Source organism: Agarivorans sp. QJM3NY_33, assembly GCF_050870865.2.
In the GTDB taxonomy this organism is placed as follows: Bacteria; Pseudomonadota; Gammaproteobacteria; order Enterobacterales; family Celerinatantimonadaceae; genus Agarivorans.
Map to the genome: position 1 here is coordinate 2,566,956 of NZ_CP194039.2, position 57,671 is coordinate 2,624,626.

The window sequence follows — 57,671 nt, forward strand, 5'->3', positions numbered from 1 at the left end:
AGTATGTATTTAAAGCGGTATTGGACGAGCGCATGGATGATATGAATTTCTTTGCCCAGCGGGTCAACAAACAAGCCGTGAGTCGCCTACAAAATTTTGTTGAAGCAGATTTCGCGCAGGTCGATTACAGCGACGCAATTCAAATTCTAATCGATTCCGGTCGCAAGTTTGAATTCGACGTAGAATGGGGCATCGATATGTCTTCAGAACACGAACGCTACTTAGCCGAAGAACACTTCAAAGCTCCGGTGGTCGTCAAAAACTATCCCAAAGACATTAAGGCCTTCTACATGCGCCAAAATGACGATGGCAAAACTGTTGCGGCGATGGATGTATTAGCACCAGGCATTGGTGAGATAATTGGTGGTAGTCAGCGCGAAGAGCGTTTAGACGTGCTCGATAAACGCCTCGCTGAGCTGGGCTTAGATAAAGATGACTACTCTTGGTATCGCGATCTACGTCGTTACGGTACTGTGCCGCACTCAGGCTTTGGTTTAGGTTTTGAACGTTTAGTCTCTTATGTTACCGGTATGACCAATATTCGCGATGTAATTCCTTTTCCACGCGCACCTAAAAACGCAGAGTACTAAACTCTCAGGTATGATTGGTTATTTGAAAAGCCCCAAAGACTGGGGCTTTTTTGTACCTACTTTGTTAAGCATGAGCTTGATTGAGTCCTCATAGAGGATAAACAAAACTATACAGCACCCGACTCATCATCCATACTTAGGCGCATTAATAATGTAAAAGTCATTGCGATTTTAAGAAGGATCTACATGAAAAGATTGAAAGTTGTCACCACTGAAGATGTATTATTAACCCTCTGTAATTCCGTCACCAATGTCTTAAGTAAGGCGACCGCCAGTGACATTAGATTCTCAGCGATGGTGCAAAAAATTAACAAAACCTGTTTAAAACCCGACATTGGTTGTTTTGTGTTATTCGATGGTGGATTCTCTGGTTTAGTGGTAATTAATTTTACCGCTCCTGCTGCCATGGAGATTTATAGAAATTACATGTTGCATATGGGGATCCCTGAGTCAGAACTAGCACAACAACATACAGCCGACGAAGTGGGAAATGTTATGGGTGAGTTGATGAATCAGATGGTTGGCTACTTTACCGGAGTGATCGGCAAAGAATTGCAAACTTCGCTCACCCAGAATCAACCCAAAATGTTAGCGTTAAACAAACAGGTATTAATTTCTATCGATACCAACTTGGATCGCCCACAAGCTCGCCGAGTAACCTTTACCACCGCAAAAAATAACATCTTTTACTTGGAGTTGGCGATGGACAAAACTGAGTTCATTAAGTTGCATGAATTTGAAACAGAAGATGATGTTGATCCTGATGCACTAATTGAGCAAGCTGCTCTCGATAAAAAATCAGAACAAGCCAGTATAGCCACTGCGACCGCAACCATTGATCAAGATTTACTCGATGAGCTCGGTATTTAAGCCTGTCGACTGAACCTATTGATTAAGTGATACCGCTATTTTTTCAGTCTAAACCGAAGTAACTGTAACTTAGGTTTAGACTGAAAGTAACCCGTCATGCGATAAAAAAACGTAATAACCCGCGACTTCAAATAGCCATCAATGTCTCTGTATCAAGCAACCCTGCAAGTCTTGAAATCGATAAACAAGCCACATGACATTCCCCGGGAAAACTAAAGCCAGCTAACATAATCTTTAAAGGCTAACTGTTTATGTTTATTCGGTTTTACTTGGGGACTGCCTAAATACAAAAATCCAACAATAGACTCTTGTTCAGCGAGTCCCAATTCGTCGTTAACAATTGAGCTATAAGCCATCGCTCCTGTGCGCCATATTCCGTTATAACCTTGAGCAAGCGCTGCCATTTGCATTGCTTGTACAGCACAACCGGCAGAGAGCACCTGTTCTATCTCAGGAACTTTGGTATGCGATTTAGGTGATGCGATCACAATCGTAATCAGCGGCGCTCGAAAAGGCATCGCTCTCGCTTTTTCTTCATCGGCTTGCTCGGCAAACGCCGCTTTTTCAAAAATGGAGGAGAGTCTAGTGAGCCCTTCACCACTCACATGGATGAAACGCCAAGGTGTTAATCCACCGTGGTCAGGCGCTCGTAAACCTGCATTCCAAATTACTTCTAGTTCAGCCCCCTCTGGAGCTGGTGCGGCCAAACGCGCACAAGACTGACGCTCTAATAATAAGTCTAAGGCGTTCATTGTGATCCTTAAGAGTTAAAATGTAACACCATTGTGATTGAAATATCATAAAAGTAAAGCGCTGCTTGCCCCTTGTTAGCTAAAGGATTAACAAGCCCACATTAATCAAAAATGTAGCTATAACGATAGCTTGCGGGGTACAAACTGCTTGCTCTTCAGCGATGTGTAAGCCTAGATAACCAGCATGACTGCTTATATCATCGCGGCCAATTCAGCGCCTTGACGAATAGCCGCTTTTGCATCAAGTTCTGATGCCAAAAATGCCCCACCAATCAGATGCGAATGACGACCTAAAACGCTTAGTTCTTCATGCAACGAACGTAAACTTTCTTGGCCTGCACATACCACAACATGATCAACTTCCAATACCGATTGCACGCCATCGATTTTGATGTGTAAACCCTGATCGTCAATTTTGAGATATTCTACCCCAGCAAGCATTGTGACCCCATTTTGCTTTAAACTTTCACGATGGATCCATCCAGTGGTCTTACCAAGCCCTTTACCGACCCTGCTCGCCTTACGCTGACACAGAAAAACTTGTCGTAAAGGATGATGCTTTAAGACCTCCTTTTTCAAGCCACCAGCATTGGACATAGTAGAGTCAATGCCCCAATTGTCTAACCAACGATCAAGATTGGTGGCTAAGGACGGCTGTTGTTCCACCAAATACTCAGCCACGTCAAAACCAATACCACCTGCCCCAATAATTGCAACCCGCTCCCCTACTGTTTTATGATCCTTTAGTACATCTAAATAGTTATAGACCTTAGGATGCGCGATGCCTTCGATGGGCGGCGTTCTCGGCACAATCCCAGTAGCGATCACCACTTCATCGACCGACAACTGGGCCAGCATCGCCGAATCTAGCTTAGTATTTAGCTTTAAAATTATTCCTAAATGTTTAATCTGATTTGAAAAATACCGCAAAGTTTCATAGAACTCTTCTTTACCAGGGATCTGCTTTGCGTAATTGAATTGCCCGCCAATCTGATCTGCCGCATCATAAATAGTCACTCGATGCCCGCGTTGTGCTGCATAACAAGCAAAAGCTAATCCTGCCGGACCCGCGCCCACCACCGCAATGTTTTTAGCTTCCATCACCGGGGAGAATGTTAACTCGGTTTCGTAACATGCCTGCGGGTTCACCAAGCAACTGGCGCGCCGTTGTTTAAACACATGATCTAAACATGCTTGATTACACGCAATACAAGTATTAATCAGCTCAGACTGATCCGCTTTAGCCTTTTGTACAAACAACGGATCGGCAAGTAAAGGTCTCGCCATCGATACCATATCCGCTTGGCCAGAACTTAAGATGTTCTCAGCAATCTCGGGTGTATTAATTCGGTTCACCGCGACCAAAGGAATACTAAGGTGTTGTTTTATTTTTTCCGTCACCCAAGAAAACGCACCACGCGGCACACTCGTCGCGATGGTAGGCACTCTGGCTTCGTGCCACCCAATACCAGTGTTCAGTAGTGTCACCCCCGCCAGCTCCAAAGCTTTTGCTAAGTGAATAACTTCTTCTAACGTACTGCCTTTTTCAACCAGGTCTAACATCGATAAACGAAAAATGATGATGAAATTTTGCCCCACAAGATCCCGAGTTTGTTTCACTACCGCCAACGCGAATTTGATACGATTACAATAGCTGCCACCCCAGCTATCATTGCGTTGGTTGGTTCGCGCGCAAATAAACTGGTTAATTAAATAACCTTCCGAGCCCATAATTTCCACACCATCATAGCCAGCACGTTGAGCAAGTTTCGCGCTAGTTGCAAAATCTTTAATGGTGCTCAATATTTGCCGCTCGCTCATTGCCTTGGGTTTAAACGGGTTAATTGGCGCTTTAATCTTACTGGCACTGACCGAAAATGGATGATAAGCATAGCGGCCTGCATGCAAAATTTGCAGTGCTATCTTTCCCCCCTGTTGATGAACTGCCTCGGTGATGAGGCGATGTTTTTTGATTTGCCATGGAAAACTGAGCTGGCAACCATTAGGCGTTAATCGGCCGCGAAAGTTTGGCGCAATCCCACCAGTGACGATCAAACCAACACCTCCCTTTGCTCTCTGCGCATAAAAGGCTGCAAGTTTGGCAAAACCGCCTTTCTCTTCCTCTAAGCCTGTATGCATAGAGCCCATCAATACACGGCTAGACAACTGGGTGAAACCTAAATCCAGAGGCGCTAATAAGTGCGGGTATTTGGTCATCTCTGGCACCTCAACTTGATGATTAATGTTATTAAACTGTTAATAGATTATCGGAAGTAAACTCACGTTTCAAACATTTGTTTAAATAATTCAAGATGCCTGTTTATCGGGTCTATGTTAACGTTTATCCATCGTTGACTTTAATAAGTGGGTCCCAGTGTTTAAATTTATAAAAAACCTCTTCAGTCTATTCTGGAAAAGCTTAAATTTTATTCGTTCACTGATCGTTAATTTGTTACTTATCGGCATGATAATTATCGTTGTCGTAGCGATAAATCAAGTGAGCGAGCCGCCAAGCACTGAGCCTGAAGCTTCGGCGCTACGCATCAATTTAGATGGTCAAATTGTAGAACAACGGCAACGACTTAACCCAATGACGGAACTAAGTAATGAGTTAGTGGGTAATCCTCAGGAAAAAGAAATCGATCTACAACGCTTGGTTGACACCATCGATGCCGCCGCAACAGATAACAATATTACCGGTATTATTCTATCACTGGACCAACTTCCACCGACCAGTCAAACCAAACTCGCTATCATTGGCCAAGCTCTGGAACGATTTAAAAGCAGCAACAAACCAATCCTGAGTTACGCTGACTATTATGATCAACACCAGTATTACTTAGCCAGCTTTGCCGACGAATTGCTACTCAACCCTAAAGGCGCAGTATTGATGCGCGGTATTAACTCTCGTCGTTTATTTTATAAAGATGTTATCGACAAGCTTGATGTGAGTACTCATGTATTTCGGGTTGGCACTCACAAATCATTTGTTGAACCCTACATACGCAACGATATGTCACCAGAAGCGAAACAAGATTTAGCCCATTGGATGGATCAGCTGTGGCAAGGCTATTTAATTACCGTTGCTCAAAATCGTAAACTTGATGCCCAGCAGCTAGTCCCTGAACCAAAGCGACTGATACAGCGTTTAACCACGGTTGAAGGCGATTCAGCCCTCTATGCAGAACGCTTTGGTTTAGTTGATCAACTGGTTACACGAGATCAAGCAAAACAATATTTTGTTGAACAATTTGGTGAAGCCGATAACAAGCTAGGTTATCACTACCTCAGCTACCAAGATTACGCCCAATCAAGAACTTTAAGTCATAGCGAGGCAAACGATAACAAAATCGCCCTGTTAGTCGCCCAAGGGCCGATCGTTTCGGGCGAAGGTGAAGAGAAGGTAATTGCCGCTGATACAGTGTTAAGACAACTCGACCAAGCCCTGCAAGATGACCAAGTCAAAGCGCTGGTGATGCGGGTTGACAGCCCTGGAGGAAGTGCCTTTGCCTCTGAGCTGATCCGCAATAAACTCCAGCAATTCCAAACCAAAGGGATCCCTGTCGTGGTTTCTATGGGCAGTGTTGCTGCTAGCGGCGGATATTGGATTTCTGCCAGTGCCGACCAAATTTTTGCCAGCCCAACCACCATTACGGGCTCGATTGGTATCTTCGGGATGTTTGCCACAATCGAAAACGCGCTAGCAAAACTTGGGGTCCATAGTGATGGCTACGCCACCACCACGCTTGCAGAACTAAGTCCTTTTCAAGCCCTTCCGGAGGAGTTAAAACAGCTTATTCAATTAAATATTGAACATGGATATCATGACTTCTTAAACTTAGTTTCAGAGGGACGCGGCATCGAAATAGCAAAATTAGATAAACTGGCTCAAGGACGGATCTGGACTGGCAAAGACGCTTTGGCAAATGGTTTAATCGACCAACTTGGTGATCTGAATGATGCTATCGCTTATGCGGCAAATATGAGTGAACTACAAGACTATCAAATCGACCGCTTAACCGTTCCGCTAAATCCGAGAGAGCAATTCATTGCCCAATTGTTTGACTCCCAAATTAGTCGCTCACTAGAAGCTTTGATTCCCCATTGGCGCTTATTAAAGGCTCTCTCTGAACAAGCACCCGCCCTCGAAATGTTTAACGATCCACTCGGACAATACAGTTACTGCGCTATTTGTGAACAGCTATAAACTACAGCATTAACGCTACGCAGTGATTGCTTTAACAAAGCATCAGACTATAATTTCAAAAATTTTTTGAATTATAGTCTGATGAACCGAAAATCTATTTATATCGCCTATACAGGCGGTACCATTGGTATGCAACGCAGCGAACAAGGCTACATTCCTCAAGCGGGTTTTATGAGCGATTGCTTAGAAGCCATGCCTGAATTTAAGCGTGAAGAAATGCCCCTGTTTACCGTACATGAATTCTCACCCTTAATCGATTCTGCGGACATGGATCCTCACCACTGGCAATTCATCGCCGATGACATCCAAGCCAATTATGAAAAATACGACGGATTTGTAGTACTACATGGCACCGACACCATGGCATATACTGCATCAGCGCTGTCTTTTATGTTAGAAAACCTTAGCAAACCAGTGATAGTCACCGGCTCTCAAATCCCTTTAAGTGAACTGCGTTCTGACGGGCAAACAAACTTATTAAATGCCTTGTATTTAGCCGCGTACTATCCGGTTCATGAAGTATGTCTATTTTTTAACAACAAACTATTAAGGGGTAACCGCAGTACTAAAGCTCATGCAGACGGCTTCGATGCGTTTATGTCACCAAACTTCCCCCCGCTACTGAAAGCCGGTATAGATATTGAAATTATTGCCGGAGAAATAAAGCCCACTGGCATTAGTGCACTACAGGTTAGCCCCATCGTCCCACAACCAATTGGGGTCGTCAGTTTATATCCAGGGATCTCTGCTGAAGTATTAGCTAATTTATTACAACAGCCAGTTAAAGCCCTGATTCTATTAAGTTACGGCGTGGGTAATGCCCCCCAGCATCCAGCGATGCTCGAACAACTAGAGCAGGCCAGCGAGCGAGGGATCATTGTTTTAAATTTAAGCCAATGCTTAACCGGAAAAGTTAATATGGGGGGCTATGCAACCGGTAATGCCTTGGCTAAAGCTGGGGTCATCAGCGGTGGGGATATGACCACCGAAGCGGCTTTAGCTAAGTTGCATTACTTACTAAGCAAAAACCTACCAAGTATGCGAATCCGCGAATTACTTTGCCAAGACATTCGCGGCGAGATTTCAGTCTGAATATCAAGATTGAGTAAGTTGTACAATCACTTGCTCATCTTTATATTGTCGTTTCAGTTCCTGTTTGGACTTCATCACTAATTCGCCGTCAGTACCAACCGTAAAGTGTTGTGGTTGATGGTTATGCTTGGCTTGATACAAAATAACCAACTGTTGAGTATGGTCTCGCTGCTCAGCATTCAGTTTTTTACCATCAGGCCAACGCCCGGTTTCAACAGCATTCAGCATGTTTTGGTAAATTTCGGGGCTCATTGCAGCCAACAATTTCTCTACATCCATTTATCACTCCTATAATCTAATAAGAACATTAACAAACCAGTAACCAACTGCCAAGCAATAAGCAAGCGAACAAAAGAAAATTCAAGTAACGCTGAAGACAACATAAAATAAAAATATGCTAACCTTAGCTGCATCGCAATATACTAAAAATAATACAGGAATAAGACTTGTCTACCATGAAACTAACTGGACGTTTTTTATGTTTACTCTTACCGTTAGCACTCAGTGCTTGCGATCTCCGCTTTAATATTTTCAATTTTGGTAGCCTATCGGCCAAAAAAGTCTGTAACAACAATCCGGAATTATGCGAAGACCTAAACCAAGATGGCTGGTGTAAAAAAGAACGTTCAGCCGTCATACTCAGCCGTTATAATGAATCCAAAGAACCTAATGACCCGCACAAATACCAACTCATCAAAGATTATAAAGATTATAATGCTTGTATAGAATTAGCAGCGAGTATCGAACCAAGATACGACAAATCACGTAAGACAAAACGAGTGGTTGGCATGTTAACGTCGATAGAAGAATTGGCCCGCCTAGAAGCCGAAACTACAAATTCAGATTACCCGTTTTTACTCATGTACCACTGGAAGCAGCTCCGCGATAAGCAAGCTAAACAACGTTTCTTGGCTTTAGAAGGTAGTGATGCTTTAAAATCACCTGAATTACAGTGGACACTTGCCATGTATTACAATGGCAAGAACGCGAAAAAAACCATCACTATTTTAGAAAATACCTTCAAGCTATTTCCTGAAGATGAAACCATACCAGCTAAATATGCCGAAGCGATTGTTTCTCAATACATGGTATTAAAAGACTACAACAATGCCTATATTTGGGCTCAAATTGCTTCCCAGTTTGATGATCATATTCAACAGGATTATTCAGGTCTCAATTACCAACTAAACCTGACGGAACAACAACAAGAAAAATTGGAAGAACAAGCCGAGACCATTGCTGAACAAATAATAAATAGACAATATCGTTTGTAAACTTCTCCGTCTATTTGGCCTTAAAGTCGAGCGCTACCGAATTAATGCAATAGCGCTCGCCAGTTTCCGTTGGGCCATCATTAAATACGTGGCCCAAATGAGCATCACAAGCTTGGCAACGCACTTCTACCCGTTCCATATTATGACTTTTGTCACTTATAAACTTAATTGCTTGATGGTCAGAAACACGATCAAAACTCGGCCAGCCACAACCAGAATCAAATTTTGCGTCAGATTGAAATAACACCTGTTGACAACAAACACAAGCATAACTGCCCTGTTCTTTGTTATGTAATAACTTGCCACTAAACGGACGTTCGGTCGCCCCTTTTCTTGTGACTTGGAAAGTTAATTGATCAAGTAGCTGTTGCCACTCCTGCTCTTCTTTAAACAAAACACGATGACTCATGAAGGAATTTGTTCTAATAGTAACATGGAGTTGGCACTTAACTTAAGGCTGTCGGGGGCAATAAGTTTCTTCGAATAAATAGCATTATCAGTGGCTGTGTCCATTTGTTGCACCCAAATAAAACTACTTTCTACATTCGGAATGGTGAAATCAATGGGGTGATCACAGGCATTAATGATCCAAAACCAACGTTCTTTCGGGTCTCGAACAGAACGTAATTCCACTGCAACCGACCATGCGTGGGCATCATGCCAGTCTTCTTGGCGCATGTGTAAACCATCATGTCGATACCAACGAACACTATGGTGCCTATAATGGGATTTCTCGTAACTATCATTTTCCAATTGCAAATGATTAAATAACGGACAACGCTTACGTAATTTAATCAGCTTCTGCGTAAAATCCAAAAACTGTTGCTGCGCACTATCCAAGGTCCAATCAAACCAACTAATCTTATTATTTTGACAATAAGCATTATTATTTCCTTGCTGGGTGCGGCCCAATTCATCCCCACCAAGAAAATGAGGAACGCCTTGAGAAAGCATCAGGGTCGCCAATAAATTTCGTTTCTGTTTACGACGTAATGCCAAGACTTTCTTATTTTCAGTTACGCCTTCAACACCGTTATTTGCTGAAATATTATGCCCATGTCCATCCCGATTCTCTTCGCCATTCGCATAATTGTGACGTTGCTCGTAGCTCACTAAATCTTCTAAAGTAAAACCGTCGTGGTAACAAATATAATTAACACTGCTATGGATACTTCTTCGGCTAGCAAGAAACATATCTCTTGAGCCCATCATTCGAGTAACCATCTGGCCGAGCAAACCGTGCTCTCCTTTCCAAAATGCTCGACAAGTATCACGAAATCGATCGTTACATTCCATCCAACGCTCAGGGAAGCGACCTAATTGATATCCATCTTGACCAATATCCCAAGGCTCAGCGATTAACTTAGCTTGAGACAAAATGGGGTCTTGTGCGATCGCTTTGAAGAATGCAGCATGACTACTAAAATGATTATTTTCTCGGCCCAGGCTAACCGCTAAGTCGAACCGGAAGCCATCGACTTGCATAACATCTACCCAATAACGCAAGCTATCAAGCACTAAGCGCAGTCCAATGGGGTGATCTAAACTCACACTATTCCCACAACCAGTATTATTCGTATACTGACTATAATTAGGGCTGTCACCAATCTGCTCAAATAAATAATACCTTTTGTTATCAAGTCCGCGATAACACAACGTTGGCCCATCCGCACCCGATTCTGCTGTGTGGTTAAACACCACATCCAAAATCACTTCTAAACCATGGCGATGAAATTCACGGACCATGGTTTTAAATTCAACTAAGGCATCATTTGCTGCATAACGCGGCTCCGCGGCCATAAATAAAATCGGGTTATATCCCCAGTAGTTACTCAAACCTAAAGCTTTCAAGCGAGGCTCAGACATAAATGCTGCGATAGGCATTAATTGAATACTGGTAATGCCCAAGTTTTTAAAATGCTCAATGCTTGGGGCACTCACCAACCCCAAATAACGCCCCTGTAATTCTGGATCTACGTCCGGTTTTAATTGACTAAAGCCTCGAACGTGGGTCTCATATAAAATAGTTTCATGGCGTGGGATATTGGGTTTACCGACTCCTTGCCAATCAAAGTCGTCGTCGACAACAATACACTTCGGAATCATTGTCACACCATCCTCTTGATAGGCCTTTGCATCCCAAATCAAAGGCCGAGAAATCGCTTTAGCATAGGGGTCTAGAATTAACTTGCGGGGATCGTACCAACAACCGTGTTCAGGTTGATAAGTTCCGAATACTCGATATCCGTAATACTGACCCGCTTTAATTCCTGCGATGTGACCAAACCTTATCCCTCCCTGCTTACTCGGTAATACAATCCGTGATATCTCGTTTTCATCCGAGTCAAATAGGCACAATTCAACGTGTTTGGCATCACCCACGTTAATTGAAAAATTACAGCCATTTTGATCAAGGCTTGCCCCAAGGGGAAAACTACAGCCAGGTGAGACTTGCTCTGCACTCAGCCGAATGGGTAGTGCTTGAAGTTGACTTTTTATAGACATGCGAACCTTACTTCCCCCCTCGTGTTACAAGGGGGCTTGTCAAAAACTAATCTATTTTGATTAAATACAATGTTGCCAACGGAGGCAAGTTTAATATGATGGAATTTTCTCGACCATGGCCAGTAATCGCCTCACTTTGGAACTCTATGCCTGCATCATAATTCCCTCCCCAATACAGCTCTGAGTCGGTATTAAGGATAATCCGATAGCGACCTTGCTCTGGCACACCCAGACGATAACCATCTCGAGGGACTGGTGTAAAATTACACACAACAAACAAGCTTTCTTGAGAACTTAACGCATTACGCTGAAATGCTAGAATGCTGTTTTCCCAGTCATCTAAATCTATCCAAGTAAATCCTTGGGTATCATAGTCACCTTCATACATAGCAGCATGACTGCGATAGACGGTATTCAGTTGTTTAACCAGTGCTTGTTGACCTTGATGTTTAGGGTATTTCAAGACGTTCCATTCTAGACTCGTGTCATGATTCCATTCACTTGACTGCGCAAATTCGGTCCCCATGAAATTGAGTTTTTTGCCAGGGTGGGCAAACATAAACGCAGTATACGCGCGTAAATTTGCCGCTTGCTGCCACTCATCACCTGGCATTTTACCAATCAATGAGCCCTTACCATGAACAACTTCATCATGAGAAATCGGTAATACGAAGTTTTCATCGTAGTTGTACACCATCGCAAAGGTAATTTCACTGTGGTGATATTTTCTAAAGGCAGGGTCTTTTTGCATATAGGTCAGGGAGTCATGCATCCAACCCATATTCCACTTAAACCCAAAACCAAGGCCACCGGTAAAGGTTGGACGAGAAACGCCAGCAAAAGCAGTTGACTCCTCAGCAATCGTCATCGCATGTGGATACTGGCGGTATACCTCTTCGTTAAACCATTTTAGAAGACTGATTGCTTCATAGTTATGATTACCACCGTCAACATTTGGTACCCACTCACCTTCTTCCCGTGAATAATCCCAATATAACATCGATGCCACAGCGTCAACGCGTAAACCATCGACATGAAATTTATCCAACCAAATTAAGGCACTCGCCACTAAAAATTGACGAACGGTATCGCGTCCAAAGTCATAAATGTAAGAGTTCCAATCATTATGCCAACCACGACGGGGATCTTCATACTCATATAAAGCCGTACCATCAAATTTAGCTAATCCATGGGAATCACTCGGAAAATGTGCAGGTACCCAATCAACAATCACACCGATACCATGCTGATGACATTGATCAATCAAATATTTTAAATCATCTGGATTACCGAAACGACTCGTGGGTGCAAACAAGCCAATTGGCTGGTATCCCCAAGATCCATCGAAAGGGAACTCAGAGATTGGTAATATCTCAATGTGGGTGTAACCCATCTCCTTAATGTAATTAACGAGTTCGACAGCCAATTCACGATAACTAAGATACTGATTTTCTTGCCCTTCAACTTTTCGTTTCCAAGATCCCAAATGCACTTCATAGATGCTCATTGGCTGGGTAAGTTTGTCATTCAGCTGTGATTCAATCCAAGCTTGGTCGTTCCATTGATATTGGCTATGATCCCACACCACCGAAGCAAAAGACGGATATTGCTCCGCGTAAAAACCGACAGGATCAGTTTTATGCGGCAAGCTGTTCCCGTGTAGATCTTTAAGTTCATATTTATATTTAGTTCCTGCCGCCAAACCCGGAACAAATAATACCCAGTGACCATCTAAAGAACGCTGCATCGGCATGCGACGCCCATCCCATTGATTGAAATCACCAATCAAGCTCACACTAAAGGCGCTTGGTGCATATACCGCAAAACGCACCCCATTCACTGATACGCCGTCTACCACTAAACTTTTGACTTGGGCCCCAAGTACCTGATAAATATTTTCAGGCGCATGAGACATAGTTGCTAATCCCTCATAGGCCTCTTCTGTGAACTGATAGGGATCGATAACTGCGAGAGTGTGTTTGCCATAATCAACTTCGAGGCAGTAGTTGAAACGTTGCTCAGTGTCGAACTTCAACTCAAACAACCCCTGCTTAGCGAGTTGTTGCATTGAACCTAAGATTTCTCCCGATAAAGATTTAACCGTAATCGCTGTAGCATCTGGTTGCCAAGCTCTTAAAACCAGCCCTGATTTATTTTTATCTTGATTTAAACCAAGCACACTAAATGGCTCTTTTAAGCGAACATTAGACAACTGTTGAACTAACCGAGAAACCTGAGAAGACAAAGATCGTTTCATTATTTACTCACCTTAAGATCCTGAGAATATGACAATTTACTAAGTTAAGCTTAGGTTAGCGCAAGTCACCTTGCTTTTCTGCATAAATGACCACTAAAGTGAGATCGAAAGCATTTTCATAAGCAAAAAAAAAGCGCTCCAAAGAGCGCTTGATGATATATAACACAAAACTTAACTGGCTTTAAGGCGAGCGTCAGTGAGTTGCTGCATTAAATGTTGTACATCATCATTACCAAACAAGTCCGCTAAATTCCAAGTTAATTTCCGGCGCCAGTTGGGATATTCGCTAGATGTACCTGGAACATTCACCGGTTTATCCATTTCCATCCAGTCTTCCAATTGAACTGAAAGTAAATTACAACTTCCTTTCGCCATATGAACTTGAATACCGTAATTCAATCCACGGTCCATTCCGACCCAATTCACATCACGAGAAATATAATCAGGAATACTGTGATGCCCATGCAGTGAATCAAGTAACTTCTGTTTGTTGTCATGACGGCTTTGATAAAGACTTTGTAACACTGCTTCATCGGGGTAAATCCCCAATTCACGACCTAATGCCAAATCATCACAATGCCAGAAACCGCGTAAAGTCGGCATATCATGAGTGGTCACCGCGGCCATTGCTTGGCTTGGATAATGAGACGGCGAAATATAGCCGCCATCAGCAGCTTGTTCAAAGAAGAAAATTCGGTAAGAGTGAACCCCATTTTCTTGTAAGATTTCAAAAATTCCATCAGGAACGGTGCCCAAATCTTCACCAATGATCAAACATTGATTACGGTGACTTTCTAAGGCAAGAATACCTAACAGATCTTGGATCGGATAATAAATATATGCACCCTTATCGGCAGAATCTTCTACAGGCACCAACCAAAGTCGCAATAAAGCCATTGCATGATCGATACGTAAAGATCCACAGGAGCGCATATTAGAACGGAATAGGTCAATCATGGGTTGATAAGCTTGTGCTTCGAGCACTGCTGGATCCATAGGGGGAAGACCCCATTTTTGCCCCAAAGGTCCAAGGATATCGGGTGGCGCGCCAACACTAGCATCTAAGCTATATAGATCACCGTTTGCCCAAATTTCAACACTTCCCTCACTCACACCAACGGCTAAATCGCGGTAAAGTCCCATCACCATTCCCGAAGCCTTCGCCACAGCATCAACTTCGGCAAGTTGCTCATCAGCTAACCATTGCAGCCATAGATAAAAATCCACTGCATATTGATTTTCGCTCACCCACTGAGCGACACCTGGCAAGTGATACTCTTTATATTCATCTGGCCAAGCCTGCCAACCCCAGGCATTACCGATATTATTATACAAATGTTCCTGCAAGGCGTCATAGGTGGCTTGAGCGGCTAAACTTTCGCCACCTTCCTTAATGAAAGACCGAAATGCATTTGCCCTTTTACTACGACCTTTTTGAATGGTTTGAAATTGTTTAAAAACCAATCTCAAAGCTTCAAGTTTCGCTTCGGTAACCCCCGTGTAATCAACCCATTCACTTTTACGAAGTTGCTGTAAACGATTCTGGAAAACCGAACTCTCGACCAAAGCCACTGCCTCTGAGTTTGCAAACTCAGCAATCGCCTCTACATCGATATAAACGATGTTTAGCCAGCGACGAGAAGAGGGACTATAGGGGCTTGCAGCCTCAGGGTTGGCTGGATAAAGAGAATGGATAGGATTTAATCCAACAAAGTCACCACCACTAGCTGCGATGTTTTTCACTAACAATTTGAGATCAGAAAAATCACCAATACCCCAGTTTGTTTCACTACGTAAACAATATAACTGGACGCTTGGCCCCCATATTTTTTTCCCTGAAGCAATTTCTGGTTGAATATAAGCCGCTTGGGGCGCAACGATATAACGAGTTTCAGCAAGAACTTTGCGCCCTCCTTGCAACGACAAACTCAAATGGTGATATCCAATCGGAAGCTCAATCGTTAAAAGAACGATGTAAGTCTGATACTCAACATCGTGAATCGCATGCGCTTCAACTAGTTCACCATCGACGGGGACAACTTGGCCTTTAAACGCCTCACCTTGTTCCGTTTCTAGTTTCCAACTAAAGGTTTTGTTAGCCAACTCAATTGGAACTCTAATCTCTAGAGGGTATTGCTGTGCTACTCGCACGACTTTAACGGTAGGCATAAGCTGCTGCCAGTAATTTAATACATCCTCTTCATACCTTTGCGCTAATTGCTCTGCATCATCTACAGGGTAACCCAGTGCTTTTAATAATTTTACTTTGCTTTCAGGCACGACCTGAGTCGGATTCCCCCAAGCGTCAACGTAGTTGGTTTCTATGCCGCGAAGCTTTACCAACTGTTCAATGATTTGATCTGACATAACATTTCCCAAGTTATTGCTTTGTATCTAACTAATTATTATTTTTTTGCGTCTGTATTGTACTCATCCTAAAGCTCGATTTATCGATCTAGCACAACATTCGCTTTATTTATTTTATCTGAGATTAGGCTATTTAGGTTGTTTTTTTTAACGACTCACCCAATACTTCCTATTTGGAAAGTAGGCTTGGTCATTTTTAAATCATTAATTGATATCGCGCAAATTAATTGTCGATTCGACTTGAAGAAATTTCAGAATGTTGTAAGTTTACAACCAAATTATACATCTTCTAACAACTAGGAACATTAGGTATCACTATGACAATTAAAGTTGGTATTAACGGTTTTGGCCGTATTGGACGTTTCGTATTCCGTGCTTCTGTTGAGCGCAGCAACCTTGAAGTTGTAGGCATCAACGATTTAATCGACGTTGATTACATGGCTTACATGCTAAAATACGATTCAACTCACGGCCGTTTCAACGGTAGCGTAGAAGTCGTTGACGGTAACCTAGTCGTAAACGGTAATGTTGTTCGTGTAACTGCAGAGCGTAACCCTGAAGATCTAAAATGGGACGCAATTGGTGTTGATGTAGTTGCTGAAGCAACTGGTATCTTCCTAACTGACGAAACAGCTCGTAAACACATCACCGCTGGTGCGAAAAAAGTAGTTTTAACTGGTCCTTCTAAAGACGCAACTCCTATGTTCGTAATGGGCGTAAACCAAGAGTCTTACGCTGGCCAAGACATCGTTTCTAACGCTTCTTGTACAACCAACTGTTTAGCACCGATTGCTAAAGTATTAAACGACAAGTGGGGCATCGAATCTGGTCTAATGACCACTGTTCACGCAACCACTGCAACTCAGAAAACTGTAGACGGTCCTTCAGCGAAAGACTGGCGTGGTGGCCGTGGTGCTTCTCAAAACATCATCCCTTCTTCAACTGGTGCAGCTAAAGCAGTCGGTGTTGTTCTTCCTGAGTTAAACGGCAAATTAACTGGTATGGCTTTCCGCGTACCAACTGCTAACGTTTCTGTTGTTGACTTAACAGTTAACCTTAAAGAAGCAGCAAGCTACGAAGAAATTTGTGCAGCAATGAAAGCCGCTTCTGAAGGCGAAATGGCTGGCGTACTTGGTTACACTGAAGATGCAGTTGTTTCTCAAGACTTCATTGGTGAGACTCAGACTTCAGTATTTGATGCAACGGCTGGTGTTGCCTTAACTGACAAGTTCGTTAAAGTTGTATCTTGGTACGATAACGAAATTGGTTACTCAAACAAAGTTCTTGATTTAATTACTCACATTTCAAAATAAGAACTGTAGCTAAATTTTCAAAGGCGACCCTTCGGGTCGCTTTTTTTTTAGGGGAGAACAAATAATGATTCTTGAACGATTGAATTTACAGGTCGTAAAACAAATCGATAATGCCGTCTTCGAGGTCATGAACACCGCTGGGATGTTATTTTATTGGGTTGACCACCCTAAAGTGAAAGCACTCATATCTCAGCAAGGGGCACAATTACTTAGTTTTCGTCCAAATCTTGGACAAGAAAAACTCTGGCTCAGTCCAATCACTAAGTTCGAGTCAGGTAACGCTATTCGTGGTGGCGTGCCCATTTGCTGGCCTAGCTTTGGCGATTCAAATCCAAGTCTGCCGGGGCACGGATATGCAAGGATTAATGACTGGCACCTGGAAAAAATAGACACCACTGAACAACAATGTAAACTAATATTCCGTTTGAATAGCCGTTTAGATCCCCTTATCGACTTGAAGTGTGAGTATGTTCTGAATCAACAAGCCAGTATTCAATTAACAACGACCAATAACAGCGAGCAAATATTTAGTTTTAATGGCGCGCTACACAGCTATTTTTGCGCAGATGTAGCTAAACTACAGATTACTGGTTTGGGCGATCATTATTTTGATTCAGTCACTCGCCAAAATGTTACGGTCACAGAACCATTCTCTTTAGCACCCCGAACCGACCGAATTTATTTACAGCCAGAAGCAACGACTCGACTCGACTCATCTTACGGTTTGGTCAACATTCATCACCGCGGTCATAATTCGGTCGTGGTCTGGAATCCAGGTACTGAACTGGCAAGCAATATGGTCGACATCCAACAGTATTCAACACAATTTATCTGTATCGAAACAGCCGTTACCCAAACAACCATCGACTTAGAGCCAAAACAATCCCACTGCCTAGAGCAACAAATTGTATAACGACTTCACAAGCGTTTACTCTTTGTTTTAGTGCGCGGCCGATAGTTTCAAAGTATTTTAACTTGCACGACGAACCAGACAAAAAAAGCCTCCGGACAGGCCGGAGGCAAACAACATTATCTTCCTCTCAATTAACTTAGCTTAAGGTTGAGGTTTCCAACCTGAGCCATCGTTATAGCTAGCAAATACTTTATCACGAGTTAAATAAGGTGCCGCTTCTTCAGCGCTCAGCACAATACCACTTTCGCGTTTTGTTACATCAAGTGCATTACCTGTAAGATCCTGACTTGCGTACTCTCTCCAGCCAGATGTTGCTGATGCTGGCTTCGGCGCAGGTTGACCGTTCACATCTTTACCTGCCCACCCAATATCTGCGATATGTGGACCTACTTGGCTGTTAATCAAGACTACATTATCGTAGGCACTCGATTTACCGCTACTCCGTGCAAAATAGGTTGAACCATCTTTCACAGTATTACCAACAGGGCCTACGCCACTAGTAAATTTACTATTAATAAATACAAATCCAGGATCACCTTCATTTGCCGTACGAGCTTGTAATACATAACCACCCGAGGTTTCGACCTCAACACCAGATTTTGAATCCCCTAAAGTACGGATTTCGCTATTTTCAAACACAGAAGCGACACTGTAACCCCAAATAAAATCGACATTACCAGCCACCAGCGTATTGTAGAACCAAGTGTATCCCTTCAATAACAATGTGTCTTGCTCACTAATAAAGTTAGCGTTTTTCGCGATTAAACGGTATGGACTATTGAAGTAAATGGTTTCAGCTTGGTTAGAGTATGCATTTGAGCGTACATGGGTATTCTTCAGAGTAAGATCTTCCAGCACGAGATTATCCACGGTTTCGACCAAGAATACCGCACGTCCCCCTTGAGGCCCTGTACCATCAATATCACTCTTACCACCACCGCCGTTTAAGGTTTCATAGTTATCGTATTGAATGAAAGTCTTGTCTTTACCAGCACCTTTGATAGTGACGTTATTCACCTTTCGCAGGAACAACAACCCTTCATAGGTCCCTTCTTGAACGGTAACTGTTTTGGCTGCATTCTTATCGACGTTCTTCATTAAGTAAGTTAACGCCCCTTGAACAGAGGCAAACTGACCAGTAGGACCGACTGTGACATCTGTACCAGTTGCAGGAGCGCTCTTTGTTGTGAACTTCCAATTACTATTCGCGCCGAGGCCGACAAAGTTATTTCCGTTCAATTTAGAGCCTGTAACCAGCCCTTCGCCAATTACCACATAATAGCTTGTGCCGTAATCGAGTACGCCGTCGTGCAATGCGATCTTTAAGGTCTTACCATCGTCACCCACACTTAAAGGATTAAAGTTAACCACTCGGCGTTTATCCTGTCCCTCGTAACCAAGAACATTCTGCTCATTCATTGCTTTAATCGTATCGACGGGATCAGTGGCTGTACCGTTTTTATAAATACGGATTTCGCCAATCTCACCTAAAGTTATATCATCATCAAAAGTGATAGAAAGTTGGCCATCAATAAATTGCTCCGTGCTATCGATTGCTGGCATCAATTTACTACTCAAATCACCATACTCAGCCGTTGGCATTGCAAATGCGCGATTAACGGTCACTGCAATGGACTTGGTTAAATCAGCATCCGAACCTGAGGTAAAGGTAATCACCGCAGTACCTTCGGCCATAGGCTCAATAGTCACCTTACCATTGACTTTGTTTGCCAGCACAACATCTTCGTCACTAGACGAAACCTCATAAGTATCTTCGGTAGTTCCATCGCTTTGTACAGCAGTTACATTAACCACCAACGGGTCTCCCCCAGCAACGGCGTTCTCCCAAGCTGTCGACATATAATCTAAAGTCAATTGTACTGGTTTGATTGTTGGGTCACCTACCTTAATATAATCGATTTCAAAGGCGCGGTTATTCGTAAAGAGACCAAACTTACCAGTAGACTGATACTTATCACTATCGGTTGTACCGATAAACTCACCGTCCAAATATACGCTAAGATGATTGTCGATCATTTCAAATCGAGTCACATACCAAGTACCGTCTTCAAACGTTTCACTGTCAGTATTTTTAGTTCCTAAGACAATCGGTCTTTTTGACTGTACTGGCCGGCTAATCGATCCGTCGGTACTTATAACCGCTTCAACTTGAGTACTAGAAGGAGAGTTTTGCACATTCAAGCCACCGCCAAACCAGTTGCCTTCGCTATCGTAACGGCCCATTAAGAAAATTTGTTTATTGGCCGTGGTACTATTTTGACGAGGACGAATTTTCGCTTCCACAAAATAGTTACCTGATGGAACATCAGCCATTGCAGCATCACTAGCAAGTAGGATCTCCCCCCCCTTACCACCTGCGTTATAACGTAAATAGCCTTTGTTCGCTGGGATATCAAATGTACCCGCTGCGGTACCATCATTTGCTCCCTCAACAGCCAATACTTTCCAATTAGTTGCCATGTTATCCGTTGAGAAGCCGTCACAAAAATATAAATTATCCATATCTTTACAATTATCAACAGCAGGCTCAACCACGATACGGCTGGCGCTATCGTCGTCACTACCACAACCGGCAAGGCCGATAGATGCAGCTAAAACCGAGAGTACAAATCTTTTGTTCATTAATATTTCCTTATCGATGAGTTGCATTTAGCAATACAAATACAATATATGGAAGCACCTTAAAAAAATATTTACTCAGACAACTATGTGATCCGCGATTTAATTTAAAACGTTTTTTTGTATATTTTTTGAATTGGATCAAATATTTTTAGAACAACGTTTCAATAAGAAATCATATTGACAAAATAGACAGCTATGGTTATTTGTGGTAATAAAACAACATTTTAAATTTAGTACAACTATGACAACTAAACCGAAAAACTGAAGCTATTCCAAATTCACTCTTGGAACTGGTATTTACCGAGTAAATCATTTCTAGTTTTGTACCGACAGCAGAGTTCTAGCAACAAATACCTATCATGGTCGAAATTCCATTAGATGAACTTATCCGGCGTGAGTATTGCGAAAAACGGAATTTTTAGATCATCAAGCACTTATGGTTCATCTTAATTTTTCGATGATTACAGAAAACTGCGCGATTTAATGATTCCAAGATACAAATCGGGACTTACATAGATTATATAGAGTGGATTAAAACTAGCGCTTACCTAGAAGTGAATTGGACAACAGGCCTTATACCAACAGCCATAAATGAAATTTAAATAGAATAAAAACTTAAAGGATAAAACTAAGCTTGTCATTCATAAACACCAGCGATAACGCAATCCTAAACCAGAAAGAACCACCCGCTATATACATAACCACACAAAAACAAACCAGCGTTTTAAAAAAAAGAAACTTGTTTTATAAAAAACAAACTCACGCATACATCTAGAATGAAATTAGATCGAAAATCACATACAAGAATCTATCAATGGAGCAATAAAAGCAATTAACAACGAAGCCAAAAATCTCTGAATATAAATTTTAGTTGTTTGTGATGTCATCAAGCAATAAGTTAACAGACGTTACTAAAAAATAGAATATCAGCAGAGGGGAATAAAGGGATGCATTGGAGTAGTTTGATTTATATTGTTAAGAACAAGAGATTTACGGGTTTAGTATTTTTTCAATAAAAACACTAAACCCGTAGCGTTCCATGGTTCCGTATGTTTTATGAAAATCAAGCTTCAAAACCTATCAGTATCTGCACCGACAAACATCGATTAAACGCCTAAAATTTAGAAATAGAACCTATTCCTTCCGATGCTCTGCGGTGACTCACAGACACTAATTGTTCCATGTTAATTTATCACAATTTGTACAAATGCCAGATTTCCCGGGTTTTATCAGCCACTAGCCCTGTTGATAGTCCTTAGGTTCAGCTCGGATATTTGGCATCGGATTATGCCGATAGATAACACTGTCTCTCCGCCCATGATGTTTAATATAATCGAAATGAGCAACTTGGGCATGATGCTGCCCTCTTTGAGTATCATCAGTAATCGGAACAAAGGGGTTTCTCGAAGGATGTATCAATTTGTCGCCTATATATTCATGCAATCGACCTTTTACATTTTCCATGTGGTAATCGGCATGTTTACGAGCAGGTTCCCGGCCAACATTATGAGGACTGTGAAATGGAGTAATGTGCCCAAAAGTACCGCTACTGCTACGATAATAGCGAGTTTTATGCGCATCATCGGTACCAGTGGTTCCAATAAGATTAAATGGTCGGTAAAGGCGATCCGCTTGTTTATCAGCAGTGGTGGCACCAAGATGATTTTGCTCTGCTTGGTCAATAGCAGCTTTTCTAGCCGTGGAAAAACTCTTATTTGGGGCAAATAACGCTTTAAACTGCCCCCATCCTCCGAGTGATTTTCCCATACTGGCATCTACTTCTTTTTTATAGCGGGCGTATCTTTCTTTATAACTTGGCATTGCAGTTCTCCTACTTCGTTATTTAGAAATTCAAATCTATTTTTCCGTACTTTAATCGTGGGATAGATTGTCCGTTGGATGTTGGCGTGATCCCTTGATGCTGCTTGGCCAAATCAATCCGCAAGGAACTCTCCGTTGGTAGTCCAGTGCTTCCTCCAGTTCCATCGGCGGCACCTACGGTCACACGCTCCTCTTTTATTACCCCTGGCGAAACATGATAGTTATCATGTTTACCGCTTTGTAGGGTTCCAGTTGCGGAATGAGTAGCATGAATAAGTTCATGTCCCAAACTGATAACTGAAGAACTTGGAGCTGCATGCGACCGTGGTTCGAGAACTGAACGGCCAGTCTGATGGGGCACTAACGAATCTGAACCTACACCGTTGGTTTTCGCATCTAATCTATCCAACGCTTTTTGTGAGCCTCCGTGTTTGGGCTTATCGCCTCGATCTTGAATTTTCACTTTATAGCCCGAACCGTGAATCGTATCGAAAACCTTCTGTCCTGACTCCATGGCTATCAGTAAGTTTAAATCTCGCTTTGCTCTTAAAGTGAAATCTAGCAATGCGCTGCCTGTTTGATAGACAGCATGCGCACCATCACGGATGATCGAGACCGAAGGAATATGTGCGACGCTAATTTCGGTCACTGGTTTAAGCTGCGATTTAGCATCACGTCGCTTCTGGATTACGGGAGGCTGCAGACTAGATGATGTTGGCTGAGCAGCGATATGACGTAGATGCTGTCGTACATGACGGTGTAAGTCGCTATCGGACTTACCCGCTTGGCCAACGACAACTTGCCTTTTTTTCGCTTTGTCATTCATACTGATGCCTCTTATTTTATCTAAACTACATAGGCTAATCACTACTCACTTCCAGCCCCATCAACTCAAATATGTTTAATTGACCACCTTTTTGTAAAAATAGTTGCTGATATAAGTCTGGCGCGCTCATCTCTCCCCAGTTACAGGCCGTATATACCAAATAAGGAACGGGACTATGCGGGTCATCTTCCATTAAAAATTCTGCCGCACGCCGCAACATCACAAACGCATCCGCTCGATCACGCAGCTCACTATGGTGGCCTCCGCCACCGCCAGCCGACGAGGGCGGCGTATCACTTGCGCTTCCTCCCTCATCATGCCCATCTGATTCACTAGCATTAGCCAAAGAAATGCCCCGGCGAAATAATTCATTACAGACCATTTCATTGACGTTACTTAGCAACTTACGTAAGTCACTTAAGCTGGGACTATCACTATCACAGGTTTCATCGAGCCACAGCTGAAATTCATCTACCGCCACAATGCCATCATCCAATGCCTGATGAAGATCTAGCAGCGTAACTGGTGCCGTGGCAGCTATACGTTGTTTAAATAACTTAGGATTGGGGCCATCCCAAGCGCTAGATAGCTTGTTTTGGTTGTGTAATTGTTGATAACGCAGCGCATTTTCCCAATCATCCCAACTGTACTCATTTCCATCTAAGGGGGTATCGGTAATTTTGATTAAACGGAGTTGTAAAGTGAGCTTTTCATTAACCCAATTAATCGGGTTGGTACGATACTCTAAATCGCCGTCTACCATTTGAGGGTGCATGGTGTCCCAGTATTGCTTACACAATTGCAAAATTAGCACCAATGCGGGAGCAACACCGGAAAATCCATACAAGTGAATATTCGATTCAAGCAGCCAAACACCTAATTGCAGATCCTTGCACTTTTCACTTAATGCTTCCAAGGCTATTTTTCTAACTTCTTGCCAATCAGCGACTTTCAGTTCGTGGCTCCAAACTCCCATAGGAAGGCTTGGATCGTCAGACTTGCGGGCATTCTTAATGTTAAAATAGACACCGTTATGACGAACTGAATCCCCTACTTGGTTATCGCCCACTGGCGCTATTAGCGTCTCTAACGGTATGCCAAAGTGTTGTTGAATATAGTCATCAACTGACTGTCCAGAGGCAGGTAATCGCATTCAGATTTCCTCAGTTATCACTAAAATTTGGAGCTTTTTGGGGCAAGGTCTGCGGCCAACTCATGGTATGACGAAGACCTTTGGCATCGGTATATTGTCCGGTCAGCGCAATATTAGGCTGACTAACGTAGGCTAATTTTTGTTGCTGTGGGAGTTTTTCTTTATAAGAGACAGGGACATTAAACATCAGTAACTGAGTGCCTGCCGCCATGCCTTCAGGTTTCATATGCATACTATCCGCGTAACGAATAAGCCATTCATACAGACCCCAAGCACCCGTGGTCTCAAAACGTACCGCTGAACGTTGTGAAACAAATGTCGCGTGAGGTAAGTCTGCCAAAGTATAAGGCTGGTAGGGAGAACTATCGGCCCAAAATAACTCTAATGCCAGCGGCCTCCCAACTTGCCAATGAATGACTTCGCCTCGATTAGGAAAACCGATAAGCTGCTGACTGCTGCTGAGTTCCCAACGAACGATTTGGTTGGTTCCTTTGGCCTTCCCTGACAATGCGTTAAATTGCACATCTAATTCGGCTGACCAAGTTTGTCCGTCTGAAGCGAGCCCGCTATTGAGCCAGTTTTTAAATTGATTAAGCTGCTTTAAAAAGCGCTTCCAGCTGGTCGGGATTTTTGCTGGATAAGCTTTGGCCATCGCATCTAATTGCTCAGACAACAACTGAGGGTCATTATCTGGGCTCGTAAAAAATCCGACCGCGGTACTTAAAGGCAAGTCATTCTTACCTGCTTCGCTCACCTCAGAGAACGGAAACAGACCGGCTAGCTGCTGATCAAATCTCCTCGCCATAGCCAAATAACTATCAATTGCTCGAGCCTGAGTTGACTTTTTACAGTGCGCCCAAACCTGTAGATCAAGTCTTTGCAACTTCTCGCCAAACCAACTGCCCCCCCGTTGAGGACTTACATCCACATCGCTGCATTGCAGCATCGTCATTTCTGGCAATGTCGTGGTAATTAAGCTCTCCAGCTTACTCAAGTCATTATCAGGATCTTTGCGCTGATACTTCGCTAAGGTATTCAAGGTATCAAACCAACGCTGAGAACTACCGCCTAACTGTTCTATTCCCCCACTATTCAATAAAAAGCTAACCAGTGGCTGCGCATAACTTTGTGCCAGATAACTCAAGCGCTGGCGCTGAGCAATGGCATATTGGCTAAGTTGCTTGTCAGTCTCAATTGCAAACAGGGCCTGAGCAAAATTCAATTGCTGCCAATCTGGTTTCTTTTCTGCAACATAAAGCCTATCGAGACTCACTAGCTCATCAATCTGTTCTAACAACTGTCGCGCATGATTACGCGCGGATTGTTTCAGCCAAATTCGGTTACGAGTATCACCCAACTGCATCAGTAGTTGTTCAAGATTTAAAATAGCATCCTGTACATTTACAAAGTTGTTGATACTTAATGCAAGCTCAGCTTCCTTATCGCTATTCTCTAAAGAATTGGCTAAGCGAACTTGCCGTTGCATCGCGTCGTTAAGCTGGTAGGTGATGACATCGCTTAACTTATGTCGAATCGAATTGGCGTAGAAAGAATCGGCGCTATGGTAGTAACGCGCCTCAAATGCTTGATACTGACGAATACTATCCAATGCCTGAGTCAGAGGCCCCAGACGCCAACGCTGTATCGGTGTTGTTGGCAGCGGACTCAATGTTCCGGATAATTGCTGGATCACAAATGGCAATTGCTCTAGTGCTTTAATTTCTTGCTGTAAAGTAACAAGTTTTGGGCTCATCCGTACTAATTTGCCTGCTGACACAAAAGCTGAACCATGCTGTGCTAGATTGACCGCTAATAACTTCTGCTGCGCAACCTGGTAACAACGCTGTTCACCAAATAATTCACTGATCTCATCTAAGATCCATGCAGGATGATCGCCTGACTTGCGTAATCCCTTGATCGCGCTAGCCAAATGAGTATTGACCTTACCACAGGGACTAGCGCTATAAGGAACCGTCCATTTAAGGTTACTGGTGCTTAACCATTCCCCCAAACTTCTTAACTGACTAATTAATAAATTGGAGGTAGGCGCGTCATCTTTGCCAAGCTCAGATAAAAATCTAGGATGAGTACTGTCAATAAGGGCTTGATGTAATCTCTTCGCGGACTGCAGTAAATGAGTAATGTTTCGTTCGGGATCGGTTAAAGTTTGTTGCTTTACTTTGTATTCCATCACCTGTATTGCCCCAGTAACCAGAGGGGATGAAGGGCGTGAAGCCTCTGGCACTGGAACATCGTATGCGTAGTCGAGTAAACTGGTGAGCCTAGCTTGTACTTGCTTATCGCTACCCAATGGACCCGCCAAATATACGAAGTCGTCAACACTGGTATTAAATATCGACATCGAGTCTGCAAATACAAATAGTTGCTCAGTTAAAGCTGACTCATTAGCTTGGCTTTTTGAGCTTTGCTGTTCCAATTTATTTAATTCTATGGCTTTGACGCTTAAGCGACATTCAAGACTACTGAACAATTGAGGACTCAGTAGTTGATTGCCAACAACCAACTGATTTTTGTACAATTGGGTATCCAACCACGATACTGGCATCGATAGGTTCCAAGGCTTGTGCCCTACTTCTGCTAAGTGAGCCAATAAGCGGTAGGGGTTTTGACCCAGTGATGGACAATTCGTAGTCGAATCGCTGATTTCACTCGCTGCTTGTTTGAGGACCCGAGTGAAGTTGTGGTTATAGTTAAGCATGCGAACACTGTCAAAGCACAACCATAACAATAACAAGGCTCCAAACCCCATAGTCGAAAGTTGAAACCGCTTTAGGAGCTTTTCCGAGGACAACAGCCGTCGCTCCAGCGGGGTGGCTAAATTCAGTTCTGCGAATATTTTTTGGTTAAACAATTGGTCAGTAAATGCCGGGACCTGCTCAACGGCACCACAAAAGAACACCCCTCTTAACGGTAGAGGTGCCTGAAATTGGCTGCGACTGAATGTCCCTTCCATGACTTTTTTAAGGGGAGATTGCATGCGACGAAAATGCTGATGAAACAACATAAATCGGTCTATATCGACTATCTCACAACTTGAGGCTGCGACTTCCAGTTGAGCGAGCTGTAAATCTGCAACCACTTGCTCAAATGCCAAATCTATCCAATTCGGATCAAAGCTACTTTCTAATTGCAGTGGGTTTGACCAACCAATCATCTCCCGCCAACGTTGGTCGCTTTGAGCCTGCCAGAAAGCTTCAAAACCTTCGATAACATCGCACTCGGTTACCACCAGATAAATCGGCAGCACAAAACTGCTTTTTTTCTGCACCAACCATAACTGCTTGAATAACTGCTCAGCCAGCGCCGCTTGGCGGTAGATACTGTCGGCCTCTAACAATGACTTGGCAGAGATGCTCATAACGATACCGTCTAGCGGTCGCTCTGGTCGATATCGGTGAATGACTTCTAACAATTTAGCCAGTCGAGGCATTTCTCCACTAGGGTTGTGTCCAGTTTGAGATTCTACTAATAGCTCTTGGTCGGCTTCAATCAACACCCCATTGTCAAAGAAATGCCATTGGCTACCAGCTGCATGTTGCTGTTTTTCTCGATGCAGCAATGCTGCACGCTTGCCAGAACGGATCCCTTCAAGTAACGCATTTCCGCCCGATCCCGCTTCGCCAAGCAACAAAAACCATGAGCTTTTATAACGCCACTGGCGGCTAGTGGTTAAATACTTTAAAGTGTCGCGAATTCGTTTCATGCGAATCCTGAGCCTTAAATTCTGACGCGCTTTTCGACGATAAGCCTCTCGATACTTGTCAAACCACAGTCGCGCAACCGAAAAGGGTTTTGCCAACCAGCAGAGTAAGGCTTTCGCTCCTACATTGATGGTTGAAAACAAAACGCTAATCCAAGTGAATCCAAGTTTTAATAGCCACCAAGCCAGTATCACGATAAGTAACAGTAAAAAAAAGATGAATAAGACACGCCATACTGGATCGTTCCAGTAAGGGTCAAGCATAACCACCAGCGGGGATAAACGTTGCTGCAAGCCACCGCTGACCCCTCTCAGCAACAACTCAGAGGTTTCCCATAGCGAGTTTAACTTAGCAAATAGTTCGGCCATTACGAACCCAGTCCCAGAAGCGAGAGCTGACTAAGCGGCAAATTAAGTAATGCCCAAATGGCTGAGCTGAGTACTAAATAAGTCAGCGTTACCCAAGCCATTTTCCGGTACCAGTTGGCGATAGGAGCCAATCGTTGCTGCTCATTTGACACCAACAAATGCTTATAAGCAGTCGCGCATATCGGAGTAGATTGTCCGTTCGCCTCCGCTCTCAGAAGTCGATATAAACGCTGTCGGTAACTTGCCAATTTTTCCGGTTGTTCACGATAACGGCCAGCAAAACCCAAACGTAACATGAATAAATACACGGTCGATAATTGGCGTTCCATCGACGTATGGCTGCGCGCATTCAGTAGTTTTTCAATTAACTCGAACATCGTGCTGCCGGCTCGGCAACTCTTAAACATCGATTTTTCGAGCAATATATCTTGCCAGTGAGCTTGCCCTACCCAGTCAATTTCAAATAGAGCCAACTCATCAGCCAAAGCAACCATGGCGTAAAGCGCACATTTCATCGATTGATTTTCACGGGCCGTATTTCGCTCGTTATATTGGTGCCGAGTGGCTTCCAACCACAATCGCAAACGCGCCTGAACAGCGTAAGCAATTTCTTCCGGTTTCGGAGCTTCGGCTAACGCTATCTCTCGTTTTACAACGTCATCTAGTATGCCTTGCTGATTTTGCTGTTTGAATATGGCAATCAGTTCGTAAAACTGCACCATTAACGAAAGTAAGTCGAGCTGATCAGTTTTAGTTTTCATACTAAACCCTTAACTCATGAGGGACATGCAAGGTGATACGCCGAGGTTGCTGCAACTTCAGCTGTCCACTGGTACATACAATAACCAGTTGTTGCCCCGGCAGGATCAGCTTTTCATCGGCTTGAATGGCAAATAACGCCCGACCCGGTCCGGCAGCAATACCAGTTTGCTCATCGACACTCACTTGACGAACCGAAGCACCCAGCATGCGGTGTTTGGCTAACGACTCATGCATCTTAAATGATGCAATACGACAGGCCTTAAACCACTCACTCAGCTCTTCAGTGCTACCGCCATCAAAAGCCGACAACTCTACAAGTAGCTCCCCACCAGCCCACGCTTTATCATACTGCAGGGTGAACACACCTTTACGGTTTTGCTCAAAGTGAATACTAGTGAAGCGCATATTCACGTTAGAGAGCTGCTGTTGCAGGTAATCCAAAGCCTGATTGAAGCCAGACAGAGAATTACTATGTTGATATGCTGCCAGTTTAGGGGGCACCCCAACTGGATCCAACTCACTAAAAATGCCAACCATACGCGCCAACAACATATACAGTGTGTGTGGGTGAGTTTGTTGATCATCACTAGCTAATTCAAATTCTGGCAGATTACGGCTTAAGGCTCTTATCCAACTCCGATGTAGCTGGCCAATTTTATGCCCCAGTCGATCTTCCCCCTGCTCAGAATAGCCAGCAAGCTGCCGCGCCTTATTACGTATACTTAAAGCAAGCGCTTGGCAACGTTGTTGAATCGGCTTACGAGTACCAATAGTATTCTGATCAAATACGAAACTTTCTGCAGCGATATTTAATAACGCTGGACAATACTCACCGAGTTGAAAATTACCCACATCGGGTTGGCAAACCTCAAATAACGGTACGCTCGCATATTTGCTACTAACTCGATCGGTTGCCTGCAAGGCCAGTTTGGGGCTTAAGCGCTGGGTCACTATCTCACCTTGTCCGGTGTTATCATCGACCGAAGGCGGACCATCAACCGCTTCAAAGCGTTGAATGGTGGCACTATCACTCACACAACCAGGCGTTCGAATGGGTGCGACCAAATGAATACGAACCCGAGTCAGTTGATCAATTCCCGAAAGCGTCGTCAGGTCAAGCTGTAAGCGGTCATGCTCATTTTCTTGATAGTTCACAACTAAGCCATCCTGCAAAATCGCCCTGACCCGCCTTACCACGACCTCACCTTGCATTAACTTCCCATGGTCGATATCTAAAAGAGTTAAGCCCCAAGCATGCGGGGAAACCAGTTTTCTAAGGACTTGCAACTGACTTTCCCAGTACACATCATTTTGCTGAAAGTGCTGCGGTGACAGCATCATCCCTTCAGACCAACATAGAGCTTGCGGGAGAGACTCCCAATCTATATCTTTCATGATTTGCCACCCGCTATAATCTGGTATTGATTCACCTCGAACTGAATTCGAACCGATGGATAACCCTCGATACGCGCGGCAACTTGGCCAAGCGAAGCAAGGTAATTAGCGAACAACAACACGGCAGTGGCATCTCTTGAATTCTTGGGTAATGTGATTGGCTGCTCGGAAGTCAGTGGAACAATGTCGTAACTCAGTACGGCAATTTTGCTACCCAAACTCAATTGCATCGCTTCTTTTTGCTGGAACCATTGTGGGGCACTCATTGTGCTTAAAGTCGCGGCTGCCCCAGTATCGAATATCAGCACTAGGTCATACGCCACTGGATTATTCTGGTTACAATCAGCGGTACTACTTACAGAGACTTTGCTTAAGTCATTGGCATGGCTAAGCCCAAGGTATTCCTTTAATGAGCAAGCAGTCATCAGCAACATACAAGTCAACAAAATCCCAACTGATCGACTCATAAATTTGTTCTCGCTAAATCCACCATAAAGGTCACCCGTTCACGCCCTTGGAATTCACCCAACCGACTAAGACGGCCTAATTGGTTTCCTTCCCCCTTTAAACAAAGCGCTTTAGAAACAGCCTGATCGCTGACTAAAGTGACCTCACAATCACATTTGCGATCGGTAATCCAACACAGTAGGCGATATAACTGCGAATATCGGTCCCCCTCCGGTAACAAACGCTTAAGGCTCAAATTAGGCAAGGGCCCAAGGACCACGCCAATCGCCGCTTGCTGATCCCATATTTGAGTTCCTAGAGTCGCCTCTCCACCTAAACAATGGTTGGCTTGTCCAAGCCGAATATGATCTTCGACTTCAACTCTTAGCCAACGACCAATACAATGTTTAAGTTGGTTTAAGCGGACATCTAAAGTCACTCGAAATAGCTCTTGAATAAGCGGTAAGGACATGCGTCGATTTGCCAGTGAGCCTGCAAGCCCAATAAACCGATCGGTATTTTGTTGATACAGCTGGCGGTGCACTTTAAGTAGATTGCCACTTAAAGCCAGTGACATTTGGCCTATTTCTGAGTGCTCCGCTGGTGCGTGGGCAAGAGTGGCGTCGGTCAAGCTTCTGAATAAATATCGTAAGCTTTGCAGGCGATGGTTAAACAGATCCAAAAAATGAGCTAACACCGCCTGACGGTTTTTTATATCATCAACCACCAGCTCGGTGAGGCCATCGGGCAAGGGGCCAGCTAAGCCGCTGATATGATTGCCTAAGCTAACAATTTGATATTTATGGCTAACATCATCCCGCCCCGAATCGATAACTGTAACCGCTCTCACTTCTCCCGCCGGAAAATGTGCTTCATAAGATGCTCTAAAGAAGAAATGTTTATCTAAAGATTGAACGAGTTGGTTTTCGATAGACTGTGGTTGTTCTATTTGACTTAAGTAGAAAGCTCGCGTGGCACGATGAGCCTCTAAATGGCTCACATCTTTCAATTCACCGAGAACCGCTTGCGCATCACCTAGCGAATCACTTATTTCAGATAATTCAGGATCCTGTGATTCTTCAGATAACAGTAAACGTACCAGCTGATAAAACGACCAGCCAGCTTCGGGATTAGTATATAAGTCAGCTACAGTAAAACCTGTTCGCCAATGCGCGGTGGCCATTGTTTCCACACTCCTTCACGTTGATGACTCACAAGCTGTAACTGAACAAAATGGTTCAAAGTCGTATACAGACCCAAAAAATGACTTAGAACTTGCCCCAACAATAGTGGGTTGGCGTCACCAAAGTAGTGTTCGTCTACCGTCATCGTGATACGAGTTCCTCGGCAGTGACCGCGCCAAGCCTGCCGACCAATGCGCTTAACCACACTTTCGCCATGCCAATCCATGAGACCCTCAATTTGGCGCATTTGCGATGAAGCGAAACTGTCAGCATATAGAGTGAGGATTTGTTTGAGCAAAGCTAATCGATTACGCCCTTCGCCAAGCGCAAAATGATTTAAACTTAACTGCGACAGCAATTTCACATTGTTACCCGGTTGTAATCGTGCTCCTTTGAATCGGGTTGGCTGCTCCATCACGTTAGCAGTCATCATTGGTGCACTTCCTACCGGCTTTAACTTATTCCCCATCCGCAAAAACTCTGGGAGGCGTCGATTACTACACCAACCTTTTATCACCAAGGTCTGATCAATCGGATCACTGGTATTAAATTGGCCATCGTAAAGTGCAAGCATCGTGTCACAACCGCTCTGCTCTGCCTTTAGCAATGAAGTTAAGCGAGTGATATAGTATTGCTCCGCGCTATTTTCACGCTTGACTCCCAGCCATGGGTCCACCAATTTGGCCTTGCCATCAAAACCAATGCTACGAACCTCAGTAATCTGATGGATCTCTGCCAGCAGGTATTGCTGCTCATCTGCTGTTAAGCGGTATTCATGTTCAGTTTGCTTCAATTGAACGGGCTTGAAAGTTTTTGGATATAAATTGATCACCGGAAAGCAGTTCAACGACAAACTGTTACGAGCAAGGTGAATCGAACTTTTTGCTTCATCCAGTAAAAACAGCAACTCAAACTCATCGACACAACCATCAAGTTCTAAACCATTCACGTCGAAAAAATAAAATTTATCGGGGAAGGCAAAGTATTCCTGAAGCAAACGATAGGCGCGCTGACTACCGTCGCCATCGGGCAATACGTTATGTGAAGCTTCAAAACCCAGCCAGCTCAGTACATGCTGCTTTGAACTGTCTGGTAATACCCGAATGTTATCTCCAACTTTAAGCGCCACAGCTCTTAACTTGTCATTGAATAGTTGAAATAGCTCTGCCCGCTGGCTGGTATTGTTTAAATAGAATCGCAGCTTATCCAAAGGATATTCATATACATTATCCATCCCTCGACTTGCTACGGTGACCGAAAGAACGGCCTGAGTGTCGCGACGTTGATCGATTTGACTGTAATAATTTTTGGGTAAAATTTTCACACCAGTGATGTCAAAAGGCCACAAAGGCGTGTCATAACAGCACTGCATCATACAGTCGTAACTCTTATCGCTATGACTTGCCCGGGCTTTAGTGACAAACTGCCGCCCCTTTTTTAACATATAACCATTTACAAAATTTGCGCCGTCGGTCTCAACGTTAGCCTGCAACACCGTCATGCACGGTTGTGAATGCACCAGGCTCGGGTATAGCGTTTGCAGCATCTGATTTGGTATTTCACCGCGCTGTTCCGCCATGTCAGAGCGTAATTTTCCAGTAAGGTAAGCAAAAGACTGTAATAATTGTTCCACATGAGGATCAGCCGAACGACCCGAACTTAATTTTAGCTCAGCGGCAGCCGCAGGGTAAGCTTGACCAAACTGCTCCACCGAATGACGCAAAAACTGCAATTCCTGTTGAAAGCTGTCATAGTGATTCATGCACGACCATTCCTGTTTTCATCTGCCTTAAAACTCGATACTCAAAATTGAAAGTCTTCAACTAAATCCATATCAAGCACCTGTAGCTTTAATTCACATTTACCATTACCGACCTCTCGAAAACTAAGGTCACTGATTTCAACAGCCTTAACCCTCGGTTCGAAACGCAATATCAACTGTTCTAGGCGCTCTTTATAGGTGTCGAGATCGGCATGGCTATCCGCGCCCTGCTCTACCAAAGACGGCACTAAACCACGATTGGCATTGTGCTCATCACCATCGAGTAACATTCGCGAGTCAAAAATTGCTTGAATGTTGCGTCGAACAGAATCCACTAACACGATCTCCTCACCAGGAAACGCTAAGCGTTCGAACAGTGTTTTACTCACCATCTCTAACTCCTTTGCTGGTATTCGTTAAGCAACAAAGCTCTTGCTTATCAAATGTTGACCCTCTGCAATGACAGGGCATGGGCTAGCACGCGCATATCCCGGCCCATCCTGTGGTTCAGATTGTTAACTTGACAAAGCACCAATTGGACGGTTTTTGGCAATACTCCAACCCGCAGCCATGGTTCCTTTGTTCTGCATTCCAGGACCTTGTAACTGATGATGCCAAGTAATTTCAGTAAAATTCAGCTTAAACTGCTCGGTCGCCATATCATTCGGATGAGACTGAAACTGAATTTCACTAATCAGTGCGAGACGCAACTCGAAGCGCATAATAATGTTGAGCTGATCCCCAGAGTTACGCAGTACAAAAATAATGGTTGGGCTGCTTGGGTCGGTATCGAGAGGCTTCGCTCGTAAACAATAGTCGTACATTTTGGGCGAGCTCACATCAACATACTTTACGCACGTAAAGTCACTGATGATGGGCCGACCAGAAGTTCGTGCACTGTTACTCACATCGGTAGTGACTTGCTGCTGCAGACCTTGATTAATCGACACTAACTCGACACATTTTTTCGCATCGAAACCCGAGCCACCCGCATTATCGGCCAATGCTGACCAAGTATCGCCATCGGCGGCACCGTCGATAAGTGATCCACCAGAGGGGTCTAGAAAGCCGCTACCCGCAGGATCTTGGGGTTTAGTGAAGCTGTCATCACCAAATTGTAGCAATATCAAATCCATAATTTATCTCTCATTTTGTCCATATTTCTGAGCAGCCAAGCTTTACTTGGTACTGCATTTCGGTGTCGAAACTACGGTAACTCCGCCACCAATCGAATCGACGTCGATAACTCTTCCAGTTGGAAATGCGGACGAAGAAATACCGTTGCACGATACTTGCCTGGCGAGCCAGGAACATCGGTCACGTTAATCCTTGCATCACGTAGCGGATAACTCGCTTTCATCACTTGTGGGGCAGAGTCATCAACTAGCACATAGTTCGCAATCCAGTTATTAAGGAAGTCTGACGCGTTATCCTTGGTTAAGAAGCTACCCACCTTGTCACGCATTATGACTTTGATGTAGTGAGCAAAGCGCGACGCATTCAATACATAGGGCAACATACTTGAAATACGGGCATTGGCATTCGCGGCATCGGTGTTATATTTCTTCGGCAAGTTGGTTGTTTGCCCACCAAAAAATGCGGCCTTATCTGAGCCCTTACGGTGTAGAATGGCCATAAATCCCAAATCGTTAAGTTCTTTCTCTCGACGATCACTAATCGTCACTTGGGTAGGACAAGTCAGTTTGATATCACCGGAAGGTGTTTTAAAGGTGTGGGTTGGCAAACCTTCCACCAGTCCGCCACCTTCCACACCGCGAATTGCGGCTAACCAGCCATACTTAGCATAAGCATTAGTGATCCGCTGTGCTAAAATATATGCTGCATTTCCCCATAAATAACGTGATGCATCTCGGCCATCCACATCTTCTTTAAAGTCAAAGCCTTCCACCGACACCGTATCGGGCCCATAGGGTAAACGTAACAGCACTTTAGGTAAGGTCAACGTGACATACCGAGAATCGTCAGTTTCTCGAAAGCTGCGCCACTTAATAAGCTCCGCACTTTCAAAAATCTTACTCAAGTCGCGCGGTTGAGCTAAAGAGAAAAAATCTTTTAAATCAAACAACTTAGCGTAAGCAGAGGTGATAAATGGGGCGTGAGCCGCTGCCGCTACACCAGCAATTTTTTCCAATAGTTCAATGTCTTCAGGATGGCGACCAAATTCATAATCCCCAACCATAAAGCTGAAAGGGTCACCACCGTAAGTGCCAAATTCTTCTTCATAGGTTTTTTTGAACAGAGCACTCTGATCAAATTCAACAGCCTTTTGTAAATCTTTCAGTAGATCGGCCTTAGACACATTGAACACCTTCAACTTCAATTGAGTACTGGTTTCAGTATTCATAACTAGAAAGTGCAAGCCACGCCAAGTCGCTTCTAAAGACTGAAATTTAGGATGTTGCAGTACTAGATTAATCTGCAGGCTCAACAAATTGTCGACGTGGGAAATACGATCATTGATCAGGTCCGCCGCAAAAGCAGGCTGATTGGGATCGAGCTTTTGCACCACATCAACCGTGAACTGGCCGATCAGTTTAAGAACATAAGGAATTTGCGAGTCATCTAATGCCATATGTCCTTCAGTCAACATCAGTTGAGTGAAGCCTGTGGGAGTTACTGCTGAAAAGTCATCCGCCTTTGCAAAAGTACCAATCAGTTCATCCTGCAACTTTTTGTCGCTAAATAGTTTCGCCAACAGTTCATCAAGCGCATCGTTCCCGTCGAGCTTACCTAAAAAGTCTCGCAGATAACAACGGCCTTGGTAGAGAGCAGCGGTAGGTTCAATATTATTCACCAGATTCATTGGGCTAAAATCATCAATCGAATTGAAAGCGAGGATAAAGACTTTCTTTTTCTTGTCCGTAGCAGCTTCAGAGGCAGGGTCTTTGTCACCTTCCTCTACGTCGCCATCCTTAGCCGTCTTAGCTGCTTTCCCACCTTTTTCTTTCGCCGCAGGTGTCTCCAACGATTCGCTCAGAACATCCTCTACATCAACCTTTAACCTCACCTGACAGCCCGTCATTACCTCGTTGAAGCTGTCACGATCAATCTCAACAAACGATCGTTCTTTAATCGCGGGTAACGGTGTTAATGCTGAGTCATTTGGTGCAACGGACGGCAGGTCACCAGAAAGATCTGACAAAATGGCCACCATCAGGGGTAACTCGCGCTGTTCAATCGCATCTCCAATCTCCACATCATAAGTAATATGTACCCGTGGAGAACGAACGCGTGACAGTTTCTTTTGTAAACTTTCCAAAACTTCACTCCTTAACGATTTGGCTAGTCAAAAGCTCCTTATGACTAGCACTCAAAACTACTATTGTGGACTCACGTCCTTGGTTATGCCTTCGCATTAAATCGGTAATAAGAAACACCGTTGCGATTTGTTTCAACCACGATCTGTTCCCCTACCATACGCTTCAATGCTGTCTCTACCGCCATCATAGAATCATCGAAACGTTGCCGCTTTACCCACCAGTCGGTAATGCCTGCAAGGGAGTCTTCTGATCCCGGATGCTGTTGCAGGTAACGTAAGATCACCAACTTGATGTCTTGTACTTCGTCCGTCATAGTTACCCTCGTGGTAAACGACATAACCAAACCTTCAGCAAAACTGATGCCAAATTGACAAAACAAATAATTAACAAGTAAGAACAATGGGATATATATAGTTGGATGTTATCTGCGTATATTTTAGGTGATCAGGAACGCGTGAATTAATACCCAGTGGGTAAGTTGTAGCCCGGTACGTTTCGATTCAGAGAGCTATTGAGTGATGCTGCAACCCCATCATTTAAGTTTGTATCGCTGTCATTTTGGTAAGTAAGTTGCGCATAAGATGTAGCTAAGGCTATATAGATAGGGTCCGAGATGGGTAAACATGACTTATGAATTCATTAAAAGTTTAATATTACTTTTATTGTTCGCCTTTAATGGATACCAGATCCCTTGAGTAATCGCCAAGTTTCACAGGAAAAACTCAGCAGGATAAGCCGAGGTCAGGGTAATTTTTACTGATATTGTATTTCTTCACCAACTTGCCAAATGCCCTGCGCTCTTTTCCACAAAGTGATGCAGCTTTAGTAATATTACCGTTACACTTCACCAAGGCATGTTTCACAAAAGCAAGTTCGAAAGCCTCTACTGTTTGACGTTTAGCATCGGCGAAAGAAATACCATCAAAATTTTCCGGCTCAGTGGCAATCTTCGATTTAGCAACCACAGTTTGGGTCTCGCGCAAAGTTTTTGATGCAAACAGCAAGTACTCAACATTATCAATGAGCGGGAGTTCTGCGGTTAAATACAGCCGATGTAAGGTATTTTCTAACTCTCGAACATTACCAGGCCAATTATGTTGACACAGCTGATGCATGATTCGTTCGCTGACTCTGTTTCGCCCTAACTGGTATTGACTGTCGAACTTACTCAAAAAGTGTTCTATCAGTTCGGGCATATCTTCGATACGTTCACGCAAGGGAGGCATATGAATGGTCAAAATCAATAGACGATAGTAAAGATCTTCACGAAAACAACCTTTGGTGATCTGCTCTGCTAGATCACAGTTGGTTGCAGTCACAAGCCTAACACTCGCTTTACAGGTGTCGTTACTTCCTACCGGACGAAATTCTTTTTCTTGTAAAAAACGCAATAACGTCGCCTGAGATTTAAGTGACAAACTATCGATCTCATCAAGAAACAAAGTGCCCCCCTCTGCCGCAGCTAACAAGCCTTGACGATCGGTTTTAGCATCGGTAAATGAACCTTTCTTGTGACCAAACAATTCACTGACAAATAAATCATCATTAAAGGTGGAACAGTTAAGCGCAATAAATGGCCTACTGGAAAGGCCTCCAGAATAATGCAAACCACGTGCTGCCAATTCCTTACCGGTTCCTGTTTCACCCGTGATAATCACTGGTGTGGGAAATACAGCCTGAGTTCGAATGGCTTTGATCACCCTTTTGATAGCGTACGAGTGACCAACAATATTTTGTTCCAATATGTCTTTCACTATTCCCTGTTCCTATCTTTGAGTTATTGATAGTGCCGGGTTCATCCTTACCCTATAAACAACCAAAAACAAACTATCGGCTTTCACTCATAAACAATACATTAGTTGACAAACTCATTATTTGACAGATAGGTTAGTAAATAATGCTGATGATGATTGCATGAATCTATCATCTGAAATCTAGTCAGCCCTCCAGCACAGCGCCTCAATGTATCTATTTCCAGGTATCCATAGCGCTATCCAATATTGATGGTCAATACCATGTCCGAGTGACGCTTACTTGAATTAATCTGCGATTTATTCGCACTGGCATTAAGCTTGAATATATTTTCAGAACCGTTTTCTAAACAATTGCTATTTATCCCCAAAAGACTTGGTTAAAGCCTATGGAATCATTCAATTTTTCACTCAAATTCGCCGGCTTAGCAAGCCATGAGATCTTCGACAATAAAATGGGCTCGCGGGTTGCTAGCCAAATTACCTACGGCTTACAACATGGCATTTCTCCCTGTGAGCGTATAACGTGGTTACTGTGGTTACGACAACAAAAATTAGAAGCTTACCCAGTGAGCCAAACCTCAGCGCAATTACTCATCAAAGCAATTGAATTAGCTGATTGGCTTGAAGACTGGTCCTTGCTACTAATTTTAAGACGTCAACTGCATAAATATATTGCTGGGTTAGAAAGTACCCGAGGTTTACAACAAAATGCGATTGATAACTGCTATCAGACCGTGGTGACATTAATTAAAACTGGAAACCTAAATAACGCAGAAGCAAGCTTACGCAATGCACTATTGCACTATCCAGAAGCCCAACAATTAACCCAGAGTATAACGCTACTGCAACAACGTCAGTGCAACATATCTTACCACCCTGACGATTGCTCCAATCAACTGCTCACTTTAATCCCCTTGGATTACGAGCACTACAATGCGTTTATCTGGCAATTTTATGAACCCTCAATCGCCGAGTTATGCAATTTACCAAACTTTGCCAGTGAAGCCGAATGGCGACATTGGCTTCATCAAAATCAATCACAACCAGACCAGCGAGTATTCGCCTTGATCCATGATCATTGGGGTTTTGTGGGATCGGTTTGCCTACGGATCCGGCAGAACATTGGCTTTTTTTACTTCTGGCTGGGTAAAGACTTTCAAGGCAAGCAACTTGGTCCTCAAGCATTGCAGACCTTACTATATTTGGGAGAACACTATCATCAGATAAGCGCATGTTATGCTTGTGCTTTTGCCCATAACCGAGCCTCAATCAGCGCAATGCACAAGCTAAAATTCAGCATGCTACCCTTCACCTTTTCAGCGCCCGATGACAACCAACGGATTTATTATCGAGGTAAACCAAAGACCTTGTATCAGCATTATGTGGAGATCCATGAGATCTTTAACCTGAACGATGAAAAGCAGCTAATCCCCTTGTCTACCATCACATCAGCACTCAAACTCAGGACATCAAAAACTAACACCGACCATAACTTTGCCAGTCTATTTTGCAGCTAAGCGGCAAAATGACAGCTTATTAATTGCAAACCCAGCGAAAGTTGTTAAATTTACATTATTAACAATAAAGAGAATAAGAACATGGCAAAGACACTGCTCGCTATCTTCGTGTTATTTGCCGCGATTGGCGTAAGTTTAACTGCCATCCTTCCGCCGAATACCGTATTAAATCCGCTTAAATTTAAACTTGATAGCGCGTCGCTTAAATCGCCTATCAGCAATCAAGACTTACAGCTTAAAGTCGCTGATACCGGCAATCGCCAATTTGCGGTTCAAATTGGCCTATACTCTGATTTAACACAAGCCAGCTTCGCCTTGAATAAACTCGAGTTAAGTCAAACCGCTAATATTTTTGCCACTCACGACAATCAGCGACAATGGTATGTTGCATTACTTGGTCCTTTTAGCACGATTGATAACGCGAAGCATTGGCAACAGCAGCACTTCAACTTAGCAACATCGCTAGTTCAATGGCCTGATAGTCCCCCTGAGCAAACGGTCAAACAGGAGCAAACAACACCATGAAATCTACCATTGCCGCACCGCTGCGAGATTATCAACAATTGGTTAGAATTGTTCGCGATAAAGGGGTTAACGACCACTACCAGCTGGCAAACGCCTATGGCCTAGGTTCCAAAGTAAGTCATACAGAGCTGCGCATGCGCACTCTAGAAGAGCTTGGCGAGCCCAGTTCCAGCCCACGACGCCCGGCACCGACAGTAAGTGGCGGCGAGTTTTCTAAACGGGATACAACGATTATGTATCATCAGCTAAATCCCCAAACCCGCGGTTATTTTAGTGGTGTAAGCCCCAACATTGTCAGCCGAAATGACAGCATTCCCGGCACCAAGCTGCGCACCGGACTTGGGAGCCATAGCTTTAGTAACAAGATAGAGCCAAGCTTAAGCCTGTCGCCAATGGCCGACTCAAATGCACACGCTCAGCCTAAACATCAGCATCGACAGAATTTTGCCTCAAAAGGCTCAGGCTTTAATAGTTTCCGCTCATAACACTAAGCCTATTTTGTCGGAAAATGTTGAGCAACCGTCCAAGGAACGGTAGATGCCCGGCCCGCATTCAACTCAGTTTTCACTTGAGTGGGGTCAAGGCTCGAATTTAGCGAAACCTGAGTTCTCTTTACCATGGTGGTACCCGGTTTTCCTTTTTCAACTGATATACCGATATCCTTTTTAAAATCAGAAGTTGCCTTATAAGAAGCTTGCCCCTTAAATACACCAACCTTGGCTGTATCTTTTGCAAGCAACAGCGAAGCTTCAGTTCTCGCCATGTTTTCCGACTGATTAAAGGCCTTATATGAAGTAAATTTTGAGGATGTAGATGTAGGCATACCGGTGCCAATTCCTAGAATGGTTTGCTTATTTAATCGCTCTCGTAAATTGGCAACACTCAATACAGGATCATGTTTGCCCAAATACCCCTTGCCAACGTTGCTAGGATCTGCCCGAAATAAAGCATGTCCACCGGAAGCAATCTCCGATTGAACCGCTTTTGAAGCCTCTAGAAATTCATCGTGGCTACCATATTTGGTTTTTGTCCAATCGGGGCTTGATGAGGTAAATATCCTGTTTGTAAATTCTGAGTCTCCGTTTGAAAACTGGCTAACACCTTCTTTAAAACCAAATGTAGGATCAGTTATTTTGGTGCTCGTGTTGGTCTTTTTCTTATTTTTTATGATAACCCCATCTACCGTCATCTCTGGACGTGAAGGCCCTGTTGCGATAAAAACCTCACCTGATGAGGGCAAGGTTCGACTTTGCTCCAACTCTTTACGTTTTTGCTCGATTTTGGCTCTAGCACCTTGCGAAACATCTAAGGATACATTCGGATACACCGCTGTCCCATCAGATTTAAGCTGTCGTTTACTTGGCTCTGAATGAGCAGGAACAGACTGCTGAACTTTGTTTGGACTTTTTTTATTTGCTCTAAGCTGCCGCGCTTTTTCGAGTAACGGACTTGGGCTTAAGCTACCCTCCCCAGCAATTAACACCGCTCTTTTTTCTGACCCATCTTCCATGTTGTGCTCCTTTCAACAGCCAAAAAATCCGGCTCAACAAACTACAATAAACTTTATATAGACATGAATACATGTCACTAACTCAATATCATCACCTTCACCTGGCAGGGGCTTAAGGTCACACCGGGTACATTAGCCAAGGGGCCATTCTGACCAGTGATCGATAACATTTTGGTTGCAGGCATGACCGACTTGAAGACCTTAAAGCTCCCGACCACGTGGCTACATGGCCCCATAATCAGGTTCGATACCAATCCCAACAACAGGCCAGCTTCGTCACCATTACTTAACACCACCGTCGTCAACAAGTTGTGATCTGGCATGGCTTCGGTGAACTGATTAAACACCGTTGGGATCGCCATACTGGTGGTCGCAATATTTGGATAAGGGAGCGGCACTGGTGCCACCCCTACCAGAGTTTTACAGACATCGGGAAAGGCCAAATTAATCGCCGTCATTTGGGTATTTGCAAACATAATATTCACCCCATATTGATCCGTTTGCCGTCGATACGTACATCTTCTTCGGCGGTAATCACCTGCTGCCTGCCAGACAGGCGCAGTAAACCTTTGGCTGTGACCATCAACTGATTCACCTGTTTCACCATGAAATCAGCACAGCTCACCAAGGTTCCGCTCACCGAAATAAGCCCATGTTGACCGGTGAGAGAAAAGCGATTCAGTGAAAGCAATTCAAGCTCCTGCTCTGCCGAAAGAACAATTTTGGGCGCGTGCAGTTGTATCGGATGGACGCTGTTTATTTGCGTCACCTGCTCGCAATTACGTTGCAGAATATGCAGCAGAAAACAACCAGCCTCGGTCTTAAGATAAGCAACTAAATCACCACGGACCGGCTGAATTAGTGAACTCATTGCCAGCACCACTTCAATATCATGATCAAGCTGATATTTTACCGCTCGTCCCGCTTCATCGTGAATCACGGCGGTCACATGAGCCACTGTATAAGCAGCTTGTTCAGGCTTTGCTGTGGTTTGTGGTAGCTCGACTCGCAATTGTTGATAAGCAACATATGGCTTCATAGAACGATCCCCAGTTGATTTAGTTTTTGTTCGATCTGACTTAAATCGACATCGGTTTGCAGCACCGCTCCCTCTGTAAATTTGGGCCATTTACAATCTTTGTCCTGCATCGCATGAATGTTGGTACGCTGTAGAGCCACGTCCTGAAAATTGCAGGATTTAAGCACTGCATGGGAAAAATTGGCATTGCTTAGCTCACTCGCAGAAAAATCGCTATTGCTGATCACCGCATGTTTAAACCAAGACTCATTCAACTGGCATCGATTGAGTAAGCAAGCATCAAGCGTCGCTTGCTGGAAATTTACGCCCTGCATGTGGGCTTGGTTAAATGAACAGCTTTTAATCGTCGCTTCGATGAATAAACTACGTTGCAATTGCGCCCCTTCAAAGCAAGCCTCTTCAATCAAACATTTCGAAAAGTTACTCCCCTGAAGCTGGGCGTTTTTAAACTGCGTCCCAATAAATCGACTCTCTGAGCAGGTGCAATTTTGTAATTGTCCTTGGCTTAAGTCCTGAGCGCTCAAATCACATTCCAGCAGCAAAACCTGATTAAACTGGCAGTTGATGAGCTTGGCATCGCTTAAATCAGCCTTCAGCCACGCCACGTTGTTTAACTGACAACTATCGAGCAATGCGCCATCCAGAGATAACTGGTTTAAAGCGGTCGTTTTAAAACTGCAACGCATGACGGCGACTTTATCGAGCTGACAGTCGCTAAAAGTACTGGCCTCAATCTCGAAGTTATTCAACACGGCGCCAGTGAAGTTACATTCCGCAAAAGTGGCCCCATGACACTGCCCTTGCCAGTGCGTATCTTTAGCCTGACACTGCAACAGATTACTTTGTTGCCAATGAAGCTGAACTAAACTGCTTTGGGAAAAATCACAGCGGATAAACACACAGCGAGTCAATTGGCATGCCTGTAAGTTCATCTGGTTAAATTTACATTCAATAAAAGTTAGCCCCTCTATCGAAATTTGTTGCCAGCTCTGACCACAAAATTCGGCATTCATCACCGGTTTGCCTGTTGCTGCATATTCTTGTAAATCATTGGGCTGCATTAGTATTAACCTCTTGATCAGGAATTAGTTTTTTCGGTTTCGGGCTTTGCTTGAGCCCATGAACACGGCACAGATCAAAAGCACCATGGTCAGTATCGACTTCATGCATAGTGGCACCTCGCCAGTCGACCTGACTGGCCTTAACTTTACGTAGCTTGGTTTGGTGCAGTAGGCTGGCTCGCCAATCCAATGAATGAAGCAGGGCATCGCCCATCAAACAACGATAGAAGGTACTTTGGCTTAAGTCTGAATCGACCCACTGCACCGAACTAAAATCACATTCGACAAACACCGCCGAACTTGCTGTGCAATCTTTTAAACTGAGCGCTCTCAAACCACATATTTTCCAGCTTGCGCGACTCAGGTTAACCCCTTGCCACTCCCCCCCAGGGCCGAACTGTAGCAGTTCACAACGGCTCCCTTGCCAACGACTAAAACTCAGCCGCATGTTGACCATGACGCAACGCTTTACCTGAGCATGCTGCCAGTTGCTGTCACAGCAATCGGCCCCATACATAACGAGGGCGCTAGCCTGGCAATGCTGCCAGACACTGCCGACTAATTCGGTTTGCAGCAACTGGCTGTCTATGAGCTCGGCCCCGCTAAAGTTGGCAGCTTTTAGTTTGGCCTTGGTCGCATTGACTTGCTTAAGCGAAGCCTGAATGAAGCTGGCATTGCTGAGCTGCGCTTCCAGCAACTGGGTTTTAATGAGTTCAGCACCATCGAAACAAGGCCCATCACCAGTGGTTGCAGACAAATTACTAGCATGCAGCTTGGCCTTGCTAAAGTTACTGGCACCAATACAGGCTCCGGTGAGCACTGCACCACTCAGATCACAGGACGAGAAATTACAATCACTAAGATCTGCCCCCTCCAGCATTACATTGCGGCAATTTTGCCCGCTAAAATCTAAGCCACTTAAATTGGCGCCAGCTAAGTCTCGCCCTGACAAGCTTTCGCCTGCAGCAAGTAGCTCTTGCAGCCATATTCGAAGTAGCGAAGATTGTTGCTCTGGCAGGGGGAGATAATCGACGGTCATGGTCGGACTAAGTTGACGCATTTGCAGGCTTGACGCCGCTTGTAGTTGCTCCGCCTGTGCCTGCGGGGATAAGCCGCTTGCTGTTGCATCCCGTTCACCAGCAATCCGCATGAGTCGCGCTCGCAACTGCTGATTGCTTTGCCCGAGTGGCTTGCTTGCTTGCACAGGGCTCGCAGCGGTACTGCTCGCTTTGAGCTTCGCGCACAAGCTATTTACCTTTGCCATGACAGGTGATAGATCGTAATCGAATTCGCTCATCAGTTCAGAGGGGATCGCTGCCAGCGAGTCAAGCTCCGAGTCGTCTTCAGGACTGGCTAAACCCAACTCTGGCTGGCCGGCCTTTAAGGCGGAGAGTTTAGCTCGCTTGCGTTCTTGTAGCGCATTTTGAGCATTGGTGATGAGAGTTTTGCGGCGGGCCAATTGCTGCGGCGTCTTCTCGGGCAACAGTGGCGCTTCGTTCAACAGACTATTAGTGGCCGATGTCGGGTCACTGCGCTCTGCCAGTTGCTGTTGGTAATGGGCCAGCGAGCGAGGGGGGTCATCCACACCTTCGCAGGCTAACAGTAGTTGTTTGATGTCCAAACCATCGACATCCTCAATTGGCACAACCCCACGATGTATCGCCACCCCCAACAACGCGTCAGGAAACAACCATAGGGTATCAATGTGGTTTTCGACTTCCCGGTAACAAAGCGCACCATCCAACTGCTGCTGAACCAACATACGAATCCGAATATTGGGTAAAATACCTGCAATGGTACTTATTTCAGGATGCAATCCGCTAAGCTTAAAGGCCGTTTGGGGCTCAATGAAAGCATTAAAATGTTGGTCTTCTGCTGCGGCTAAAAACAACTTTGGATCAGCATCTTGCGGAAATCCGGGGTGGCGTTCCGCAAGCCATTTTTCATCATAAGTTCCCTGATATCGGCTACGCTGCGGCCAGCCAATATCCAGTTGCCCAAGGCCAGCGGGATGCTTGGGCTGATATCCTAAGCGCTGATTATCGGAAGGATAGTAAAAGTTAGCCAAAGGCTGCAGCTTAGTACCTTGATTTTTACAACCAGCACCGCGACCAATAGGGTTATTGGGCATGTTAGGCCCGCCATAGGCCCGCTCATAGCTCAACGGCATGCGACTGAAGGGCTGCGGCTGGCTGAGTTTCGTTAACCAGCGATGCCTGAGGTAACGATCACCGACGACAACAAGACTCTTGTCTACAGGCCCCACCTGCAGCGCAACCCGACAACGCTCGGCAGCCTGACCTTGGGACGGGTATGCCGCGCCCGCGACCAATACTTCCCCCTTCGGTTTGGCGAATCCCATATCCAGCACCTGAGTTTGCCCCAACGCTTTGGTCATGAGCGGCCATTGCTCACTTTCAAGCAGCAAGCGGGGTATTTTCTCTAACGAAAAAAAACTTAAGGCGCCAATGGCTAAGCCCCATTCATCAAAGCGATAAGGCCGCGATATCAGGCCTAAACATCGAGGTTTAATCAGCTGCATCGTCATAGATTAATCTGCATGACCAGCATATTGATTTGTGGACCCGAGTCGATTTCAATCTCAACCGAGGCTTTCAGTGGCTTGAGCGCTAAGGGTGCACTTTTCATTTCAATATCCACCGAAGCAACCGTTTTACTGGTGATATTGATCCCCATAAAAGTTGAGAATTCGGCTTTCATGCCAAAGAAACTCGAATCTTCAATTTTCGCCCCCATAAAAGTAGACGAACTGATATCACTGGCCAAGGCCACCGATGACGAGATGCTGCTACCGAGTTTTACGCTGCTATCCATAGTCGCGCCGATAAATGTAGACGTTGAGTTTTTAAGTCCTAAGTAGGTTTCGGTATGATTGGCCACTCCCAGAGTCGTTGACACATTATTGCTAGCGCTGATGTTCGTGGTGACGCTGTTCGATGCGCCAATATGGGTCGCCATGGCATTACTCGCCGCAATTTTAGTACTGAGCTCATTGCTGGCACTAATGTTGGTACTGATGGTATTGCTAGCTCCAATACTGGTTTCAATATTACTAACGGCCGACATACTAGTATTAATGTTACTCGTTGCCGCAAGCTGGGTAGAGATATTGTTCTTCAAGCCCATATAAGTATCGATATGCGAGGTCAAACCTAAGAAGGTTGACATATTGGTGACCGTTGCCAGCGTTGTTGAGATGTCAGTACGCCCCCCCATAAAGGAGTTCATAGCAAAGGTATCGCCGATTTGAGCCGATATGGAGCTATTATTCCCCAGCGTCGTATGACTGGAGTCACTATTGCCCAGCGTAAGGCTGGTGGAATTACTATTACCAATATGCTGATTACTATTACTGGCGTTACCCATGTGCTGCGATTTACTTTCGGTATTACCACAGACAATGCTGTCGGAGTAGACCACTGCACTAGTGCCACCAAAGCTTGGCGGGGCAATCCCCTGCCCACTCAGCGATATGCTACGTCCTTTGGCATGGTGCTCGTTGTAGCTATCGCCTTCGGCTAAGGTATTGGCGATATCGATAATCGACTGCTCAGGCACCCTGCCATTGATGAAGCTCGGCTGACTTAAATCAACTTGGCCATCGTATTTGCCGACTACTGAACGACTAACGCTTTTACCCACCTGAGAGTAATTTTGCGTGCTACCAGTATCACTGTAGCCATAACTTACTTTGGCATGATTTTCATTATAACTACTACCGGCGGAGACACTGGCATTGCTCACCCCATCGGCATTTTGATTACTCAATGAGAGGTTATATCCACCACCACGCGAAAAACTGACATTATCATAGCTGTTGCCATGCATATCGGCGTTATCATAGGCACTTTCGACAATTGCTTTTTCACGCTCAAAATCAACCACCGAGCTATAACCATAACGCAGGCTAATGCCATCGCCATAACTACAAGAGTAACTGGAACCCCAATTGGTATTGGCCGTCCAGGACTGATTACGCCGATCGGGAGGTTGCACGGTCTTTGAACCGTGTGATGCGACAACGCTAAGCTCGGGTAATTCGCTATCGTTATTAGCGCGCGAAACCATCACCATCGCCCCCACTTCGGGTGCCGATGAACTATGCGAACTCAACCTTACCCAAAACTGTTCGGAACTATCACGCGCGGTGGCAAACTGAACCAAACAGCCTTTTTCTTTTTCATCGTCCCCGGCAAAAGAATTCTGTGCCTGCTCCACCTGAAAATTACTTTTTTCCCGGTAACGCCACCCCCTTGGTACCGCAGTTTCTAACACCCTGGCCAGCACACTTCCCTGTTGCGTACTTTCCATCGAAAAAGGACTAAGTAGCGTGCCTTGACTACTGTCGGTTTGCGGATTGACTTCACTGGCCTGCAGTGTACCTTTATAGGGCTGTTGATCGCTCGCTTTGTGCTGAATACTGGTGACCACGAAGGTTTTGCCGCTAAAAGACTGACGCATTAAACGCATCTCGTTGCTGCTGGCGGCTGTCGGTTGCGACAATTGAAAGGTATACCCCGGGCTCAATAAGGGTGAAGTCGAGCTACCCGACAAGGTTTCTTGATCGCTTGCCAACTCCTGCTTTAATTTCTTTAACTGGCCTTCTGCCTCACTACGATCCGTGCCATAGGCGTAGCGACGATGCCTTAAATACTGTGGGTTATCTTGCTGTTCTGGGTCGCCATTGTAACTGGTAAAGCCCGCTACATCATTTTGCTCCCACTGCGCCTCTTCGCGGGTGAGGATTGCATCCACTGACTGAGGCACCAGTTTAACTTGATAACTCATGTCACAAAACAAATCGTTTTGCTGTAGACCCAGTTTTTCCGCACTAGAATAACTGTAACGCAAGGCTAGAGGCTGCTGATCACAGTTGGGGATATCTACTTCTCGTAGCGCCGTCGGCCGATTAGAGAACACTAAGCTAAGTTCATTTGAGTGATGTATAAAGTAATAATGCACCGCGACGTGACCAGCGATGCGCTGTAAAAATGCCATATCCGTTTCACCGGCTTGCAACCAATCTTGCACCCGACTCACGGTTAGGCTTTCATCAAAACGAAATTCAAGCTTTAAGCGTCCCGACGCAGTTTCCCGCTCTAGTAAACAACTAAACAAAGCAACAACATCCATGCTGTGATAAATGTGATAGCGATTACGTAAATTAAGAAAATGTAAAGGTGAACCCAGCGCCAGTTGGTAACAACCAGGGGCCATCAGCGTCATGCTAGTTACAATCCCCTGAAAATAGCGTGACGGCGTGCTGCCTTCCCAATCGGCAGCGTCATCTACTGGGTGGTGGGCAAAACGGTCTTGATGCCAAGCACAAGCAATCCGGACACTTCCCCATAAACCGACCACCGCGGCAGCATTAAAGCTGGCTAACTGCTCCACTTGCTGTCGGTTTAACTGTTCTACATCATTTGCCCTCAACTCCAAATTAAACTGATAGGCCTGTGAAATCCCCTCCTGCCCCTGCAGCGACGACAAGCGCAAGAAATCATCGGTCATCGCATTAAGCGAGCTGATCCCATCCACTCTGAGTTGCAAAGCCCGTGTTAGGCGTCGCTCGCTTGCTATCGCGACATCAGTTAGCGCCATATAACCCTTAACTCCGTAGCATAGAAAATCTTCTATTCAAGCTATTAGCAGTTACAGTGCCAACTTATATCTATCTGTTATTGATAAATTTTTCATTTTGTAAACCTTATAGTGGGTAAAATTATACCCACGGCGAAATAGGTTAAGCTCTCTCCCTTCGTCAAGCTATTGGCTTTTCTCCCTAATTCACGGTGCTCCGTTAGCACTTCACAAATAGTGATTCGTGATGGCCTGAATGTTGCTAATCATAAGAGCTCTATACACTAAGGAGAAATACCCGATGTATAACCAAGGAAGAAAGCGAACAGCCTCGCAAGCAGGCCTCGATGATTATGAATTACCAGCAAAAAGATTTAAGAGCGCCTCAGGTAAAGCAATCCCGATGTGGTCCTCATCTCAGTTGCGCAACCTTTCTTCACAACTCCCCCGAAATAAAAGGATCCAGCGAAAACTCAAGCAGCCATTCGTCACAAACCCATCCCCCTTTGGTTTTCCTAATCTGTTTGCTCCCCAATCATCGAGCCACGACACTTCTTCATCGCAACACCAGCCTTTCGATTTCAGTGTTTTTGATCAGCAACAAAGTGTCAAGCAAATGGGTCTTTGGCAAATGAGTCCGTCCCGACAGGCGCAATTAAGCAAACAACTGCCGAGCTATATTGCGAGGCAATCCCCGAGAAGCACCGATATTCGGATCAAAGCCAATACTGGAAATATGGAAGACTGGGGAGTCAGTGCCGACGAAAATATCAGAACTCAGATCCAACGCGATAAACGTTCACAAATGACTGACTCTGAAGCGGAAATGGCGTTTAACCAACGCAGTCATCAAGGCGCATTGGTGTGGAAAACCAATTCTCCTACGCTTTTAATGTATGGTGATCATACCGATAACTCGGAGCCACTTTCGGCGCATACACCAGGCTTGAAATCTCTACAAGTGAAAGGAACCAAAGGTGCAAAAACTAAGGAGCATGGCACCCGCGACACGCAAAGGGGAAAAATTGTGATGCAAACACTCACCGATCCAAAGCGTAAACCATCTGATCTGGCAATTATCGGAAAGTTAGCAACTGTTCAGCTATTTCAATCTCCGGCAGAAGAGCTGCAAACAAGCAAACTACAAATGCAAAACATGCCACAAGCTCGCTTTTCAGTTTTCTCGGATATTGGAGATATTACAGACTCTCACTCGCAAAACTTTGACAAGCTCGCACAACGGCAACAAGTCGTTCGGGAAACCGATAAAATGCATATTGCCAAAAACTTGCTGATTGCGGGTCGCGACAGCCTGGTTCCAGAAACTCATAAACACTTGTTAAGTTCTGCGCAAGGGGATGTTGGCAAAGCAATGGACTTGCTTCATCAGCAAAGCATCTCACAGCAACCCAACATTACGTTTAATCAGCATCCCAGCTCTCAAACCACCCAATTGGATCTGAGCAGCCTTGGGCAAATGGATACCCAGAATCAAGCTAAAGCTCAACAAAATATTCCGCTTAGTCCAGTGCGGAAGATCAAATCGCCCAAATTCACCTTTACCGACTGAGATGATAAGCACTTGCTAGCTCAGGAAACACCTAGTGTGGCAGCGCATATACAGATTGTAGAGGGACCTAAACCTCTCCGGCTACCCAATTAGGGCGATATTCAGCTTATATTCAAGCTGCATTGCTTTAGTAATCCTAGCGAGTAAAACTGGAAAAACCTACTTTGGAGACTTGTCACGAATGGGATAGTGGGCAAATTGAAGTGTACTTGAGATGGCTGTTTAATTTCTACATTGATTGAATGACAAAACATACGTTAAAAAACTGCAATAAGTGACGTTTGTCTTTGTATGCAAAGAGAGCCTTTAAGACAGTTTACCCGAAGCCGCAAACTCTGTACGCTGCTGCGTATTCCGCTTGTTCACGCGTTCTGTTTTCCTCTAAACAACATCATAACCAAAGATTATATAAAGTCGACTCGCTAGCGGCATATGATTACTTCTGCATGAGTAAATGCTCTATCTTATTCAAAGACATCGTCAGCGCTGTAGCTATTTTAGAGCTCCCAAGACAGACACAAACAAATGACTTTTTATTTCTCAATGGGAGCAGCTAACTGCTGTTCAATAAATTGGATAAACGCTCGCACCCGCAACGGCACAAACTGGCGTTGTGGCATCACAGCGTAAATGGAAGTTTGCTTATAGTAATCAGGTAATACATGGCACAAACGACCTGCTTCTAAGTCATTTTTAATATGCCAGTCTGAATGCAGAGAAATACCCAGACCCGATAAAGCTGCCTGATACAACGCTTCACCGAGGTTACTTTCTAAGGTCCCTTGTACTTTTATTTTTTCTTCCAGACCTTGTTTATTCATCAGTTGCCATATGTGTTCACGGCCATATTCTCCCGATAAAATTAAACAATTATGCTGAGCCAAATCCGCAGGGCTATTGGGTTGGCCGAAATTAGCTAAATAATCAGCAGAAGCGCATAAGATTCGTTTATTGGTATTAAGTTTTTTGGCGAGCAAACTTGAGTCTTCTAGAGCACTTGAGATTCGAATCGCCAGATCGAACCCCGAGTCGACTAAGTTCACTCGCTCATCACTCAGATTAAGTTGTACTTTTAAAGCGGGATGCTGCTTTAGAAACTGAGGTAACAAAGGCGAAATAAACAAACGACCAAACGAAACACCCGCGGTGATACGAAGGGTTCCCGATACCTCCTGCGATACTTTTTTAAGATCACTGGTTAAAGTTGCTAATTCCTCAACCAAATGCCGACCTCTTAATGCCAGCTCTCTCCCCTCAACGGTGGCGCTAACGGTTCTTGTCGTTCGATGCAACAAACGAACCCCCAGCTGTTGTTCTAACACCTGTAAGCGTTTACTGGCGAGGGCTGGTGATATATCAAGACTGCGGGCAGCCGCACTGATCGACTTAAGATCGAGAACTCGAAGAAAAAGGGATATATCCGCCAAATTACTCATCGCTATTATCAACAATATCATGAAAGTGTTTCTCTATTGTTGCTGTTTTTTTGACAAAAGCAAGCGGGTACTCTAAACCCATTCAATCGTAATTAGGAAATAAAATGGAATATCGATTTTTAGGAAAATCCGGCTTTAAAGTATCAGCCTTAGGATTTGGTGCTGGTACTTTTGGTGGCAAAGGTCCGTTATTTAGTGCTTGGGGAAACAGCCAAGAAAAGGAAGCTAAGCATATGATGGATATCGCACTAGACCACGGGATCAATCTGTTTGATACTGCAGATGTTTACTCCGATGGCGAATCAGAACGCCTGCTTGGTCTCGCCATGAAAGGACAAAGAGATAAGGTTATCGTATCTACAAAATCGACCTTAAGAATGGGAGAAGGAGCCAATGACATTGGAGCCTCTCGACATCGCTTAATCGAATCCATAGACAACGCGTTAAAACGTTTAGATACCGACTACATCGACATTTTTCAGCTGCATCACTTCGATGCTATGACCCCCATGGAAAGTGTCATGGCAACACTCGACCACTTAGTGAAATCAGGTAAAATTCGTTATATTGGTGTGTCTAACTTTTCTGGTTGGCAGGTGATGAAATCTCAAGCTATAGCCGACCGTTACGGTTATAGTCGTTTTGTCGCCAATCAAAGCTATTATTCACTTTTAGGCCGTGATTATGAGTGGGAGTTGATGCCCTTAGGACTTGATCAAGGACTTGGGGCTATCGTTTGGAGTCCCCTAGGGTGGGGCCGATTAACTGGGAAAATCAGCCGTAACAAGCCGATCCCAGCTCAAAGTCGCTTACATGAAACCGCTCAGTTTGCGCCACCCGTTAGCGATGAACATTTATATAAGGTGATTGATGTCATGGAAGACATCGCCGAGGAAACAGGAAAAACCATTCCTCAAATTGCTTTAAATTGGGTGCTTTATCGCCCCAGTGTGTCATCGGTACTGATCGGGGCTCGCAATGCATCGCAACTAACAGACAACATACAAGCACTCGGCTGGCGTCTAACCGAGGATCAAGTCAAACGCCTAGACCAAATCAGCCAGACCGCAATCCCCTACCCTTATTACCCCTATTGGAATGGCCAGTTTACTGAACGAAATCCGCCAGCCTGCTGAATAAAAACACCTTCTATAGTCGTCTCACGCAGCTCAAGGTAGAAGGTGTTTTTAAATAACTCATCGCTCGATACGATCGCTATCAAGGATCATTTCAACATAGCTTTCAATGACACTATTGAAGGCCAAATTACCCAACTATATTTTTAACAATGGTGTAGATACATTATGACTAGTTGCTCCTAGCAAATACCTTAAACCAGATAAGTTTCACTGCTCGCCATTGCTTCACACAACTTGGAGAGTATTATCGCGGGAGGATTTGAGGCACTTATTGAAGGCTAGAGCCTCTTATCGGAAAGTTCTAACTGAACACATACAGCGAACTCTAATCCAATTCACTGGCCTGTTCCAAGTCAACTTTAAGCGATGCAAAACCAAAGAAGCCATCGGTTTGAAATTAAAAGGACTGGATATAGAACAACAACCATACCACATTAGCTATCAAAAGCATGATACGCTCTTAATACCATTTCTAGGTATGGTTGTTTCAACAAAACTGTTGAAACAACCATAAATTGATAATTGTGATTATCATAATTTCAACCAGTTACAAAAAAACAACCATATATTGATATCGCGTAAAACAACCATAAATTGATATTTTTATGAAATTTCAGCTTTAGTCGAATACGGCCTGAAAGAAAACTACTTTCAAATATAGGCTAATCTACCGAAAGACGACTTCTTAAACTGGAGACTCATATTTCGGGCACTTTATATTAATCGGCTGCATTGGCATTGTAAAATGATACGTACAATACTCTCCGTTCTTAATCAATCTATGGTTACAGTTGTGGCAGTGGTTGTAAACCGTAAACAAGTCACATTCATTGCACTCATACCATCACTTTTTACTATTTTTTATTCTGTCTTGTTGTTTCAGTTCAACAACACTTTGACCAGTACAGGCTGAGTGGCAGCATTATTATAATTGGATGCGCCCTCATAGCGCTCATAAAGGAAAAATGCCGATGGAAAGGTACTTTGAACTAAGTGAACCTTCTAAGAGGCTACGAGCTTTCTACTGAAAGAATTCAACCAAATTTCGCTATAAAATAAGAGAATAGTGACACAACTATCTGGAAAGTGCTGAACCTGTCTAATAGCTAAACCCAACCTTTACCATGACATTTCCAACAAGGTATCATTTTGACTACTCCTTTACATCTGGGGCAATACTCCTTACCGTCAGGAATTCTAACTATCTTTTTATCGGCTTTGATAGATGTCGATTTTGGCACTAAAGTCGGTTTACGTGTAACTCTTGTTGGGCTTGGCGGCTTTACTTTCAAGCTAAGCTTACCTAGCGTCTTTGCAAGTAGCGCATCATTTTCATTCCTTATCTTAAGCTTCCCTTCAAAACCACGTGAATTAAGATAGGCTTCCCACCAGTATTCTGCAGCAATGATAGACTCAAAACTTGCCACTACCTCTTTATTTGTGCCGATTTTAACCGAACCTGAATTGTTAGATGTAGTTATGAATGCATTCCTCCAAAGCAAAAGGTGTTTAGGAATCGTAACCCCGTCAATAACGCAATTTAAATCTTCGACCACTGGTGATTGAGGCTCAATCGAGGTTTGAATTGCGACAGAAGTCACTTCGAAAATAGCCTTAACATCAGTCATGTGGTTATCAGTAAAATACAGCTCTGTTTCAATTCCATTCAGCTGCAATGAAATGCTTCTACTCTTAGTAGTTGACAGCTTTTCAAACAAAATCGTCTTATCAGAGTTACTATACTTAAACATCGCTGCATGATTTGGACAGAGGCAAAGATGGTTTTGAAAGTGCATAGAATCACTTTCAATGAAGTCTACGATTTCAAAATAGTATTCCCCATCCAGTTTCCTAAACGGCAACTCTTCCTGGCATAACTGGCAGATCATCGTTTCATTAATTGAATACTGGCTTTTTAAATAAGCTTCCGCTTCCTGCCTGACAGACGGTTTCCCCACAGCGACTGATCGTTCTCTTACCTCTTTACGCTTTTCTGGAGCTTGCTCAGCAGCTTTAGAAACAGCCATAGCACGAGCTTCTACGTTGCTTGAGCTCTGTTGCGGTAACTGCTGGGAAAAGTTGTGAGTACTTGAAATAACAGAAGCAATTAATTGTTGCTTCTGTGCTTCAGAGATAGAACCACTTAAGATAAGGTCTAAAAGCTGAAAATCAGTCTGACTGGTGAATCCCAACCGTTTTGCTGCTTCCCTCTTAACAAGACTTTCTTTAGAGCTTTCTTCTTCCTTTTGACAAAATTTGATCTTGTCCGCCCATTCACTGCCCAACGCGTGAAGAAAATTACCTGATAGGTCTTTCTTCTGAGCATCACATGGTTTGACAAATGTGCCACTCTTAGTAGGAACCCAAGCTCTATCACGAAGTAAACATACCCATTGAGAATCAGCATAACGAGCAGAATTACTCTGATTCTGACTAAAGGTAGCGGTATCTTTGAATCGCCCTTGATTACTTACCGTCTTCAAAATAAGTTCTGACACTGTTTTATCATGTGCTTTTAGCAAACGCTCAAGCCCATCTATTGTGTAGTCTCTATTGGCGCTGGTATTAGTTGCATTCCCAGGGGCCGTTCTCAAGTAGCTCCATTTAGGATTATTACGGCATGAAGTTTCAATGATGTCCAAAGACTTGATTACACCAAGAAACTCGAAAAAACCGTTAAGCTCGTTGATTTCAATTTCTAACTGTAGGTACATGTTATTAATAGCGTGTACAGTAGAGACGCCTTTAGCACCTAAAGCTGTAGCCATCCCGGTTGGCCTATATGGCTCATCAAGATAGGTACGATTCGGTTTAACGTAATCAAAATTACCGTCAAGGATTATTGAATGTTTTTTGAGTTCTTTGGCTGCAAACTTTGCTTGTTTATACCATGAAAAAAACTTTTTCATATGCAATGCATGCGTTTCAAAATCCAACGATATCCTGTCAGATGAATAGTATGTTTTTAAAATAGCAAGAATGCTTTCTTTTTCACCATACGTTTTAATACCTGTC

The 57,671-nt window shown here is 44.1% G+C and carries 42 protein-coding genes (2 of these 42 cut by a window edge); 12 read left to right on the forward strand and 30 right to left on the reverse strand.

What is annotated here, in order from left to right; all coding sequences use genetic code 11:
- Both asnS and ACRRSY_RS11560 read left to right on the forward strand, forming a co-directional pair.
- A protein-coding gene (asnS, locus tag ACRRSY_RS11555) for an asparagine--tRNA ligase (protein WP_432453190.1) crosses the window boundary here: on the forward strand, positions 1-590 show its final stretch. Its footprint begins 811 nt before the window's first position; the window shows 590 of its 1,401 coding nt (coding positions 812-1,401); its start codon lies beyond the left edge, outside the window; the stop codon is at positions 588-590.
- A gap of 186 nt (positions 591-776) precedes the next feature.
- On the forward strand, positions 777-1,460 hold the full coding sequence (locus ACRRSY_RS11560) for a DUF3334 family protein (RefSeq protein WP_432453191.1): 684 nt from the start codon (positions 777-779) through the stop codon (positions 1,458-1,460).
- Positions 1,461-1,672: 212 nt separating this feature from the next.
- Here ACRRSY_RS11560 and ACRRSY_RS11565 read toward each other — a convergent pair whose 3' ends face one another.
- On the reverse strand, positions 1,673-2,212 hold the full coding sequence (locus ACRRSY_RS11565; RefSeq protein ID WP_432459349.1) for an NAD(P)H nitroreductase: 540 nt from the start codon (positions 2,210-2,212) through the stop codon (positions 1,673-1,675).
- A gap of 192 nt (positions 2,213-2,404) precedes the next feature.
- Positions 2,405-4,429 (reverse strand): FAD-dependent oxidoreductase, encoded by a 2,025-nt coding sequence (locus ACRRSY_RS11570; protein ID WP_432463211.1) that lies wholly within the window; start codon positions 4,427-4,429, stop codon positions 2,405-2,407.
- 157 nt (positions 4,430-4,586) lie between these two features.
- Between ACRRSY_RS11570 and sppA the strand changes: the two genes are divergently transcribed.
- Both sppA and ansA read left to right on the forward strand, forming a co-directional pair.
- Positions 4,587-6,419, forward strand: coding sequence for a signal peptide peptidase SppA (gene sppA / locus ACRRSY_RS11575; protein WP_432453194.1), 1,833 nt, complete (start codon positions 4,587-4,589; stop codon positions 6,417-6,419).
- A gap of 81 nt (positions 6,420-6,500) precedes the next feature.
- Entirely contained in the window at positions 6,501-7,511 is a 1,011-nt protein-coding gene (gene ansA / locus ACRRSY_RS11580) for an asparaginase (RefSeq protein WP_432463212.1), read from the forward strand.
- 3 nt (positions 7,512-7,514) lie between these two features.
- Here the strand turns inward: ansA and ACRRSY_RS11585 are convergent, their stop codons facing one another.
- Positions 7,515-7,790, reverse strand: a complete 276-nt coding sequence (locus tag ACRRSY_RS11585) for a YeaC family protein (protein WP_432453196.1) — start codon at positions 7,788-7,790, stop codon at positions 7,515-7,517.
- A 176-nt stretch (positions 7,791-7,966) separates the two neighbouring features.
- On the opposite strand from ACRRSY_RS11585, the gene ACRRSY_RS11590 reads away from it, so the two are divergent.
- Positions 7,967-8,785: a DUF2989 domain-containing protein gene (locus ACRRSY_RS11590; RefSeq protein ID WP_432456182.1), complete on the forward strand. Its 819-nt coding sequence runs from the start codon at positions 7,967-7,969 to the stop codon at positions 8,783-8,785.
- Between the two features lie 10 nt (positions 8,786-8,795).
- Here ACRRSY_RS11590 and msrB read toward each other — a convergent pair whose 3' ends face one another.
- The 4 genes from msrB to malQ all read right to left on the reverse strand — a co-directional run bounded on the left by msrB (position 8,796) and on the right by malQ (position 15,914).
- Positions 8,796-9,194 carry a peptide-methionine (R)-S-oxide reductase MsrB gene (gene msrB, locus ACRRSY_RS11595; protein ID WP_432453197.1) on the reverse strand — a complete coding sequence of 133 codons (399 nt, stop codon included), beginning with the start codon at positions 9,192-9,194 and terminating at the stop codon, positions 8,796-8,798.
- Positions 9,191-11,290 (reverse strand): glycogen debranching protein GlgX, encoded by a 2,100-nt coding sequence (glgX, locus tag ACRRSY_RS11600; protein ID WP_432463213.1) that lies wholly within the window; start codon positions 11,288-11,290, stop codon positions 9,191-9,193. Before glgX ends, msrB begins: the two co-directional genes overlap by 4 nt.
- Before the next feature lie 46 nt (positions 11,291-11,336).
- Positions 11,337-13,547 (reverse strand): 1,4-alpha-glucan branching protein GlgB, encoded by a 2,211-nt coding sequence (gene glgB, locus ACRRSY_RS11605; RefSeq protein ID WP_432463214.1) that lies wholly within the window; start codon positions 13,545-13,547, stop codon positions 11,337-11,339.
- Between the two features lie 171 nt (positions 13,548-13,718).
- Positions 13,719-15,914, reverse strand: a complete 2,196-nt coding sequence (gene malQ, locus ACRRSY_RS11610; RefSeq protein WP_432459344.1) for a 4-alpha-glucanotransferase — start codon at positions 15,912-15,914, stop codon at positions 13,719-13,721.
- Between the two features lie 317 nt (positions 15,915-16,231).
- Between malQ and gap the strand changes: the two genes are divergently transcribed.
- Together gap and ACRRSY_RS11620 are read left to right on the forward strand one after the other, a co-directional pair.
- Positions 16,232-17,227 carry a type I glyceraldehyde-3-phosphate dehydrogenase gene (gap, locus tag ACRRSY_RS11615; RefSeq protein ID WP_432453201.1) on the forward strand — a complete coding sequence of 332 codons (996 nt, stop codon included), beginning with the start codon at positions 16,232-16,234 and terminating at the stop codon, positions 17,225-17,227.
- A 64-nt stretch (positions 17,228-17,291) separates the two neighbouring features.
- Positions 17,292-18,140, forward strand: coding sequence for a D-hexose-6-phosphate mutarotase (locus tag ACRRSY_RS11620; protein ID WP_432463216.1), 849 nt, complete (start codon positions 17,292-17,294; stop codon positions 18,138-18,140).
- 141 nt (positions 18,141-18,281) lie between these two features.
- Here the strand turns inward: ACRRSY_RS11620 and ACRRSY_RS11625 are convergent, their stop codons facing one another.
- The 15 genes from ACRRSY_RS11625 to ACRRSY_RS11695 all read right to left on the reverse strand — a co-directional run bounded on the left by ACRRSY_RS11625 (position 18,282) and on the right by ACRRSY_RS11695 (position 39,258).
- Positions 18,282-20,783 carry a pectinesterase family protein gene (locus ACRRSY_RS11625; RefSeq protein ID WP_439033324.1) on the reverse strand — a complete coding sequence of 834 codons (2,502 nt, stop codon included), beginning with the start codon at positions 20,781-20,783 and terminating at the stop codon, positions 18,282-18,284.
- Between the two features lie 1,236 nt (positions 20,784-22,019).
- Complete coding sequence (locus tag ACRRSY_RS11630) at positions 22,020-22,604, reverse strand: hypothetical protein (RefSeq protein ID WP_432463218.1); 585 nt, start codon at positions 22,602-22,604, stop codon at positions 22,020-22,022.
- Between the two features lie 22 nt (positions 22,605-22,626).
- On the reverse strand, positions 22,627-23,430 hold the full coding sequence (locus tag ACRRSY_RS11635) for a M91 family zinc metallopeptidase (protein WP_432463219.1): 804 nt from the start codon (positions 23,428-23,430) through the stop codon (positions 22,627-22,629).
- Between the two features lie 34 nt (positions 23,431-23,464).
- Positions 23,465-24,583: a type VI secretion system protein TssA gene (gene tssA / locus ACRRSY_RS11640; RefSeq protein WP_432453206.1), complete on the reverse strand. Its 1,119-nt coding sequence runs from the start codon at positions 24,581-24,583 to the stop codon at positions 23,465-23,467.
- A gap of 10 nt (positions 24,584-24,593) precedes the next feature.
- On the reverse strand, positions 24,594-28,673 hold the full coding sequence (locus tag ACRRSY_RS11645) for a type VI secretion system protein (protein ID WP_432463220.1): 4,080 nt from the start codon (positions 28,671-28,673) through the stop codon (positions 24,594-24,596).
- Complete coding sequence (locus tag ACRRSY_RS11650; RefSeq protein WP_432453208.1) at positions 28,673-29,434, reverse strand: DotU family type IV/VI secretion system protein; 762 nt, start codon at positions 29,432-29,434, stop codon at positions 28,673-28,675. The genes ACRRSY_RS11645 and ACRRSY_RS11650 overlap by 1 nt, the downstream gene beginning before the upstream one ends.
- A 1-nt stretch (position 29,435) precedes the next feature.
- Positions 29,436-30,830: a type VI secretion system baseplate subunit TssK gene (gene tssK / locus ACRRSY_RS11655; protein ID WP_432453209.1), complete on the reverse strand. Its 1,395-nt coding sequence runs from the start codon at positions 30,828-30,830 to the stop codon at positions 29,436-29,438.
- Positions 30,827-31,297, reverse strand: a complete 471-nt coding sequence (locus ACRRSY_RS11660; RefSeq protein ID WP_432453210.1) for a hypothetical protein — start codon at positions 31,295-31,297, stop codon at positions 30,827-30,829. The genes tssK and ACRRSY_RS11660 overlap by 4 nt, the downstream gene beginning before the upstream one ends.
- Complete coding sequence (gene tssG, locus ACRRSY_RS11665; protein WP_432463221.1) at positions 31,294-32,460, reverse strand: type VI secretion system baseplate subunit TssG; 1,167 nt, start codon at positions 32,458-32,460, stop codon at positions 31,294-31,296. Before tssG ends, ACRRSY_RS11660 begins: the two co-directional genes overlap by 4 nt.
- Positions 32,424-34,223, reverse strand: coding sequence for a type VI secretion system baseplate subunit TssF (gene tssF, locus ACRRSY_RS11670; RefSeq protein WP_432463222.1), 1,800 nt, complete (start codon positions 34,221-34,223; stop codon positions 32,424-32,426). Before tssF ends, tssG begins: the two co-directional genes overlap by 37 nt.
- A gap of 41 nt (positions 34,224-34,264) precedes the next feature.
- On the reverse strand, positions 34,265-34,615 hold the full coding sequence (locus ACRRSY_RS11675) for a hypothetical protein (protein WP_432463223.1): 351 nt from the start codon (positions 34,613-34,615) through the stop codon (positions 34,265-34,267).
- 123 nt (positions 34,616-34,738) lie between these two features.
- Positions 34,739-35,359 carry a type VI secretion system tube protein Hcp gene (locus ACRRSY_RS11680; protein WP_432453214.1) on the reverse strand — a complete coding sequence of 207 codons (621 nt, stop codon included), beginning with the start codon at positions 35,357-35,359 and terminating at the stop codon, positions 34,739-34,741.
- A gap of 71 nt (positions 35,360-35,430) precedes the next feature.
- Positions 35,431-37,503: a type VI secretion system contractile sheath large subunit gene (tssC, locus tag ACRRSY_RS11685; RefSeq protein WP_432463224.1), complete on the reverse strand. Its 2,073-nt coding sequence runs from the start codon at positions 37,501-37,503 to the stop codon at positions 35,431-35,433.
- 83 nt (positions 37,504-37,586) lie between these two features.
- The gene (locus tag ACRRSY_RS11690; RefSeq protein WP_432463225.1) at positions 37,587-37,841 is read right to left on the reverse strand and encodes a hypothetical protein; all 255 of its coding nucleotides are present in this window, start codon (positions 37,839-37,841) and stop codon (positions 37,587-37,589) included.
- A gap of 385 nt (positions 37,842-38,226) precedes the next feature.
- The gene (locus ACRRSY_RS11695) at positions 38,227-39,258 is read right to left on the reverse strand and encodes a sigma 54-interacting transcriptional regulator (RefSeq protein ID WP_432453217.1); all 1,032 of its coding nucleotides are present in this window, start codon (positions 39,256-39,258) and stop codon (positions 38,227-38,229) included.
- Between the two features lie 386 nt (positions 39,259-39,644).
- Here ACRRSY_RS11695 and ACRRSY_RS11700 point away from each other — a divergent pair, with 386 nt between their 5' ends.
- From ACRRSY_RS11700 to ACRRSY_RS11710, 3 genes are all read left to right on the forward strand, one after another.
- A complete protein-coding gene (locus ACRRSY_RS11700) occupies positions 39,645-40,775 on the forward strand; it encodes a GNAT family N-acetyltransferase (protein WP_432463226.1) in 1,131 nt (376 codons plus the stop codon).
- An 81-nt stretch (positions 40,776-40,856) separates the two neighbouring features.
- Positions 40,857-41,300 (forward strand): SPOR domain-containing protein, encoded by a 444-nt coding sequence (locus ACRRSY_RS11705; protein ID WP_432463227.1) that lies wholly within the window; start codon positions 40,857-40,859, stop codon positions 41,298-41,300.
- Positions 41,297-41,785, forward strand: coding sequence for a hypothetical protein (locus ACRRSY_RS11710; RefSeq protein WP_432463228.1), 489 nt, complete (start codon positions 41,297-41,299; stop codon positions 41,783-41,785). Before ACRRSY_RS11705 ends, ACRRSY_RS11710 begins: the two co-directional genes overlap by 4 nt.
- An 8-nt stretch (positions 41,786-41,793) precedes the next feature.
- On the opposite strand, the gene ACRRSY_RS11715 is transcribed toward ACRRSY_RS11710, so the two are convergent.
- The 6 genes from ACRRSY_RS11715 to ACRRSY_RS11740 form a co-directional block, all read right to left on the reverse strand.
- Entirely contained in the window at positions 41,794-42,810 is a 1,017-nt protein-coding gene (locus ACRRSY_RS11715) for a hypothetical protein (RefSeq protein ID WP_432463229.1), read from the reverse strand.
- Positions 42,811-42,887: 77 nt separating this feature from the next.
- Complete coding sequence (locus tag ACRRSY_RS11720) at positions 42,888-43,286, reverse strand: DUF4150 domain-containing protein (protein WP_432453222.1); 399 nt, start codon at positions 43,284-43,286, stop codon at positions 42,888-42,890.
- A 5-nt stretch (positions 43,287-43,291) separates the two neighbouring features.
- The gene (locus ACRRSY_RS11725) at positions 43,292-43,849 is read right to left on the reverse strand and encodes a hypothetical protein (RefSeq protein WP_432463230.1); all 558 of its coding nucleotides are present in this window, start codon (positions 43,847-43,849) and stop codon (positions 43,292-43,294) included.
- The gene (locus ACRRSY_RS11730) at positions 43,846-44,910 is read right to left on the reverse strand and encodes a pentapeptide repeat-containing protein (RefSeq protein ID WP_432463231.1); all 1,065 of its coding nucleotides are present in this window, start codon (positions 44,908-44,910) and stop codon (positions 43,846-43,848) included. The genes ACRRSY_RS11725 and ACRRSY_RS11730 overlap by 4 nt, the downstream gene beginning before the upstream one ends.
- Positions 44,897-47,458, reverse strand: coding sequence for a DUF2169 domain-containing protein (locus ACRRSY_RS11735; protein WP_432463232.1), 2,562 nt, complete (start codon positions 47,456-47,458; stop codon positions 44,897-44,899). Before ACRRSY_RS11735 ends, ACRRSY_RS11730 begins: the two co-directional genes overlap by 14 nt.
- A complete protein-coding gene (locus ACRRSY_RS11740) occupies positions 47,455-50,532 on the reverse strand; it encodes a contractile injection system protein, VgrG/Pvc8 family (protein ID WP_432463233.1) in 3,078 nt (1,025 codons plus the stop codon). Before ACRRSY_RS11740 ends, ACRRSY_RS11735 begins: the two co-directional genes overlap by 4 nt.
- 280 nt (positions 50,533-50,812) lie before the next feature.
- Between ACRRSY_RS11740 and ACRRSY_RS11745 the strand changes: the two genes are divergently transcribed.
- Complete coding sequence (locus tag ACRRSY_RS11745; protein ID WP_432463234.1) at positions 50,813-52,081, forward strand: hypothetical protein; 1,269 nt, start codon at positions 50,813-50,815, stop codon at positions 52,079-52,081.
- Positions 52,082-52,614: 533 nt separating this feature from the next.
- On the opposite strand, the gene ACRRSY_RS11750 is transcribed toward ACRRSY_RS11745, so the two are convergent.
- The gene (locus ACRRSY_RS11750) at positions 52,615-53,538 is read right to left on the reverse strand and encodes a LysR family transcriptional regulator (protein ID WP_432453228.1); all 924 of its coding nucleotides are present in this window, start codon (positions 53,536-53,538) and stop codon (positions 52,615-52,617) included.
- 83 nt (positions 53,539-53,621) lie between these two features.
- Here ACRRSY_RS11750 and ACRRSY_RS11755 point away from each other — a divergent pair, with 83 nt between their 5' ends.
- Positions 53,622-54,653, forward strand: a complete 1,032-nt coding sequence (locus tag ACRRSY_RS11755) for an aldo/keto reductase (RefSeq protein ID WP_432463235.1) — start codon at positions 53,622-53,624, stop codon at positions 54,651-54,653.
- 1,109 nt (positions 54,654-55,762) lie between these two features.
- Here ACRRSY_RS11755 and ACRRSY_RS11760 read toward each other — a convergent pair.
- Positions 55,763-57,671, reverse strand: partial view of a hypothetical protein gene (locus ACRRSY_RS11760; protein WP_432463236.1) — the 3' portion only. It continues 509 nt past the right edge of the window; only the last 1,909 of its 2,418 coding nucleotides appear in the window; its start codon lies off the right edge, out of view; it ends in the stop codon at positions 55,763-55,765.

Bases quoted from the DNA above. Each gene is read 5' to 3' on its own strand.
- msrB (WP_432453197.1), bottom strand. From the start codon at position 9,194: ATGAGTCATCGTGTTTTGTTTAAAGAAGAGCAGGAGTGGCAACAGCTA.
- ACRRSY_RS11745 (WP_432463234.1), top strand. From the start codon at position 50,813: ATGTATAACCAAGGAAGAAAGCGAACAGCCTCGCAAGCAGGCCTCGAT.
- ACRRSY_RS11710 (WP_432463228.1), top strand. From the start codon at position 41,297: ATGAAATCTACCATTGCCGCACCGCTGCGAGATTATCAACAATTGGTT.
- ACRRSY_RS11565 (WP_432459349.1), bottom strand. From the start codon at position 2,212: ATGAACGCCTTAGACTTATTATTAGAGCGTCAGTCTTGTGCGCGTTTG.
- ansA (WP_432463212.1), top strand. From the start codon at position 6,501: ATGAACCGAAAATCTATTTATATCGCCTATACAGGCGGTACCATTGGT.
- glgX (WP_432463213.1), bottom strand. From the start codon at position 11,290: ATGTCTATAAAAAGTCAACTTCAAGCACTACCCATTCGGCTGAGTGCA.
- ACRRSY_RS11755 (WP_432463235.1), top strand. From the start codon at position 53,622: ATGGAATATCGATTTTTAGGAAAATCCGGCTTTAAAGTATCAGCCTTA.
- ACRRSY_RS11690 (WP_432463225.1), bottom strand. From the start codon at position 37,841: ATGTCGTTTACCACGAGGGTAACTATGACGGACGAAGTACAAGACATC.
- ACRRSY_RS11720 (WP_432453222.1), bottom strand. From the start codon at position 43,286: ATGTTTGCAAATACCCAAATGACGGCGATTAATTTGGCCTTTCCCGAT.
- tssA (WP_432453206.1), bottom strand. From the start codon at position 24,583: ATGCGATTACCTGCCTCTGGACAGTCAGTTGATGACTATATTCAACAA.
- ACRRSY_RS11730 (WP_432463231.1), bottom strand. From the start codon at position 44,910: ATGCAGCCCAATGATTTACAAGAATATGCAGCAACAGGCAAACCGGTG.
- ACRRSY_RS11620 (WP_432463216.1), top strand. From the start codon at position 17,292: ATGATTCTTGAACGATTGAATTTACAGGTCGTAAAACAAATCGATAAT.
- ACRRSY_RS11560 (WP_432453191.1), top strand. From the start codon at position 777: ATGAAAAGATTGAAAGTTGTCACCACTGAAGATGTATTATTAACCCTC.
- ACRRSY_RS11675 (WP_432463223.1), bottom strand. From the start codon at position 34,615: ATGGTGAGTAAAACACTGTTCGAACGCTTAGCGTTTCCTGGTGAGGAG.
- ACRRSY_RS11570 (WP_432463211.1), bottom strand. From the start codon at position 4,429: ATGACCAAATACCCGCACTTATTAGCGCCTCTGGATTTAGGTTTCACC.
- ACRRSY_RS11700 (WP_432463226.1), top strand. From the start codon at position 39,645: ATGGAATCATTCAATTTTTCACTCAAATTCGCCGGCTTAGCAAGCCAT.
- ACRRSY_RS11630 (WP_432463218.1), bottom strand. From the start codon at position 22,604: ATGCCAAGTTATAAAGAAAGATACGCCCGCTATAAAAAAGAAGTAGAT.
- ACRRSY_RS11585 (WP_432453196.1), bottom strand. From the start codon at position 7,790: ATGGATGTAGAGAAATTGTTGGCTGCAATGAGCCCCGAAATTTACCAA.
- glgB (WP_432463214.1), bottom strand. From the start codon at position 13,547: ATGAAACGATCTTTGTCTTCTCAGGTTTCTCGGTTAGTTCAACAGTTG.
- ACRRSY_RS11635 (WP_432463219.1), bottom strand. From the start codon at position 23,430: ATGAATGACAAAGCGAAAAAAAGGCAAGTTGTCGTTGGCCAAGCGGGT.
- ACRRSY_RS11715 (WP_432463229.1), bottom strand. From the start codon at position 42,810: ATGGAAGATGGGTCAGAAAAAAGAGCGGTGTTAATTGCTGGGGAGGGT.
- ACRRSY_RS11590 (WP_432456182.1), top strand. From the start codon at position 7,967: ATGAAACTAACTGGACGTTTTTTATGTTTACTCTTACCGTTAGCACTC.
- ACRRSY_RS11650 (WP_432453208.1), bottom strand. From the start codon at position 29,434: ATGAAAACTAAAACTGATCAGCTCGACTTACTTTCGTTAATGGTGCAG.
- ACRRSY_RS11625 (WP_439033324.1), bottom strand. From the start codon at position 20,783: ATGAACAAAAGATTTGTACTCTCGGTTTTAGCTGCATCTATCGGCCTT.
- ACRRSY_RS11645 (WP_432463220.1), bottom strand. From the start codon at position 28,673: ATGGCCGAACTATTTGCTAAGTTAAACTCGCTATGGGAAACCTCTGAG.
- malQ (WP_432459344.1), bottom strand. From the start codon at position 15,914: ATGTCAGATCAAATCATTGAACAGTTGGTAAAGCTTCGCGGCATAGAA.
- ACRRSY_RS11705 (WP_432463227.1), top strand. From the start codon at position 40,857: ATGGCAAAGACACTGCTCGCTATCTTCGTGTTATTTGCCGCGATTGGC.
- ACRRSY_RS11680 (WP_432453214.1), bottom strand. From the start codon at position 35,359: ATGGATTTGATATTGCTACAATTTGGTGATGACAGCTTCACTAAACCC.
- tssG (WP_432463221.1), bottom strand. From the start codon at position 32,460: ATGGCCACCGCGCATTGGCGAACAGGTTTTACTGTAGCTGACTTATAT.
- ACRRSY_RS11725 (WP_432463230.1), bottom strand. From the start codon at position 43,849: ATGAAGCCATATGTTGCTTATCAACAATTGCGAGTCGAGCTACCACAA.
- ACRRSY_RS11750 (WP_432453228.1), bottom strand. From the start codon at position 53,538: ATGATATTGTTGATAATAGCGATGAGTAATTTGGCGGATATATCCCTT.
- ACRRSY_RS11660 (WP_432453210.1), bottom strand. From the start codon at position 31,297: ATGAGTCGATCAGTTGGGATTTTGTTGACTTGTATGTTGCTGATGACT.
- ACRRSY_RS11735 (WP_432463232.1), bottom strand. From the start codon at position 47,458: ATGACGATGCAGCTGATTAAACCTCGATGTTTAGGCCTGATATCGCGG.
- gap (WP_432453201.1), top strand. From the start codon at position 16,232: ATGACAATTAAAGTTGGTATTAACGGTTTTGGCCGTATTGGACGTTTC.
- tssK (WP_432453209.1), bottom strand. From the start codon at position 30,830: ATGAAAGATATAGATTGGGAGTCTCTCCCGCAAGCTCTATGTTGGTCT.
- tssF (WP_432463222.1), bottom strand. From the start codon at position 34,223: ATGAATCACTATGACAGCTTTCAACAGGAATTGCAGTTTTTGCGTCAT.
- ACRRSY_RS11740 (WP_432463233.1), bottom strand. From the start codon at position 50,532: ATGGCGCTAACTGATGTCGCGATAGCAAGCGAGCGACGCCTAACACGG.